This window comes from Streptoalloteichus hindustanus, assembly GCF_900129375.1.
Taxonomy (GTDB): Bacteria; Actinomycetota; Actinomycetes; order Mycobacteriales; family Pseudonocardiaceae; genus Streptoalloteichus; species Streptoalloteichus hindustanus.
Genome location: NZ_FQVN01000002.1, coordinates 169315 through 226096, shown reverse-complemented (window position 1 = coordinate 226096; position 56782 = coordinate 169315). Strand labels below are relative to the sequence as shown.

At 73.6% G+C, this 56782-nt stretch carries 56 protein-coding genes (2 of these 56 running past the window's edge); 18 read left to right on the top strand and 38 right to left on the bottom strand.

Annotated elements, in window-relative coordinates; translation table 11 throughout:
• A protein-coding gene (locus BUE43_RS06620; RefSeq protein WP_073480510.1) for a MarR family transcriptional regulator crosses the window boundary here: on the bottom strand, positions 1-304 show its 5' portion. The gene continues 167 nt to the left of window position 1, outside the view; only the first 304 of its 471 coding nucleotides appear in the window; the start codon lies at positions 302-304; the stop codon falls past the left edge of the window.
• A 402-nt stretch (positions 305-706) separates the two neighbouring features.
• On the opposite strand from BUE43_RS06620, the gene BUE43_RS06615 reads away from it, so the two are divergent.
• Together BUE43_RS06615 and BUE43_RS34080 are read left to right on the top strand one after the other, a co-directional pair.
• Positions 707-1465: an MBL fold metallo-hydrolase gene (locus BUE43_RS06615; protein WP_073480509.1), complete on the top strand. Its 759-nt coding sequence runs from the start codon at positions 707-709 to the stop codon at positions 1463-1465.
• A gap of 91 nt (positions 1466-1556) precedes the next feature.
• A complete protein-coding gene (locus BUE43_RS34080; RefSeq protein ID WP_159447701.1) occupies positions 1557-2546 on the top strand; it encodes a hypothetical protein in 990 nt (329 codons plus the stop codon).
• 23 nt (positions 2547-2569) lie between these two features.
• On the opposite strand, the gene BUE43_RS06610 is transcribed toward BUE43_RS34080, so the two are convergent.
• Together BUE43_RS06610 and BUE43_RS06605 are read right to left on the bottom strand one after the other, a co-directional pair.
• Positions 2570-3403: an ATP-grasp domain-containing protein gene (locus BUE43_RS06610; RefSeq protein WP_073480508.1), complete on the bottom strand. Its 834-nt coding sequence runs from the start codon at positions 3401-3403 to the stop codon at positions 2570-2572.
• Between the two features lie 35 nt (positions 3404-3438).
• Positions 3439-3747, bottom strand: a complete 309-nt coding sequence (locus BUE43_RS06605) for a Rossmann-fold NAD(P)-binding domain-containing protein (protein ID WP_073480507.1) — start codon at positions 3745-3747, stop codon at positions 3439-3441.
• A 143-nt stretch (positions 3748-3890) separates the two neighbouring features.
• On the opposite strand from BUE43_RS06605, the gene BUE43_RS06600 reads away from it, so the two are divergent.
• Positions 3891-4865 (top strand): quinone oxidoreductase family protein, encoded by a 975-nt coding sequence (locus BUE43_RS06600; protein WP_073480506.1) that lies wholly within the window; start codon positions 3891-3893, stop codon positions 4863-4865.
• A 90-nt stretch (positions 4866-4955) separates the two neighbouring features.
• Here BUE43_RS06600 and BUE43_RS06595 read toward each other — a convergent pair whose 3' ends face one another.
• Positions 4956-5873 (bottom strand): heme o synthase, encoded by a 918-nt coding sequence (locus tag BUE43_RS06595; protein WP_407697101.1) that lies wholly within the window; start codon positions 5871-5873, stop codon positions 4956-4958.
• A 301-nt stretch (positions 5874-6174) separates the two neighbouring features.
• Between BUE43_RS06595 and tkt the strand changes: the two genes are divergently transcribed.
• From tkt to BUE43_RS06550, 8 genes are all read left to right on the top strand, one after another.
• On the top strand, positions 6175-8271 hold the full coding sequence (gene tkt, locus BUE43_RS06590; protein ID WP_073480504.1) for a transketolase: 2097 nt from the start codon (positions 6175-6177) through the stop codon (positions 8269-8271).
• Positions 8272-8284: 13 nt separating this feature from the next.
• Complete coding sequence (tal, locus tag BUE43_RS06585; protein WP_073480503.1) at positions 8285-9397, top strand: transaldolase; 1113 nt, start codon at positions 8285-8287, stop codon at positions 9395-9397.
• A 6-nt stretch (positions 9398-9403) separates the two neighbouring features.
• The gene (locus BUE43_RS06580; protein WP_073480502.1) at positions 9404-11056 is read left to right on the top strand and encodes a glucose-6-phosphate isomerase; all 1653 of its coding nucleotides are present in this window, start codon (positions 9404-9406) and stop codon (positions 11054-11056) included.
• Positions 11053-12582 (top strand): glucose-6-phosphate dehydrogenase, encoded by a 1530-nt coding sequence (zwf, locus tag BUE43_RS06575; RefSeq protein WP_073480501.1) that lies wholly within the window; start codon positions 11053-11055, stop codon positions 12580-12582. Before BUE43_RS06580 ends, zwf begins: the two co-directional genes overlap by 4 nt.
• Positions 12579-13805, top strand: a complete 1227-nt coding sequence (gene opcA / locus BUE43_RS06570) for a glucose-6-phosphate dehydrogenase assembly protein OpcA (protein ID WP_083959494.1) — start codon at positions 12579-12581, stop codon at positions 13803-13805. The genes zwf and opcA overlap by 4 nt, the downstream gene beginning before the upstream one ends.
• Positions 13802-14575, top strand: a complete 774-nt coding sequence (gene pgl / locus BUE43_RS06565) for a 6-phosphogluconolactonase (protein ID WP_073480500.1) — start codon at positions 13802-13804, stop codon at positions 14573-14575. The genes opcA and pgl overlap by 4 nt, the downstream gene beginning before the upstream one ends.
• A 200-nt stretch (positions 14576-14775) precedes the next feature.
• Positions 14776-14901: a type II toxin-antitoxin system VapB family antitoxin gene (locus BUE43_RS34610; RefSeq protein WP_200797426.1), complete on the top strand. Its 126-nt coding sequence runs from the start codon at positions 14776-14778 to the stop codon at positions 14899-14901.
• A gap of 732 nt (positions 14902-15633) precedes the next feature.
• The gene (locus BUE43_RS06550; protein ID WP_073480499.1) at positions 15634-16023 is read left to right on the top strand and encodes a hypothetical protein; all 390 of its coding nucleotides are present in this window, start codon (positions 15634-15636) and stop codon (positions 16021-16023) included.
• 38 nt (positions 16024-16061) lie between these two features.
• On the opposite strand, the gene BUE43_RS06545 is transcribed toward BUE43_RS06550, so the two are convergent.
• Together BUE43_RS06545 and BUE43_RS06540 are read right to left on the bottom strand one after the other, a co-directional pair.
• Entirely contained in the window at positions 16062-16301 is a 240-nt protein-coding gene (locus BUE43_RS06545) for a hypothetical protein (protein ID WP_159447700.1), read from the bottom strand.
• Between the two features lie 139 nt (positions 16302-16440).
• Positions 16441-17133 (bottom strand): hypothetical protein, encoded by a 693-nt coding sequence (locus BUE43_RS06540; protein WP_073480497.1) that lies wholly within the window; start codon positions 17131-17133, stop codon positions 16441-16443.
• A 429-nt stretch (positions 17134-17562) separates the two neighbouring features.
• Between BUE43_RS06540 and BUE43_RS06535 the strand changes: the two genes are divergently transcribed.
• Positions 17563-18714, top strand: a complete 1152-nt coding sequence (locus tag BUE43_RS06535; RefSeq protein ID WP_073480496.1) for a sensor histidine kinase — start codon at positions 17563-17565, stop codon at positions 18712-18714.
• A 158-nt stretch (positions 18715-18872) separates the two neighbouring features.
• Here BUE43_RS06535 and BUE43_RS06530 read toward each other — a convergent pair whose 3' ends face one another.
• The 9 genes from BUE43_RS06530 to BUE43_RS06490 form a co-directional block, all read right to left on the bottom strand.
• Positions 18873-19214 carry an RNA polymerase-binding protein RbpA gene (locus tag BUE43_RS06530; RefSeq protein WP_073480495.1) on the bottom strand — a complete coding sequence of 114 codons (342 nt, stop codon included), beginning with the start codon at positions 19212-19214 and terminating at the stop codon, positions 18873-18875.
• A gap of 57 nt (positions 19215-19271) precedes the next feature.
• Complete coding sequence (gene secG, locus BUE43_RS06525) at positions 19272-19505, bottom strand: preprotein translocase subunit SecG (protein WP_073480494.1); 234 nt, start codon at positions 19503-19505, stop codon at positions 19272-19274.
• A gap of 216 nt (positions 19506-19721) precedes the next feature.
• Positions 19722-20510, bottom strand: coding sequence for a triose-phosphate isomerase (tpiA, locus tag BUE43_RS06520; protein ID WP_073480493.1), 789 nt, complete (start codon positions 20508-20510; stop codon positions 19722-19724).
• A gap of 2 nt (positions 20511-20512) precedes the next feature.
• A complete protein-coding gene (locus tag BUE43_RS06515; protein WP_073480492.1) occupies positions 20513-21730 on the bottom strand; it encodes a phosphoglycerate kinase in 1218 nt (405 codons plus the stop codon).
• Between the two features lie 8 nt (positions 21731-21738).
• Positions 21739-22743, bottom strand: a complete 1005-nt coding sequence (gap, locus tag BUE43_RS06510) for a type I glyceraldehyde-3-phosphate dehydrogenase (RefSeq protein ID WP_073480491.1) — start codon at positions 22741-22743, stop codon at positions 21739-21741.
• Between the two features lie 283 nt (positions 22744-23026).
• Entirely contained in the window at positions 23027-24592 is a 1566-nt protein-coding gene (locus BUE43_RS06505) for a glycerol-3-phosphate dehydrogenase/oxidase (protein ID WP_073480490.1), read from the bottom strand.
• 130 nt (positions 24593-24722) lie between these two features.
• Complete coding sequence (gene glpK / locus BUE43_RS06500) at positions 24723-26228, bottom strand: glycerol kinase GlpK (protein WP_073480489.1); 1506 nt, start codon at positions 26226-26228, stop codon at positions 24723-24725.
• Between the two features lie 47 nt (positions 26229-26275).
• Positions 26276-26989, bottom strand: a complete 714-nt coding sequence (locus BUE43_RS06495) for an MIP/aquaporin family protein (RefSeq protein ID WP_073480488.1) — start codon at positions 26987-26989, stop codon at positions 26276-26278.
• Between the two features lie 273 nt (positions 26990-27262).
• Positions 27263-28036, bottom strand: a complete 774-nt coding sequence (locus BUE43_RS06490) for an IclR family transcriptional regulator (RefSeq protein ID WP_073480487.1) — start codon at positions 28034-28036, stop codon at positions 27263-27265.
• Between the two features lie 364 nt (positions 28037-28400).
• On the opposite strand from BUE43_RS06490, the gene BUE43_RS06480 reads away from it, so the two are divergent.
• Positions 28401-29117, top strand: a complete 717-nt coding sequence (locus BUE43_RS06480; RefSeq protein ID WP_143173994.1) for an RICIN domain-containing protein — start codon at positions 28401-28403, stop codon at positions 29115-29117.
• A gap of 67 nt (positions 29118-29184) precedes the next feature.
• Here the strand turns inward: BUE43_RS06480 and BUE43_RS06475 are convergent, their stop codons facing one another.
• The 6 genes from BUE43_RS06475 to uvrC all read right to left on the bottom strand — a co-directional run bounded on the left by BUE43_RS06475 (position 29185) and on the right by uvrC (position 35101).
• A complete protein-coding gene (locus tag BUE43_RS06475) occupies positions 29185-29592 on the bottom strand; it encodes a type II toxin-antitoxin system VapC family toxin (protein ID WP_073480484.1) in 408 nt (135 codons plus the stop codon).
• On the bottom strand, positions 29589-29825 hold the full coding sequence (locus tag BUE43_RS06470; RefSeq protein ID WP_073480483.1) for a FitA-like ribbon-helix-helix domain-containing protein: 237 nt from the start codon (positions 29823-29825) through the stop codon (positions 29589-29591). Before BUE43_RS06470 ends, BUE43_RS06475 begins: the two co-directional genes overlap by 4 nt.
• 77 nt (positions 29826-29902) lie before the next feature.
• On the bottom strand, positions 29903-30889 hold the full coding sequence (whiA, locus tag BUE43_RS06465) for a DNA-binding protein WhiA (RefSeq protein WP_073480482.1): 987 nt from the start codon (positions 30887-30889) through the stop codon (positions 29903-29905).
• A complete protein-coding gene (locus tag BUE43_RS06460) occupies positions 30880-31989 on the bottom strand; it encodes a gluconeogenesis factor YvcK family protein (RefSeq protein WP_083959403.1) in 1110 nt (369 codons plus the stop codon). The genes whiA and BUE43_RS06460 overlap by 10 nt, the downstream gene beginning before the upstream one ends.
• Positions 31986-32843, bottom strand: a complete 858-nt coding sequence (rapZ, locus tag BUE43_RS06455) for an RNase adapter RapZ (RefSeq protein ID WP_073480937.1) — start codon at positions 32841-32843, stop codon at positions 31986-31988. Before rapZ ends, BUE43_RS06460 begins: the two co-directional genes overlap by 4 nt.
• A 20-nt stretch (positions 32844-32863) precedes the next feature.
• A complete protein-coding gene (gene uvrC / locus BUE43_RS06450) occupies positions 32864-35101 on the bottom strand; it encodes an excinuclease ABC subunit UvrC (RefSeq protein WP_083959402.1) in 2238 nt (745 codons plus the stop codon).
• Positions 35102-35200: 99 nt separating this feature from the next.
• On the opposite strand from uvrC, the gene BUE43_RS06445 reads away from it, so the two are divergent.
• Both BUE43_RS06445 and BUE43_RS06440 read left to right on the top strand, forming a co-directional pair.
• On the top strand, positions 35201-35656 hold the full coding sequence (locus BUE43_RS06445; protein WP_073480481.1) for a cupin domain-containing protein: 456 nt from the start codon (positions 35201-35203) through the stop codon (positions 35654-35656).
• A gap of 469 nt (positions 35657-36125) precedes the next feature.
• Positions 36126-37733 carry a S8 family serine peptidase gene (locus BUE43_RS06440; protein WP_073480480.1) on the top strand — a complete coding sequence of 536 codons (1608 nt, stop codon included), beginning with the start codon at positions 36126-36128 and terminating at the stop codon, positions 37731-37733.
• 109 nt (positions 37734-37842) lie between these two features.
• Here the strand turns inward: BUE43_RS06440 and BUE43_RS06435 are convergent, their stop codons facing one another.
• The 3 genes from BUE43_RS06435 to BUE43_RS06425 form a co-directional block, all read right to left on the bottom strand.
• Positions 37843-38307, bottom strand: coding sequence for a Rieske (2Fe-2S) protein (locus tag BUE43_RS06435; protein WP_073480479.1), 465 nt, complete (start codon positions 38305-38307; stop codon positions 37843-37845).
• A gap of 458 nt (positions 38308-38765) precedes the next feature.
• On the bottom strand, positions 38766-39206 hold the full coding sequence (locus BUE43_RS06430) for a Rieske (2Fe-2S) protein (protein ID WP_143173993.1): 441 nt from the start codon (positions 39204-39206) through the stop codon (positions 38766-38768).
• Positions 39207-39287: 81 nt separating this feature from the next.
• Positions 39288-39770, bottom strand: a complete 483-nt coding sequence (locus tag BUE43_RS06425) for a hypothetical protein (protein ID WP_073480478.1) — start codon at positions 39768-39770, stop codon at positions 39288-39290.
• Positions 39771-40074: 304 nt separating this feature from the next.
• On the opposite strand from BUE43_RS06425, the gene BUE43_RS06420 reads away from it, so the two are divergent.
• Both BUE43_RS06420 and BUE43_RS06415 read left to right on the top strand, forming a co-directional pair.
• On the top strand, positions 40075-41571 hold the full coding sequence (locus tag BUE43_RS06420) for a helix-turn-helix domain-containing protein (RefSeq protein WP_234995575.1): 1497 nt from the start codon (positions 40075-40077) through the stop codon (positions 41569-41571).
• A gap of 81 nt (positions 41572-41652) precedes the next feature.
• Positions 41653-42123, top strand: a complete 471-nt coding sequence (locus BUE43_RS06415) for a hypothetical protein (protein WP_073480476.1) — start codon at positions 41653-41655, stop codon at positions 42121-42123.
• 142 nt (positions 42124-42265) lie between these two features.
• Here the strand turns inward: BUE43_RS06415 and BUE43_RS06410 are convergent, their stop codons facing one another.
• From BUE43_RS06410 to BUE43_RS06350, 13 genes are all read right to left on the bottom strand, one after another.
• On the bottom strand, positions 42266-43183 hold the full coding sequence (locus BUE43_RS06410; RefSeq protein WP_083959493.1) for an alpha/beta fold hydrolase: 918 nt from the start codon (positions 43181-43183) through the stop codon (positions 42266-42268).
• Between the two features lie 241 nt (positions 43184-43424).
• Positions 43425-44426 carry a beta/alpha barrel domain-containing protein gene (locus BUE43_RS06405; protein ID WP_073480475.1) on the bottom strand — a complete coding sequence of 334 codons (1002 nt, stop codon included), beginning with the start codon at positions 44424-44426 and terminating at the stop codon, positions 43425-43427.
• 188 nt (positions 44427-44614) lie between these two features.
• The gene (locus BUE43_RS06400) at positions 44615-45223 is read right to left on the bottom strand and encodes an NlpC/P60 family protein (RefSeq protein ID WP_073480474.1); all 609 of its coding nucleotides are present in this window, start codon (positions 45221-45223) and stop codon (positions 44615-44617) included.
• Positions 45224-45732: 509 nt separating this feature from the next.
• A complete protein-coding gene (locus BUE43_RS06395) occupies positions 45733-46188 on the bottom strand; it encodes a PH domain-containing protein (RefSeq protein WP_073480473.1) in 456 nt (151 codons plus the stop codon).
• Entirely contained in the window at positions 46185-46682 is a 498-nt protein-coding gene (gene ribH / locus BUE43_RS06390; RefSeq protein WP_073480472.1) for a 6,7-dimethyl-8-ribityllumazine synthase, read from the bottom strand. Before ribH ends, BUE43_RS06395 begins: the two co-directional genes overlap by 4 nt.
• On the bottom strand, positions 46679-47944 hold the full coding sequence (locus BUE43_RS06385; protein WP_073480471.1) for a bifunctional 3,4-dihydroxy-2-butanone-4-phosphate synthase/GTP cyclohydrolase II: 1266 nt from the start codon (positions 47942-47944) through the stop codon (positions 46679-46681). Before BUE43_RS06385 ends, ribH begins: the two co-directional genes overlap by 4 nt.
• The gene (locus tag BUE43_RS06380; RefSeq protein WP_073480470.1) at positions 47941-48600 is read right to left on the bottom strand and encodes a riboflavin synthase; all 660 of its coding nucleotides are present in this window, start codon (positions 48598-48600) and stop codon (positions 47941-47943) included. Before BUE43_RS06380 ends, BUE43_RS06385 begins: the two co-directional genes overlap by 4 nt.
• Positions 48601-48690: 90 nt before the next feature.
• Positions 48691-49698 carry a bifunctional diaminohydroxyphosphoribosylaminopyrimidine deaminase/5-amino-6-(5-phosphoribosylamino)uracil reductase RibD gene (ribD, locus tag BUE43_RS06375; protein WP_073480934.1) on the bottom strand — a complete coding sequence of 336 codons (1008 nt, stop codon included), beginning with the start codon at positions 49696-49698 and terminating at the stop codon, positions 48691-48693.
• Between the two features lie 83 nt (positions 49699-49781).
• Positions 49782-50462, bottom strand: coding sequence for a ribulose-phosphate 3-epimerase (rpe, locus tag BUE43_RS06370; protein ID WP_073480469.1), 681 nt, complete (start codon positions 50460-50462; stop codon positions 49782-49784).
• Between the two features lie 257 nt (positions 50463-50719).
• Positions 50720-52159, bottom strand: a complete 1440-nt coding sequence (locus BUE43_RS06365) for an RsmB/NOP family class I SAM-dependent RNA methyltransferase (RefSeq protein WP_073480468.1) — start codon at positions 52157-52159, stop codon at positions 50720-50722.
• Complete coding sequence (gene fmt, locus BUE43_RS06360) at positions 52156-53082, bottom strand: methionyl-tRNA formyltransferase (protein WP_073480467.1); 927 nt, start codon at positions 53080-53082, stop codon at positions 52156-52158. The genes BUE43_RS06365 and fmt overlap by 4 nt, the downstream gene beginning before the upstream one ends.
• Positions 53079-53627 carry a peptide deformylase gene (def, locus tag BUE43_RS06355; RefSeq protein ID WP_073480466.1) on the bottom strand — a complete coding sequence of 183 codons (549 nt, stop codon included), beginning with the start codon at positions 53625-53627 and terminating at the stop codon, positions 53079-53081. Before def ends, fmt begins: the two co-directional genes overlap by 4 nt.
• 171 nt (positions 53628-53798) lie before the next feature.
• Complete coding sequence (locus BUE43_RS06350; protein ID WP_073480465.1) at positions 53799-54749, bottom strand: AraC family transcriptional regulator; 951 nt, start codon at positions 54747-54749, stop codon at positions 53799-53801.
• Between the two features lie 82 nt (positions 54750-54831).
• Between BUE43_RS06350 and BUE43_RS06345 the strand changes: the two genes are divergently transcribed.
• Positions 54832-55677 (top strand): NAD(P)H-binding protein, encoded by an 846-nt coding sequence (locus BUE43_RS06345; RefSeq protein WP_073480464.1) that lies wholly within the window; start codon positions 54832-54834, stop codon positions 55675-55677.
• A 176-nt stretch (positions 55678-55853) separates the two neighbouring features.
• On the opposite strand, the gene ggt is transcribed toward BUE43_RS06345, so the two are convergent.
• Positions 55854-56782 carry the 3' portion of a gamma-glutamyltransferase gene (ggt, locus tag BUE43_RS06340; RefSeq protein WP_073480463.1) on the bottom strand. It continues 868 nt past the right edge of the window, so only the last 929 of its 1797 coding nucleotides appear in the window; the start codon falls outside the window, past its right edge — the gene reads right to left on this strand; its stop codon occupies positions 55854-55856.

Here is a 56782-nt window from a genome sequence, read left to right as displayed (position 1 = left end):
TCGCCTCCAGCCGGCCCTGCACGAAGTCCACCCAGCGCTGCTCGTCCACCCGGTACAGGGCGGCGAGCCGGCCCCGGCGGGTCATCTTCCGCACCAGGCCGTTGCCGCCGAGCAGGCGCAGGTTGGTGCTGATCGAACCGCTGCTCGCCTCCAGCGCGGCGGACAGCTCGGCGGCCGTGCGCTCGGGTGGGTTGCAGACCAGCAGGTACCCGAGGATGCGGCCGGCGATGAGCGGTAGGCCGTCCCGCTCGAAGGTCATCGCGAAGTGCTCAACCCAGGACGCCAGCAGGTCTTCCCGCGCCATGGCCGCTCCCTCTGCTCCGGTGGGCCCTTGACCCACTTTTCAGTGGACACTGAAACCGCAGACTAACCAGGGTGCACCATGTGATCAACAGGGGAAGTTGTCCACAGACCCGTGATCCTGTCCACAACAACCCGATCGTCGGGTGAACGCGGGCCGGGTTCCGGGGCAGTTGTCCACAGGCGACGCTTTGCCCGTGGAGCGCGGCGCGGGGAGCCGATAGGCTGGAGCGGGGCTCGCCCCCCAGGGCGGGTGGGGGCTGTCCTGGGAGAGCGGACGGCGCGCGGACGCGGGCCAGAGCCAGAGCTGACCAGGGGCAGAGCCAGAACCAGGAAGATCGACAACGGGGTGACCCGCTGGTTACCTTCTCCCTCACCCGGTCGTGGAAGAACGCGTGAGGTGGGCATGGAACTGGTGGTCCTGGGCACGGCGACGCCCTACCCCCGGCCGGACCAGGCCTGTTCCGGGTACCTCCTGCGCGCGGCCGGGACCACCGTCTGGGTGGACGCCGGACCGGGCACTCTGGCGAACCTCCAACGCCACCTCCGACCCGACCAGCTCTCGGCGGTCTGGCTGTCGCACACGCACGCCGACCACACCGCCGACCTGCTGACCGCCTACTACGCCCTGGCCTTCGCCGACCTGTCCCCCGCCGCGCCGATCCCGGTCTTCGGGCCGCCCGGCTGGGCCGAGCGCATGGAGGCCTTCCTCGCCAGCGGTCAGCCCAACCCGATGAAGCGGGTGTTCGAGGTGCACGAGCTGCACGACGGGCACGAGGTCGACCTGGCCGGGCTGCGGCTGACCAGTCGCGCGGTGGAGCACGGCCTGCCGGCGTTCGGGCTGCGCGCCGAGCACGGCGGGCGCAGCCTGGCCTACTCCGGCGACACCGGCCCGTGCGCGGCGCTGGAGGACCTGGCCAGGGGCGTCGACCTGCTGCTCTGCGAGGCCGACTCCAGCACCTGGCCGGCCGGCGAGCCCCGCTGGCACTGCACCCCGGAGGACGCGGGAGAGACCGCGCGCCGCGCCGGCGCCGGCCGCCTCGTCGTCACCCACGTCGGCCCGTCGCTCACCCCAGGGGAGGCCACGCGGCGCGCCGAGGTGGCCTTCGGGGGCCGCACGCACTGCGCCCGCGAGGGCGACGTGTACTCGCTCCTCTCGGCGTGACCCCCCTTCGGGTGGGAGATCGCGACCGCGCCTCAAGATCACGAGTGGCCCGTCCGATCCGTGTCTGGCTCACCCAGGATCGGAGGAATTCATGCGGGGGAAGCTCGCGGGCTCGGTCGCGGTTGGTCTGGCCGTCGCGCCCGCCCTGCTCGTGACGCCCTCGGCGGCGGCGCGGCCCGAATGCGTCCACGTCTCGCCGGACGCGGCGCGCTACGTCGAGGTCGACCGCAACAACGTGTACCTGGTCGACGGCTACCACGAGGGATGCGTCGAGCGCACCTCGCGGACGGTCAGCGGCGGCTTCTGCCCCGACGAGGACGGCTGGGTCCGCTGCAACGCCTGGACGAAGGGAAGACAGGAGAAGACCTTCCTGGAACTGCAGGACTCGTCCTATGTGGACAAGGAGGCCCTGGCGCCCAAGCCGGAGCCCCAGAGCGCGGAGCCCGCGGCCGACCAGCCGGACAGGCAGCCGGAGCCGGCCGCCGAGCAACCCCAGCCAGAACCCGAGCCCCAACCCCAGCCCCAGCCCGAGCCCCAACCCGTCGGTGGTTCGGCCGAACCCCAGCCCAGCTCGGAGCCGCCAGCGGACCAGACCGACCCCGGCGCACCGGAGCCACAGTCCACTTCGGACACCGAGCCCGCGCCCCAGCCCGATGTCGTCCAGTCCCCGGCGCCCGCGCAGGGCACCGCCGGCACTCCGGCCCCCGACACCGCCGAGAGCCCGGGCGCGGACACCCCGGCGCCCCAACCAGTTCCCGAACCGCCGGCGGCCCCCGCCGCTCCCGAGGCCCCACAACCAACCCCAACGAACCCTCCGCCGGCCCAGCCCGAGCCTGGTTCCCCGAGTTCACCCGCCGGGACGGCGAGCGCACAGCCTCAGCCCGTCACGCCAGCCCCCGGCTCCTCCCCCGCCCCGAGCGCGCCGCCACCCCAGCCCACCGCCGGACCTCCGGCGTCGCCGTCAGCCCCGAATCCCCGGGGAACGCCGGCGGTCCAGCAACCAGCTCCGGCCCAGCAGCCAACTCCGATCCAGCAACCAGCCCCGCAGCCCGCCGCCCAACCAGCGGCCCGTCACACCTGAGGGCGGCCGAGCTGGGATCGGGGTCAGAGCGCGGACAGCGCGAGGCGGACCGCCGAGGCGTACCGGGCGGGCGCCTCCGGCCCGGTCTGGCCGAAGCCCAACGAGGGCTCGATCAACTCCAGCTCCAGCAGGAGCTGTCGGCCGTCGGCCCCCCGCAGCACGTCGACCCGCGCGGACACGAGGTCGCCGCGACGCAGCCCGAACCGGGCCGCCACCGCGTCCAGGGTGTTCTCGGCCAGCTCGCGCTGCTCCGCCGTCGGCGTGGTCGCCGTCAGCCGCTCCGCGAGGTACGGGCCGGACGTCGCGTCGCCCAGCATCGGTCCCTTGTGGAACGAGTGCGAGTAGACGCCGCCCAGGTAGACCAGCGAGGTCTCCCCCTCGGCGGCCACCGCCGGCTGGTAGGGCTGCACGAGCGCGAGACCGCGGTCGGTGTGCAGCTCGGCCAGGTGGCTCTCGGCCAGCGCCCGCTGGTCGGGGGCGAACCGGCGCGTGCCGCGCGAACCGGCGCCGACCGCCGGCTTCACCACGACCTCGACGTCCGGCCAGTCCGGGACAGCGCCCGGCGGGACGAGCTCGGTGGGCACCACCGCCACCCCGTCGGCCGCGAGGTCGACGAGGTAGGACTTGTCGGTGTTCCACCGCACCACGTCCGCCCGGTTCGCCAGGCGCGGCACCGAGTCGCACCAGGCGAGGAACTCCTTGCGGCGCAGGGTGTAGTCCCAGGTCGCGCGGATCACCACCAGGTCGGCCTCGGCGAAGCCGGCGTCCTCGTCGTCCCACGGCGCGAACGCGGCGTCGACGCCCACCTCCGCCAACGCGGCCGGCAAACCGGCGTCGTCGGGCTCGGAGACGGGCATCGCCGCACAGGTCGCGAGCAGGACGCGAGGACGGCTCACCGCCCGGCCATCCGGTGCCGGTGCCGCGGCCCGATCTTGACCTGGGCGGTGGTCTCCAGGTCCCAGCCGGTCAGCTCCAGGCCCTCCACGGCGGCGACGACGGCCTCACCGGTCGCCACGTCGGCCACGACGACGTCGCCGAGCGCGCCGTCCTCGCCGACCAGGGTGACGCGGGCGCCCTTGCGCCCCAGGTACTGGACCACGGCGCGGCCGGTCCTGCCGTGCTCGGCGACGAACCGGCGGGCCGCGTTCACCGCCGACGCGGGGGCGGCGGGGGGCTGGCTGGCGGCAGTCTGATCAGACACGAGCGGAGCCTAACCCGCGAGTAGCCGCGATGGTCGACAAAGCCGGAGCCGATCACCTGTCAGCCGGGAACAGCCCGGGGGCGAGTGGATGTTGTGCCGGACAGGACGACAGGCGAGACGATCACGAGCGGTGAGGAGGCCCGATGCGGGCAGTGGTGGTGCGGTCCCACGGCGGTCCCGAGGTGCTGGAGTCGGCCGAGGTCGACGCGCCGACGCCGGGCGCCGGCGAGGTGCTGGTCGAGGTGGCCGCGGCCGGGGTCAACTACATCGACACCTACCACCGGACCGGCGCGTACCCGCTGCCGCTGCCGTTCACACCGGGGCTGGAGGGCGCCGGCCGCGTCGTCGCGGTCGGCGAGGGCGTCACGGAGTTCGCGGTGGGCGACCGGGTGGCCTGGGGCAACACGCTCGGCAGCTACGCCGAGCACGCGGTGGTGCCGGTCAGCGACGCGATCGCGGTGCCGGACGGGGTGGACCTGGAGATCGCGGGCGGCGCGTTGTTGCAGGGGATGACCGCGCACTACCTGACCCACTCCACCTACCCGGTGCGGCAGGGCGACGCGGTGCTGGTGCACGCCGCCGCCGGCGGGATGGGCCTGGCGCTGACCCAGTTCGTGAAGGCGCTGGGCGGCCGGGTGATCGGCACCGTCTCCACCGAGGAGAAGGAGCGGCTGGCGCGGGAGGCGGGCGCCGACGAGGTGATCCGGTACACCGAGACGGACGACCTGGCCGCCGAGGTGCGCCGCCTGACCGACGGCGCGGGCGTCGCCGCGGTGTACGACGGGGTCGGCGCGACCACCTTCGACGCCAGCCTGGCGAGCCTGCGGCCCCGGGGCGTCCTGGCGCTGTTCGGGGCGGCCAGCGGGCCGGTGCCGCCGGTGGACCCGCAGCGGCTCAACGCCGCGGGGTCGGTGTTCCTCACCCGGCCGACCCTCAAGCACCACGTCGCGTCCAGGGAGGAGCTGACCTGGCGGGCCGGGGACGTGTTCCGGGCCATCGCCGAGGGGACGCTGACCATCCGCGTCGGGCACCGCTACCCGCTGGCCGAGGCGGCCACCGCCCACGCCGACCTCCAGGGTCGGCGCACGACCGGCAAGCTCGTGCTCCTCCCCCGCTGATCTCCAGGTCTGATCACCGGGAAAACCACCAGGGGGCCTTCCGTCATGTGACGGAAGGCCCCCTGGGTTGTTTCAGGTCTCGCGGAGGACTCAGAAGGGCCAGCCGAGGGCCGGCCAGCCGAGCAGCGAGTCCACCGACATCCCCACGCACACCAGCATCAGGTACGTGTTCGAGAGGTGGAACAGCTTCATCGGGTTGGTCTTCGCCCCGCGCTTCGTGGCGGCGTGCAGCCGGTGGGCCACCACCAGGAACCAGGCGCCGGCGACCACGGCGGAGACCGCGTAGAGCCAGCTCGTGGCCGGCACCAGCAGCAGCGACCACAGCACCGTCGCCCACGTGTAGAGCACGATCTGCCGGGTCACCTGGACCGGGGTCGCGACGACCGGCAGCATCGGCACGCCGGCCCTGCGGTAGTCGTCCTTGAACTTCGTGGCCAGCGCCCAGGTGTGCGGCGGCGTCCAGAAGAAGACGATGCCGAACATCACCAGCGCCGGCCACTCCACGGTGCCGGTGACCGCCGACCAGCCGATCACCACCGGCATGCAGCCCGCCGCGCCGCCCCACACCACGTTCTGCGCCGTCCGGCGCTTGAGCACCAGGGTGTAGACGAGGACGTAGAACAGGATCGTGGCCACGGCCAGCACGCCGGCCAGCAGGTTCGTGGTCGCCCACAGGAACACGAAGGACGCGACGCCGAGCACCAGCCCGAACACCAGCGCGTGGCGCGTGCTCACGCTGTGCTTGGGCAGCGGCCGCACCTTCGTGCGTTTCATCACCGAGTCGATATCGGCGTCGGCGACGCAGTTCAACGCGTTCGCGCTGCCGGCGGCCATGATGCCGCCCACCAGGGTGGCGAAGAAGGTCCCGAGCGGCGGAAGTCCGCGCTGGGCCAACAACATCGCCGGGATGGTGGTCACCAGCAACAGCTCGATGACCCGCGGCTTGACCAAGCCCACGTACGCCCGGAGCAGATCGCCCGGGGTGCGGGCTCGGGAGGCTGTGGGCAGCTCGACGGCGGTGCTCACAGCGCCCCCCGCGCAGCGCTCACCGGCGGCATGGGACTCCTCGTCGGTTCGGGTGTCGACCCTGGACAGTGGGCCGTGGGGAATGGTAGTCGCACTACTCAACCATCCACCCGCCGGGGTGCTTCGCCCCGCGTGGGTGGTGGCGTGCGGATCACGCGATCAGCGGACCCGGACTAGGCTGACCCGCGGACGAGGGAGAACCAGCGGGACGGGCCGGACGACGACATCCCCCTCGTACGTCGTCCACGCCCCCCGCGAATCAACTGAAGTGGGAGCAGCGTCCGTGTCCGTCACCGACGAACTCACCCGTCTGACCACCCCCAGCACGCCGGCCGACTGGACGGAGCTGGACCGGCGCGGGGTCGACACCGTCCGGGTGCTCGCCGCCGACGCCGTGCAGAAGGTGGGCAACGGCCACCCTGGAACCGCGATGAGCCTCGCGCCGGCCGCGTACGCGTTGTTCCAGCGCGTCATGCGGCACGACCCGAGCGACCCGGAGTGGATCGGCCGCGACCGGTTCATCCTCTCCGCCGGCCACAGCAGCCTCACGCTCTACCTCCAGCTGTACCTGTGCGGGTACGGCCTGGAGCTGGAGGACATCAAGGCGCTGCGCACGTGGGGCTCCAAGACCCCCGGCCACCCGGAGTACTGGCACGCGCCGGGCATCGAGATCACGACCGGCCCGCTGGGCCAGGGACTGTCCTCGGCGGTCGGCATGGCCATGGCGGCCCGCCGCGAGCGCGGCCTGTACGACCCGGAGGCCGCGCCCGGGCAGAGCCCGTTCGACCACCACGTCTACGTGATCGCCTCCGACGGCGACATCGAGGAGGGCGTGACCTCCGAGGCGTCCTCGATCGCCGGCGTGCAGAAGCTGGGCAACCTGGTCGTCATCTACGACGACAACCGGATCTCCATCGAGGACGACACCCGGATCGCGCTCGGCGAGGACGTGGGCAAGCGCTACGAGGCCTACGGCTGGCACGTGCAGCACGTGGACGGCGGCGAGAACGTCACCGCCATCCTGGAGGCGCTGGAGGCGGCCAAGGCCGAGACCGAGCGGCCGTCGATCATCATCCTGCGCACGGTGATCGCCTACCCGGCGCCGACCAAGATGAACACCGGCAAGTCGCACGGCTCCGCGCTGGGCGACGAGGAGATCGCCCGGATCAAGGAGATCCTGGGCTTCGACCCGCAGCGCACCTTCCAGGTCGACGACGACGTGCTGGCGCACGTCCGCGGCGTGGTGGAGCGCGGGCGCGCCGCCCACGCCGAGTGGCAGAAGGCGTTCGACGCCTGGGCGGAGGCCAACCCGGAGCGCTGCGCGCTGCTGGAGCGGCTGAGCAAGCGGGACCTGCCGGAGGGCTGGGAGAGCAAGCTCCCGAGCTGGGAGCCCGACCCCAAGGGCATGGCCACCCGCAAGGCCTCCGGCGAGGTGCTCGCCGCGCTCGGCGAGGTGCTGCCCGAGCTGTGGGGCGGCTCGGCCGACCTGGCGGAGAGCAACAACACCACGATCAAGGGCGCCGACTCCTTCGGCCCGGAGGAGATCTCCACCAGGGAGTGGAAGGCCAACCCGTACGGCAGGACGCTGCACTTCGGCGTCCGGGAGCACGCGATGGGCGCGATCCTCAACGGCATCGCGCTGCACGGCGGCACCCGCCCCTACGGCGGCACCTTCCTGGTGTTCAGCGACTACATGCGTCCGGCGGTGCGGCTGGCCGCGCTGATGAAGGCCCCGGTCGTCTACGTGTGGACGCACGACTCGATCGGCCTCGGCGAGGACGGCCCGACGCACCAGCCGATCGAGCACCTCGCCGCGCTGCGCGGCATCCCCGGCCTGTCCGTGGTGCGGCCGGCCGACGCCAACGAGACCGCCGCGGCGTGGAAGGCGATCCTGGAGCGCACCGACGCGCCCGCCGGCCTCGCCCTGACCAGGCAGAACGTGCCGACCCTCGAGGGCACCAGCGCCGAGGGCGTCGCCAGGGGCGGCTACGTGCTGGCCGACGCCGAGAACGGCCAGCCGGACGTGATCCTGATCGCCACCGGCTCCGAGGTGCAGATCGCGGTGGAGGCCAGGAAGGTTCTGGCCGCCGACGGCGTTGCCGCCCGTGTGGTCTCGATGCCGTGCGTGGAGTGGTTCGACGCGCAGGACGAGTCCTACCGGGAGCAGGTCCTGCCGGCGTCGGTCAGGGCTCGGGTGTCGGTCGAGGCCGGCATCGCCATGCCCTGGCACCGCTTCGTCGGCGACGCCGGCGAGACGGTGTCGATCGACCACTTCGGGGCCTCTGCCGACTACCAGACCCTGTACCGCGAGTTCGGGCTCACCACCGAGGCCGTGGTCGACGCGGCCCGGCGCAGCCTGGGCCGGACCCGCGAGGCGTGAGGGAGTGACTGACGTGAGCAACAACCGACTGGCCGCGCTGAGCGAGGCCGGTGTCTCGATCTGGCTCGACGACCTGTCCAGGGAGCGGCTGGAGTCGGGCAACCTGGCCGCGCTCGTGCGCGACCAGCACGTCGTCGGCGTGACGACGAACCCGACGATCTTCGCCGCCGCCCTGTCCAAGGGCGAGTCCTACGACCCGCAGGTGCGGGAGCTGGCCGCCAGGGGCGCGTCGGTGGACCAGGCCGTGCGGGAGATCACCACGACCGACGTGCGCAACGCCTGCGACCTGTTCCGCGCCACCTGGGAGCGGACCGAGGGGCTGGACGGCCGGGTGTCCATCGAGGTGGACCCGAGGCTGGCGCACGACACCGAGCGCACCGTCGCCGAGGCGCTCGACCTGTGGAAGACGGTGGACCGGCCGAACCTGATGGTGAAGATCCCGGCCACCGTCGCCGGCCTGCCGGCGATCACCCGGGTGCTGGCCGAGGGCATCAGCGTCAACGTCACGCTGATCTTCTCGGTGGAGCGGTACCGCGCGGTGATGGACGCCTTCCTCGCCGGTCTGGAGCAGGCCAGGGCCAATGGCCACGACCTGTCCCAGATCGCCTCGGTCGCGTCGTTCTTCGTGTCCAGGGTGGACACCGAGATCGACAAGCGGATCGGCGAGCTGGGCACGCCGGAGGCCGAGGCGCTGCGCGGCGAGGCCGCCATCGCCAACGCCCGGCTCGCCTACGTCGCCTACGAGGAGGTCTTCGGCGGCCAGCGGTGGCGTGAGCTGGCCCAGGCCGGCGCCCGACCGCAGCGCCCGCTGTGGGCCTCCACCGGCGTGAAGGACCCGGCCTACTCCGACACCCGCTACGTGGACGAGCTGGTCGCCCCGGCCGTGGTGAACACCATGCCGGAGAAGACGCTGCTCGCCGTCGCCGACCACGGCGAGATCACCGGCGACACCGTCACCGGCCGCGGCGAGGCGGCGCAGGAGGTCTTCGACGCGCTGACCGAGGCCGGCGTGGACTTCGACGACGTGTTCGCGGTGCTGGAGCGCGAGGGCGTGGAGAAGTTCGAGAAGTCCTGGGCCGAGCTCCTGGAGACCGTCACCGAGCAGCTCGACCGGACGAAGGGCTGAAACCGGATGAGCACCGAGATCCGCTCGTCGGAGTCGCACGCCGCCATCGCCGTCGACATCGTCCACAGTGGACTCGCTGCTGACGCGGCCCCGCTCGCCGACCAGTTGGTCGGCGAGCGGGCCGCCAGCAGGCTGACCACCCAGGACGCCACCCTCTGGGGCCCGGACGCCGAGCCCGAGGCGTCGATCCGCCTGGCATGGACCACGCTGCACGAGACCTCCCGGCCGCTGCTGGCCGAGATCGACGCCCTGGCCGCCGAGCTGCGCGCCGAGGGCGTGGACCGGGTCGTGCTGGCCGGCATGGGCGGCTCCTCGCTGGCCCCCGAGGTCATCTGCGCGACCGCGGGCGTGCCGCTGGTCGTGCTGGACACCACCGACCCCGGCCAGGTCGCCGAGGCCCTGGCCGGCGACCTTCGGCGCACCGTGCTCGTGGTGTCGTCCAAGTCCGGCTCCACCGTCGAGACCGACAGCCACCGCCGGATCTTCGAAAGTGCTTTCGCACAAGACGGAATCGATGCAGGATCGCGCATCGTGGTGGTGACCGATCCGGGCTCGCCGTTGGCGGCGCTGGCCGAGGAGGCCGGGTACCGCAAGGTGTTCCTGGCCGACCCGCACGTGGGCGGCCGCTACTCGGCGCTGACCGCGTTCGGCCTGGTCCCGGCCGGGCTGGCCGGCGCCGACATCGCCGGCCTGCTCGACGACGCCGCGGCGGCGGCCGGCCGGCTGGCCGCGGACGACGCCGACAACCCCGCGGTCCGGCTCGCCGCGGCGCTGGGCGCGGCCCACGCGACCGGCGCGGAGAAGGTCGTGCTCGCCGACACCGGCTCCGGGATCACCGGCTTCGCCGACTGGGCCGAGCAGCTGATCGCCGAGTCCACCGGCAAGGAGGGCACCGGCCTGCTCCCGGTGGCGGTCGAGGGCCCGGACGCGCCGGGCTTCGCCGACGCCCGCGACGACGCGACCCCGGTCGCGGTCGGCCCCGCCCAGGGCGACGCGCGGATCAGCACCACCGGCTCGCTCGGCGGGCAGTTCCTGCTGTGGGAGTACGCCACGGCCCTGGTCGGCCGGCTGCTCGGGATCAACCCGTTCGACCAGCCGGACGTGGAGGCCGCGAAGAAGGCCGCGCGCGCGTTGCTGGACGAGCAGTCGCCCGCCGGCCCGGCGGTCACGCCGACGCTGGTCGACGGCCCGGTCGAGGTCTACGCCTCGGGCGGCTCCTGGCTCTCGCCGGGCGTGGCGACCGTGGCCGACGCGCTGCGCGCGCTGCTCGCGGCCACGCCCGACCACGGCTACGTGGCCGTGCAGGCGTACCTGGACCGGATCGACGACGCCTCGATCGCGCTGCTGCGGACCGAGCTGGCGCGGCGCTGCGGGGTGCAGACCACCTTCGGGTGGGGACCGCGGTTCCTGCACTCCACCGGGCAGTACCACAAGGGCGGCCACCAGAACGGCGTGTTCCTGCAGGTCACCGGCGCGGTCGACGCGGACCTGCCGGTGCCGGGCCGGCCGTACACGCTCGGTGAGCTGCAGCGGGCGCAGGCGCTCGGCGACGGCCAGGTGCTGGCCGAGCACGGGCGTCCGGTGCTGCGGCTGCACCTGACCGACCGGATCGCCGGCCTGTCCCACCTCATCAAGGCTGTGCAGGAGGTCAAGGCGTGACACAGGCCTGGAGCAACCCGCTTCGGGACGAGCGGGACAAGCGGTTGCCCAGGATCGCCGGGCCGTGCGGTCTGGTGATCTTCGGGGTGACCGGCGACCTGTCCCGCAAGAAGCTGATGCCGGCGATCTACGACCTGGCGAACCGGGGGCTGCTGCCGCCGGGCTTCGGCCTGGTCGGGTTCGCCCGCCGGGACTGGGCGGACCAGGACTTCGGCCAGGTGGTGTACGAGGCGGTGCGGCAGCACGCCCGCACCCCGTTCCGCCAGGCCGTGTGGGACCGGCTCGCGGAGGGCTTCCGCTTCGTGCCCGGCACCTTCGACGACCCGGCCGCGTTCGACACGCTCGCGGCCACCGTCAAGGAGCTGGACGAGGAGCGCGGCACCGGCGGCAACCACGCGTTCTACCTGTCGATCCCGCCGTCGTTCTTCCCGGTGGTCTCCGAGCAGCTCGCCCGCTCCGGGCTCACCGACCAGGGCCCTGACCAGTGGCGCCGGGTGGTGATCGAGAAGCCGTTCGGCCACGACCTGGCCAGCGCGCGCGACCTCAACCGGGTCGTCAACGAGGTCTTCCCCGAGGAGTCGGTGTTCCGCATCGACCACTACCTCGGCAAGGAGACGGTCCAGAACATCCTGGCGCTGCGCTTCGCCAACCAGCTCTTCGAGCCGCTGTGGAACGCGCACTACGTGGACCACGTGCAGATCACGATGGCCGAGGACATCGGCATCGGCGGCAGGGCCGGCTACTACGACGGCATCGGCGCCGCACGCGACGTGATCCAGAACCACCTGCTCCAGCTCCTGGCGCTGATGGCGATGGAGGAGCCGGGCTCCTTCCACCCCAGGGCGCTGCGGGCGGAGAAGATCAAGGTGCTGTCGGCGACCAAGCCGGTCGGCCCGTTCGAGGACACCACGGCGTACGGGCAGTACACCGGGGGCTGGCAGGGCGGCCAGAAGGTGCTGGGCTACCTGGAGGAGGAGGGCATCGCGCCCGGCTCCACCACGGAGACCTTCGCCGCCATCACCTGCGAGGTCAACACCCGCCGCTGGGCGGGGGTCCCGTTCTACCTGCGCACCGGCAAGCGGCTGGGCCGCCGGGTCACCGAGATCGCGGTGGTGTTCAAGCGCGCCCCGCACCTGCCGTTCGACGCCACGATGACCGAGGAGCTGGGGCAGAACGCCCTGGTGATCCGGGTGCAGCCGGACGAGGGCGTGACGATGCGGTTCGGCTCCAAGGTGCCGGGCGCGACCATGGAGGTCCGCGACGTCACGATGGACTTCGGCTACGGCCACGCGTTCACCGAGAGCTCGCCGGAGGCCTACGAGCGGCTGCTGCTGGACGTGCTGCTGGGCGAGCCCTCGCTGTTCCCGGTGAACGAGGAGGTCGAGCTGTCCTGGCAGATCCTCGACCCGGTGCTGCGGTTCTGGGCCGAGCAGGGCACGCCCGAGCAGTACCGGGCGGGCACGTGGGGGCCGGCGTCGGCGGACGCGATGATGGCCAGGACCGGCAGGCACTGGAGGCGGCCGTGATCATTGATCTGCCAGCGACGACGACCTCGCAGGTCAACAGGAAGCTCGTCGAGCTGCGGGACCAGGGCGGCGCGGTGGCCCTGGGCCGGGTGCTCACCCTGGTGATCGTCACCGACGACGGCGAGCAGACCGAGGCGGCCGTGGACGCGGCCAACGAGGCCAGCCGCGAGCACCCGTGCCGGGTGATCGTGGTGGCCAGGGGACCGCGCAAGGCCGCGGCCCGGCTGGACGCGCAGATCCGGGTCGGCGGGGACGCCGGGGCCAGCGAGGTGGTCGTGCTCCGGCTCTACGGTCCGCTGGCCGACGAGGGCGCGAGCTGCGTGGTGCCGCTGCTGCTGCCGGACGCGCCGGTCGTGGCGTGGTGGCCGGGCAACGCGCCGGCCGCGCCGGCGGAGGACCCGATCGGTCAGCTCGCGACGCGGCGGATCACCGACGCCGCCGCCGAGAAGAACCCGATCAAGGCCCTGGACATCCGGCGCACCTCCTACGCCGAGGGCGACACCGACCTGGCGTGGACCCGGCTCACCACGTGGCGGGCGCTGCTGGCCGCCGCGCTGGACCTGCCGCCGTTCGAGAAGGTGACGGCGGCGACGGTGACCGGCGGCGCGGACTCGCCGTCCACCGACCTGCTGGCCGGCTGGCTCGCCGCCTACCTGGACATCCCGGTCAGCCGGCGCAAGACGCCGGCCGGCGAGGGCATGCACTCGGTGGTGCTGGAGCGGAAGTCCGGCGCCGTCGAGCTGGTGCGGCCGGACGGCAGCGTCGGCACGCTGACCCAGCCGGGGCAGCCGCCGCGCCGGGTCGCGCTCCAGCGCAGGGAGAACCAGGACTGCCTGATCGAGGAGATGCGTCGGCTCGACCCGGACGAGGTCTACGACGCGACCCTGCGGGCGTTGCCCAAGGTCAAGCAGGCGCGCACGGTCAGCAAGCCGGCCGAGCGGGTCCCGGCGAAGGCGGGCGGGGCGAAGGCCGCGGCGGCCGGGAAGGCCGCTGTGACGGCCGAGGCCCCGGCCGAGGGCACAGCCGAGGAGCCGGCCGGCGAGCCCGCCAAGGCCGGCCCGAAGGCCGAGCCGAGGAAGTCGGCGAAGGCCGACGGGAAGGCCACCGCGAAGTCCGACGGGAAGGGCGCCGCGTCGACCTCGGGCAAGGGGGCCGGCCGGGGCAAGAGCGCGCCCAAGTCGGCGAAGCGGTCCGGCAAGAAGTCGAGCGGAGCGCAGCGGTGACGCAGCCCCAGGTCGTGGTGCACGACACCCCCGAGCTGCTGGCCGCCGCGGTGGCGGCCCGGCTGGTGACCGCGCTGGTCGACGCGCAGGCCGCGCGTGGGACGGCGTCGCTGGTGCTGACCGGCGGCCGGACCGGGACGGCGGTGCTGGAGCAGCTCAGGGACGCGCCGGCGCGGGACGCGGTGGACTGGTCGCGGGTCGACGTCTTCTGGGGCGACGAGCGGTTCCTGCCCGCCGGGCACCCGGACCGCAACGAGACCCAGGCCAGGGAGGCGTTCCTGGACCACGTGCCGGTCGACCCGGCGCGGGTGCACGCGGTCGCGGCCTCCGACGGGCGGTTCGGCGACGACCCGGACGCGGCGGCCGCCGCGTACGCCGAGGTGCTGGCCCGGGCGGCCGGGCCGGGCGACCACGGCCCGGTGCCGGTGTTCGACGTCTGCCTGCTCGGCGTCGGCGAGGAGGGGCACACCGCCTCGGTGTTCCCCGACTCGCCCGCGGTGCACGAGACCGAGCGCACGGTCGTGGCGGTGCGGAACTGCCCGAAGCCGCCGCCCACCCGCGTCTCGTTGACCCTGCCGGCGATCCGCGCCTCGGCCGAGGTCTGGCTGCTGACCACCGGCGCGGCCAAGGCCGGGCCGGTGGCCATGGCCCTCGGCGGGGCCGACGAGGTCGAGATCCCGGCCGCGGGCGCGCGCGGCCAGCGCCGCACGCTGTGGCTGCTGGACCACGCGGCCGCGGGCAGGACGCCGGGCGCGGCCCACCCGGCCTGAGAAGTCCGTCCACGGCGGGTGGCCCGGTCCCGGGCCACCCGCCGTGGCGTTCGCCCCTCACCTCTGTTCCGCCCTGTCCGGGAAGAACCTCCGACTGTCCAGGACCCGTCTCCTGACCTGCGTAGAGAACGTGGATGAAGTGGCAACGTCGTCCACAAAGGGTTGATGCCGGATGAGCATGACGAACATCGACGACGAACATCGACATCGACGATAACCTGCTCGCCGAGGCCATGCGGCTGATGGGCACCACAACCAAGAAGGACACCGTTAACGGTGCCCTCGCCAACTATGTCGCCCGCCTACGGCGTAACGCCGCACTCTAGGATCTCGGCCGGCGCGGCGCGGCCGGTCAGTTCGATGCCGCCGAAGCCGCTCACCACGCGGCCAAGCGCCTCCGCCAACAGGACGACAGCGAGTAATCACGCGCTACCTCATCGACATTTCGGCAGTATGGCGACTGGCGCGTGATCCGGTCCTCCGCGACGCCTGGTCCGAGCTCATCGCCTCGGGCCTCGTCCACATCTGCGCTCCCACGCGCACGGAATGCCTACGGTCAGCTCGCGACCTCGCCGACCGGGACGCCATGGGGGATCTCCTTCACGAGATGTTCGAGCTGGTGGCAGTCCCCAAGAACGCCTGGATCTGGGCTGACAGGGCCCAGTACACCCTCACCACGAAAAGTCGGCACCGAGGCGCCCAGGACCGGTTGACCTTCTGGTTGCCGCGACGGCGGCACACCACGGTTTGACGATCCCGCACAGCGACAACGACTATCGGACGATCGCCGCTGTGCTCGCCGATGTCACCGAGCAGGACATCCACGCTCGTAGCGAGTCCTGACCGGAGCTGGACGAAGGACAGCGCTTCTGTGGTGTCTCCGGGTTGACCGTCCGGGGCGTGGTGTCGGGCCTCGATCGGGTTCGCGGGCCAACCCGGTGTGACGGTTCGGACGCATGGGCGACAGCGCCTCACCTGTTCTTGTTGTTCTCGGACCGGTACGGGGAAACTCCACCGGGACCGACCGTCGCCACGCCCTGTCACCGAGGAGGCCCACGATGCCCCTGTCCCGCGCTGTCCGCGACCGCGTCCGGGCGTTCCTGTCCGCCGACGAGGAGATCCGGTTCCTGTTCCCGGCGACCGCCGTGTCGGTCGGCACCGCGTTGGGCAGCCTCGTCGGGATGGCGGGCTACCTGGTGGCCGTCACGGACCGGCGGATCGTGGTGCTCGCCGGGAGCTGGTTCCGCAGGAACCGGCCCGTCTCGCTGTGGACCGAGCTGCCCAGGGCGACCCGGCTCGGCCCCGTGGACACCTCGCTGACGCCGACGATCACGGTGGGCGGGCTGGTGTTGGAGACCGACGAGGAGTACGTCCCGGTGATCCGCGCGGCGGACGCGGAGCTGGCGGGGGTGGACTGCCTGCCGCCGGACCCGCTGCCCCACCTGTGACGCCCCGCCGGCCGGCGGCGGGGCGGGCTGGCTGCGGCCTACTCCTCGCGGTCCGCGCGCCGTTCGGCCTGGTGGGGGGCGTTCGGGAGGCCGGCCGCGCGGCGGGCCGCCCTGGCCGCCGCCCTGGCGGACAGCTCGGCCACGATCGCGGCGAGCCGGTGCGGGTCCACCGAGCTGGCGCCGGGGCCGAACTCGATGTCCCACACCGCGCCGCCCGGGCCGACACGCACGGCGACCACCCCGTCCGCGCTGCGCGCCCACGCGCTGATCCGGTCCATCGTGTCGTCCCTTCCGCGCCGGTCCCTGCTGCCGATCGCTGCTGGCGGGTCACCGCTCCACCCGAGCATGACCGATGATCCTGGCGTCCTCCCCCGCCCTGACACCGACTTTGCGCGGTTCGTGGGGCGGCTCACGTGGTCAGGGCCGGAAGAACCCCGGCTGGTCGGCGAACTGCCCGACGGCGGCGGCGGTCACCCGGTGGTCGAGGCGGGAGCCGTCGGCGAAGTGCCAGACGAACCGGTGCCGCTCCAGGGTGCGGGGCGCGGGGCCGATCTCGACGCCGCGCAGCGCGTCGACCGGCGCCGACCACTCCGGTCCCTCGCCGGGCGCGCTCCCCTCGACGGCGCTCGCCGGCCGGTCCGCCTCCCCGCCCCGGGAGATCAGGTCGCGGCCGAGGCTCATCACCCGCCGGCCGACCGACAACCCCGCCTGACCGAGCTCCCGCGCCGTGCCGACGATGCCGGTCCGGTCGGCGACCACGAGGAGGCGTTGGTCGGTGCGCACGACGGTGGCGCGACCGGTGGCGGCCTTGGCGAACTCGGCGGCCAGGCAGTCCGGCCGGTCCCCGTGGACCTCGCCGTTGGGGTCGGGCGCGGTGCTGTCGCCGGAGGCGCCGTCCGCCATGGCCGCCGCCGCGACCCACGCGGCCGCCTTGGCGGTGCGGAACGCGGTCTTGCCGACGCCCTGGACGAAGCCGACGGCGTTGTTCTGGCGGCCGTCCCTGGCCAGCCCGGTCACCTGGAACCGGGGCCGGTGCAGCGGGAGCCGCAGGAACCACACCACCCGCTCGCCCGGCCGCAGGCACCTGTTGATCTCACTGTGGTCGGCCACGCCGCACCCTTCTCCCCTCCACCGACGACGACAGTCCAGTCTTCCAGCCCTGCCCCCGGGCACGCCCGGGGTTCGCGTCGACCCGGCGGTCGCCCCACCGCGCGGCCGCCGGCGAGCGCGCCGCAAAGTTGATCATGGCAGCCGCCGGCGACGGCGGACCGGCGAACGGCACAACGCTTCCCGCACGCGAACAGAACTTTCGGGGGTTGTCCCAACCGATGGGCGATTGGCCGACCGTGGCGGTGACCGTGCGCCGCTACGCTCGCGGTTAACCACCCGGACGAAGTACCTTTACCTCCGTCGATCGAGTGGCAGGAGGTAGCGGTCCTGGTCGCTCACGAGCTGTTGACGGGCCAACCGACCGGTTCCGCCCCGCTCGTGCCCCGGCAGCGTGGGCGTTCCACACCCCGCGTTCCCTGGTGGCGCCGAGTGTTGCGGCCGCTCGGTCGGTGGCGCGCGTACGCCTGGGACGCGGGCGCGATCCTGCTGGCCGCGGCCGACCTGGTGCTCGCGGTCGGCGACCCGCAGGCCAACGTCCCGCCCTACGCCCACGTCATGTCGTGGGTCGCGTGCCTGGGTCTGGTGTTCCGCCGCAGGTTCCCCCGGACGGTGCTGGCGCTCTGCGTGCCCGGTCTGCTCGTCGGCTACGCGCTGGTCGCCGCGGAGGTCGCGCTCTACACCGTCAGCCGGCGCCGCCCCTTCAGCTGGCAGGTCGTCGTGGGCTGCCTGGCGGTGTGGGCGTCGGCGTTCGTCCTCTGGCCGCTGCCCACCTTCCTGAACCTGTCGCTGCACGACGTGCTCGGGCGGTTCATGTACAGCGGGCTCCAGGCGCTGGCGCCGTTCGCGCTCGGCCTGCTGATGCGGACCCGCACCGAGCTGTCGCACCGCGTCCGCGAGTTGGCCGAGGGGCGCGAGCGGGAGAAGCGCCTGCACGCCCACGCGGTGCTGGCCCAGGAGCGCGCCCGCCTCGCCCGCGAGATGCACGACGTCGTCTCGCACCAGGTCACGCTGATCGCGATGCAGGCCGGGGCGCTGCAGACGTGCACGCCCGACGACGAGGCCAGGGAGGTCGCGCGGGTGATCCGCCAGCTCAGCGTCCGCACGCTGGAGGAGCTGCGGCAGATGGTCGGCGTGCTGCGGGTGACCGCGCTGGACGCCGACGCCGCGTCGCGTCCCGGGCTGAAGGACCTGCCGGAGCTGGTGGCGCACAGCGGCGTCCCGGTCGAGCTGTCCCTGGGCGCCCTGCCCGAACCCGTGCCCGCGCCGTTGTCCACCGCCGCCTACCGCACGGTGCAGGAGGCGTTGACCAACGTCCGCAAGCACGCCCCCGGAGCACCGACCTCGGTGCTCCTCGAGGTGCGCGAGGACCACCTGGCCGTCGAGATCCGCAACGGGAACCCGGCGACCAGCGCGTCGGCCCCGGCGTTCCCCTCCGGCGGGCACGGCCTGGTCGGGCTGCGCGAACGCGCCGAACTCCTGGGCGGCGACTTCCAGGCCGAGCGGACCGAGGACGGCGGGTTCCGGGTCCTCGCGCGGTTCCCGTTGGCCCACACCCGAATCCCGGAGACCGACCAGCACTGACGGTCACCGACCAGCACCGACCAGCACCGACGCGCACTGACCAACGCCGACCAGCACTGACCAGCCCGGCACGAGAACGCCGATGGCCCCGGCAGCACGACGGTGCTACCGGGGCCATCGGTCACCGGGCGGACGGCGCGCCGCCGGCCCGGAACGTCTCACTCACCTCGCTGGGCGCGGAGCTTGGCCAGGGCCTCCTCCAGGATCGCCTCGCCGTCGGCGTCGCTGCGCCGCTCCTTCACGTACGCCAGGTGCGTCTTGTACGGCTCGTTGCGCGGCGGGTCCGGCGGACTCTCCTGGTCCTTGCCGGCGGGCAGTCCGCAACGCGGACAGTCCCACATCTCGGGTTCCTCCGCGTCGAGCGCGAACGACGGGCGCACCTCGTGCCCGTTGGCGCACCAGTACGACACTCGGCGCCGCGGCGCGGACTCGCCGCGCTCGGACTCGCCCATCGGGCCCGCGCCGACCCGGGTTCCGCGAATCGCGTTACCACCAGCCATCGACCCTCACACCCCCACCAGGTGGTCTTGCCCCAAGGTTCGAAGTCGCGGGCCTGCTCAGCCGACCTTGAGCAACAGCCCGACGCCCACCGCGGAGATCACCCAGATGGCGGCGACGAACAGCGTCAGCCGGTCCAGGTTCTTCTCCACCACGGTCGAGCCGGACAGGCTCGACTGCATGCCCCCGCCGAACAGCGAGGACAGCCCGCCGCCGCGACCACGGTGCAGCAACACCAGCAGCACCAGCAGGACACTGGACGCGATCAGACAGATCTGCAGGAAAAGCTTCATCTCAACCCTCGCTGTCAGGCGGTCGACGTCACAGACTACCCGGCCGATGGTCACCGCTGAACGGCTAGTGGATCTTCGAACCTGACGGTTCTCCGCCAGGACACCAACTTAGCGTCCCCGGCGGACGACGCACCGCAGTGGCCCCGCGTCCCGACTCCGGTCGGCCCCCGCGGCGGGCACGCGGACCGCGCGCCGGGGGCCGACCGGAGCGGGAGATCACGGCAGCGGGCCGCCCGCCGCCAACGCGCAGAGCTTGGCGAACTCCTCGCCGTCGAGGCTGGCCCCGCCGACCAACGCGCCGTCCACGTCGTCCTGCTTGACCAGCTCGGCGATGTTGCCGGACTTCACCGACCCGCCGTAGAGCACGCGGACCGCGTCGGCCACCTCGGCGCCGTACTTCTCGGCGAGCTGGGCGCGCAGCGCCCCGCACACCTCCTGCGCGTCGGCCGGCGTCGCCACCCGACCGGTGCCGATCGCCCACACCGGCTCGTAGGCCACCACGACCTGGCGGACCTGCTCGGCCTTCAGGCCCTTGAGCGCGGCCACCAGCTGCGCGTTGCAGTGCGCAACGTGGGTGCCCTGCTCCCGCACCTCGACCCGCTCGCCCACACACAGGATCGGGGTGAGCCCGTGCTTGAGCGCGGCCCGCACCTTGCGGTTGACCAGCTCGTCGTCCTCGTGGTGGTACTCGCGGCGCTCGGAGTGCCCGACCACCACGAAGGTGCAGCCCAGCTTGGCGAGCATCGGCCCGGACACCTCACCGGTGTACGCGCCGGAGTCGTGCGCCGAGATGTCCTGCGCCCCGTGGGTCAGCAGCAGCTTGTCGCCGTCCACCAGCGTCTGCACGCTGCGGATGTCGGTGAACGGCGGCAACACCGTGACGTCGACCTTGTCGAAGTACTTCGCCGGCAGGGCGAAGGCGATCTTCTGCACCAGGGCGATGGCCTCGAAGTGGTTGAGGTTCATCTTCCAGTTGCCCGCGATCAGCGGCTTGCGCGAGGCCATGCTCAGTCCTCCAACACCGCGACGCCGGGGAGCTCCTTGCCCTCCAGGAACTCCAGGGAAGCCCCACCACCGGTGGAGATGTGCGAGAAGCCGTCCTCGGGCAGGCCGAGCTGGCGCACCGCGGCGGCCGAGTCGCCGCCACCGACGACGCTGAACGCGTCGCCGTCGACGAGCGCCTGGGCGACCGCGCGGGTGCCGCCGGCGAACGCCTCGAACTCGAACACGCCCATCGGCCCGTTCCAGAACACCGTCCTGGCGTCGGACACCTTGGCGGCGAACAGCTTCTGGCTCTCCGGGCCGATGTCCAGGCCCATCCGGTCGGCCGGGATCGCGTCGGCCGGCACCACCTGGTGCTCGGCGTCGGCGGCGAAGGCCGTGGTGGCCAGCACGTCGACCGGCAGCACCAGCTCCACGCCCCGCTCCTCCGCGGCGGCCAGGAACCCGCGCACGGTGTCGAGCTGGTCCTCCTGCAGCAGCGAGGAGCCCACCTCGTGGCCCTGGGCCTTGAGGAAGGTGTAGGCCATGCCACCGCCGATCACCAGGCGGTCGACCTTGGTGAGCAGGTTGGCGATCACGCCGAGCTTGTCCGACACCTTGGCGCCGCCGAGCACGACGACGTAGGGCCGGGCCGGGTTCTCGGTGAGCCGGCGCAGCACGTCGACCTCGGCCAGCACCAGGCCGCCGGCGTAGTGCGGCAGCCGCTTCGCCACGTCGTAGACCGACGCCTGCTTGCGGTGCACCACGCCGAAACCGTCGGAGACGAACGCGCCGGCGGCGCCGTTCTCGCCCGCCACCAGCGCGGCCAGCTCGTCGGCGAGCGCGCCGCGCTCGGCGTCGTCCTTGCTGGTCTCGCGGGCGTCGAAGCGCACGTTCTCCAGCAGCGCGACGCCGCCGTCGGCCAGACCGTCCACAGTGGACTTCGCGGACGGGCCGACCAGGTCGGTGGCGAAGGCCACCTCGGCGCCGAGCAGCTCACCGAGCCGCCGGGCGACCGGGGCCAGGGAGAACTCGGACTTCGGCTCGCCCTTGGGCCGGCCCAGGTGCGCCGTCACCACCACCCGGGCGCCGGCATCGGCCAGCGCCCGGATGGTGGGCAGCGACGCCCTGACCCGACCGTCGTCGGTGATCCTCTCGCCGTCCAGCGGCACGTTGAGGTCGGCGCGCACGAGCACGCGCCGACCCCGAACGCCCTCGGACAGCAGGTCGTCGAGCGTCCTCACCGGCGACCTCAGAGCTTCGAGGCGACCAGGGCGACCAGGTCGGCCAGCCGGTTGGAGTAGCCCCACTCGTTGTCGTACCAGCCGACGACCTTGACCTGGTTGCCGATGACCTTGGTCAGCGGCGCGTCGTAGATGCACGACGCCGGGTCGGTGACGATGTCGGTGGAGACGATCGGCTCGTCCGAGTAGCGCAGGATGCCCTTGAGCGCGCCCTCGGCCGCGGTCCGGTACGCGGCGTTGACCTCGTCCAGGCTGACCTCGCGGGACAGCGTGACGGTCAGGTCGGTGGTGGAGCCGGTCGGCACCGGCACGCGCAGCGCGTAGCCGTCGAGCTTGCCGTTGAGCTCCGGCAGCACCAGGCCGATGGCCTTGGCCGCGCCGGTGCTGGTCGGCACGATGTTCAGGGCGGCGGCGCGGGCCCGGCGCAGGTCCTTGTGCGGGCCGTCCTGCAGGTTCTGGTCCTGCGTGTAGGCGTGGATGGTGGTCATCAGACCGCGCTCGACGGTGAACGCGTCGTGCAGCACCTTGGCCAGCGGGGCCAGGCAGTTGGTGGTGCAGGAGGCGTTCGAGATCACCGTCTGCGAGCCGTCGTACTTGTCCTCGTTGGCGCCGAGGACGACGGTCAGGTCCTCGCCCTTGGCGGGCGCGGAGATGATGACCTTCTTGGCGCCGCCCTCGTCCACGTGCTTGCGCGCGTCGGCGGCGTTGGTGAAGAAGCCGGTGGACTCGACCACGACGTCGACGCCGAGGTCCTTCCACGGCAGCTTGCCCGGGTCGCGCTCGGCGAGGGCCCTGATGGTCTTGCCGTCGACCTCGATGCCCTCGTCGGTGGCCCGCACGTCGGCGTCGAGCCTGCCCAGGATGCTGTCGTACTTGAGCAGGTGCGCCATGGTCGCGACGTCGCCCAGGTCGTTGAAGGCCACGATCTCGATGTCGTGGGAGCTGGCCTGGACAGCACGCCAGAAGTTGCGTCCGATGCGGCCGAAGCCGTTGACACCTACGCGAACCGTCACGGTTCTTTCTCCCTATGGCTCGACCCGGCCGGAAACCGGGCGGGGTTTTGTCCTCACCGGCCACCCTAGCGGCCGAACGGAGTCGCTGGTCACATGGGCTGCCGCCGTTCTGGATCGAACCAGTTGGGCGGAGTCCGCGCTAGCCCCCAATTGGTCTGAACCAAATACGGGAAAGCCGCCCTGCGTCCGTCGCCTGAAAGCATTCCGCCGCCGCGATGGGGCCGCGCCGGGTCGCGCGGCCCCACCCCGACGGCGGAAGTTGCCCAGCGTGATCAGCGTGACATCACGCGACCGCCGCGCCGGCCCCGTTGGCCGCGAGCAGCTCGGCGACCCGCGCCCGCACCTCCGGGGTGTCCAGCCCGCGCACCGACACCGTGGTGCGGCGGCGCAGCACGTCCTCCACGTCGCAGGCCCACTCCTGCCCGATGGCGTGCACCACCTGCGCCCAGATGTCCGGGCCGTCCGGGTGGACCCGCTCCAGCAGCGCCGGCTCGGCGGCGGCCAGCGCGACCACCTCGTGGCTGTGCGTCCCGTAGTGGGTGGCCAGGTGCGCGGCCACGTCGTCGGGCAGCTCCGGCGCGGCGGCCAGCAGCACCCGGCTGACGCTGTCCGGCTGGGCGGCGCCCGGCAGCGGGGCGGCCGCCCGGTCCAGCGCCTTCTCCAGGCCCGGCATGCCCAGTTGGGCCGCCACCCTGGCCAGCACCGTGCCGCCGATCTTGCGGAAGGTGGTCCACTTGCCGCCGGCCACGCTCAGCATCCCGCCGGAGCCGACGGTGATGACGGTCTCCCGCTTGGCGTTCTTGGTCTCCCCGGGGCCGCCGGGCAGCACCCGCAGACCGGCGAACGCGTACGCGATCCGGTCCCGGTCCAGCGCGTCGGCCTCGATGCCCAGCGCCGCCTCGCCCAGGATCTGGTCGACGTCGGCGTCGGTGCAGCGCACCTCGGCCGGGTCGCCCTCGTACGCCTCGTCGGTGGTGCCCAGCAGCAGCTGGCCCTCCCACGGGATCGCGAAGTTCACCCGGACGTCGTCGATCGGCGTGGTGACGGCGGCGCGCCACGGCCGCTCCGTGCGCAGCACCAGGTGCGCGCCCTTGGACAGCCGGACGCTGGGCGCGGCCTTCGGGTTCTCCATCCGCCGCAGGTGGTCCAGCCAGGGGCCGGTCGCGTTCACCACGACCCTGGCGTCCACGCCGAACTCGGTTCCGTCGACCCGGTCGCGCAGCTCGACGCCGGCGACCCTGCCGCCGACCTCGCGCAGGCCCGTGACCTCGGCGTGGTTGAGCAGCACCGCGCCCGACTCGACGGCCGCGCGCGCGGACATGACCGCGACGCGGCTGTCGTTCATCTGGTGGTCGTAGTAGAGGGCGCAGCCGCGCAGGCCGGCCAGCTTCAGGCCGGGCGCGAGCTCCCTGGCCCGCGCCGGCGAGACGACCTTGCCGGTGCCGTCGCCGAACCCGGACAGGGCGCTGTAGAGCAGGACGCCCGCGCCCAGCTTGAGCCGGGAGTGCGGGCCGTCCTCGAACACCGGCACCAGGAACGGCAGCGGCCGGACCAGGTGCGGCGCGAGCTTGTCGCCGAGCGCGCGGCGCTCGACGTGGTTCTCGTGCACCAGGCGCACGTCGCCCATCGCGAGGTAGCGCAGGCCGCCGTGCACCAGCTTGGACGAGGCGCTGGAGGTCGCTCCGGCGAAGTCACCCCGCTCCAGCAGGGCCACCCGCAACCCGGCCCGCGCCGCGGCCCACGCCGTGGCGATGCCCAGGATGCCACCGCCGACCACGGCCACGTCGAACGTGCCGCGGCCCAACTTCTCCCTGGTCAGTGCGCGCTGCTCGGCCACCGACTCGGACATCGGGGAACTCTCCTTCCAGTGTTTGTGCGGGACACCCGCACCCCGTCGCCGCCCGCAGCCGGAGAACCCGTCTGCGGACAGCCCACATGGGTGGGGCCGGACCGGTGTCATCACCGGCCCGGCCCCCGTCTCACTCGTCGTCCTCGTCGATCCAGTCCATCGTGCGCTGGACCGCCTTCTTCCACTTGCGGTAGCCCTTGTCCCGGAGCGCGTCGGCGGCGTCGCCCGTCGCGGGCAGCCACTCGGCGGCGCGGTGCCAGTTCTCCCGCAACGCGTCGGTGCTGGGCCAGAAGCCCACCGCCAGACCCGCCGCGTAGGCGGCGCCCAGGCAGGTGGTCTCGGCGATGATCGGCCGCACCACGGGCACGTCGAGGACGTCGGACAGGAACTGCATCAGCAGGTTGTTGGCGGTCATGCCGCCGTCGACCTTGAGGGTGGTCAGCTCGACGCCGGAGTCGGCGTTCATCGCGTCGACGACCTCGCGCGTCTGCCACGCGGTGGCCTCCAGCACCGCCCTGGCCAGGTGGCCCTTGGTGATGTAGCCGGTCAGGCCGGCGATCACGCCGCGGGCGTCGCCCCGCCAGTGCGGGGCGAACAGGCCGGCGAAGGCCGGCACGAAGTAGCAGCCGCCGTTGTCGTCGACGGTGCGGGCCAGCGTCTCGATCTCCGGGGCGCTGGCGATCAGGCCCATGTTGTCGCGGAACCACTGCACCAGCGACCCGGTCACCGCGATCGCGCCCTCCAGCGCGTAGGTGGCCGGCTGGTCGCCGATCTTGTACCCGACCGTGGTGAGCAGGCCGTTGGCCGACTGGACGGGCTGCTCGCCGGTGTTGAGCAGCAGGAAGCTGCCCGTGCCGTAGGTGCACTTGCCCTCGCCGGGCGCGTAGCAGGTCTGGCCGAACAGCGCGGCCTGCTGGTCGCCGAGCGCCGAGGCCACCGGCAGGCCCTCCAGGGTGCCGGTCGCGTGCCCGTAGACCTCGGCGGAGGAGCGGATCTCCGGGAGCATGGCGCGCGGCACGCCCATCGCGGCGAGCAGCTCGTCGTCCCAGTCCAGGGTGGCCAGGTCCATCAGCATGGTCCGGCTGGCGTTGGTCACGTCGGTGACGTGCCGGCCGGTCAGCTTCCAGATCAGCCAGGTGTCCATCGTGCCGAACAGGACCTCGCCGCGCTCGGCCCGCTCGCGCGCGCCGGGCACGTTGTCCAGCAGCCAGCGGATCTTCGGGCCGGCGAAGTAGGTGGCCAGCGGCAGCCCGCACCTCGCCCGGAACCGGTCCTGCCCGCCGTCGGCGGCCAGCTCGCGGACCAGCTGGTCGGTGCGGGTGTCCTGCCAGACGATCGCGTTGTGCACCGGCTCGCCGGTCGTGGCGTCCCACAGCACCGTGGTCTCGCGCTGGTTGGTGATGCCCACCGCGGCGAGGTCGTGCACGGTGATCGACATCTTCTGGAGCGCACCGTGCACGACGTCGAGCACGTTGGCCCAGATCTCCTGGGCGTCGTGCTCGACCCAGCCCGGCTTCGGGAAGATCTGGCGGTGCTCCTTCTGGGCGACCGAGACGATGCTGCCGGCCTCGTCGAAGACGATGCACCGGGAGGAGGTCGTCCCCTGGTCGATGGCGGCGATGTAGCGGTGGCTCACGGCGGCGTCCCTCGTGTTCGTCGTCATGGGGTCAGGAGGCGGCGGGGTCAGAAGGCAGCTGAGGCGAGCAGGCCGGCGGCCGCGGCGCCGAGCAGCGGCCCCACCACCGGAACCCAGGCGTAGCCCCAGTCGGAACCACCCTTGCCGGGGATCGGCAGCACCGCGTGCGCGACGCGCGGTCCCAGGTCGCGGGCCGGGTTGATGGCGTAGCCGGTCGGGCCGCCCAGCGACATGCCGATGCCCACGACCAGCAGCGCCACGATCAGCGTGCCGGTGCCGGACAGCTTCAGCCCCTCGGTCTGGCCGCTGCCCAGGATCACGAAGACCAGCACGAACGTCGCGAGGAACTCGGTGACCAGGTTCTGGACCGGGTGACGCACCTCCGGGCCGGTGGCGAAGATCCCGAGCACGTCGTCCTTGTTGTGCGCCCGGAACTGCCCCAGGTAGGCCAGCCAGCACAGGACGGCGCCGACGAAGGCGCCGAGGAACTGCGCGGCCAGGTAGAGCGGGACCTTGCCCCACTCACCGGTCCTGGTGGCGATGCCGATGGTGACGGCGGGGTTGAGGTGCGCGCCGGACAGCGACTGCGTCGCGTACGCGGCGGCGAGAACGGCGAAGCCCCAGCCGAAGGTGACCACCGGCCAGCCGGCGCCCTTCGCCTTGGACTTGGTGAGCGTGACGGCGGCGCAGACGCCGTTGCCGAGCAGCAGCAACAGCGCCGTGCCGAGGAACTCCCCCAAGAAGATCGACTTGTCGGTCATGGGCATCCCTTGTTGGGAAGGGCCGGAACCTGCCCGGCATCGTTGACGGGAGTCGGCGTACGGGGGGTCCGAATGCCGTTCGACAATGTCGTACGCCGGTTGGCGCAGATTCTTTGCTCACCCGAACGCGGAAGTCAAGACCCGGTTACCGGTCAGTTACCTCGATCAACGGCCGAACCGGTCCGGAGCCCGACCAGCGCCCGACCCGCGCCGAGGGCACGGCGGAGTACGCGGTCCGCCAGCGTCGGCACACCGCGTCGAGCCCTCGTGGGCTCACCAGGGGATGGCCCCCAGGTCACGCGATATCGCCCTGGCCGCCTCGCGCACGTAGGACACCAGCTCGGCCCGGGGCGTCCCGGCGTCCTCCCCGGCCAGCCCGCACAGCCGCTCGATCGGCCCGGAGATCCCGATCGCGCCCACCGTCACGCCCCTGCGGTCCCGGATCGGCGCGGCGACCGAGACCTCGCCCTCGACCATCTCCTCGACGTCGCTGGCCCAGCCCCGGCTCCTGACCTCGGCCAGCACCGCCCGGAGCCGGTCGGGGTCGGTGCAGGTGGCCGGCGTGAACCCGGTCAGGCGGGCCGGGTCGAGCTGGTCGACCGGGTCGTTGGCCAGCAGCACCTTGCCCAGCGCGCTCGCGTGCGCCGGCAGCAACGCGCCGACCTCCAGCACCTGGCTGCTGTTGTCCGGCCGGAACACGTGGTGCACGACCAGCACCTGCCCCTCGTGCAGGGTGCCGATCCGCACGCTCTCCTTGCTGCGCGCCGCCAGGGAGTCCGACCAGTTCAACGCGCGCGTGCGCAGCTCGTTGACGTCCAGGTAGCTGCTGCCGATGTGGAACAGCGCCGCGCCGAGCTGGTACTTGCCGGTGTCCGGGCTCTGTTCCACGAAGCCCACGTGCTGCAACGTCCGCAGGATGCCGTGCACCGTGCCCTTGGGCAGGCCCAGCGCGGTGGCGAGCTCGGCGACGCCCATCTTGCGCGCGCCGCCCGACAGCAGACGCAGGATCGCTGCCGCCCGCTCGATGGACTGAATAGGCCCCGGCATGCGGATCACTGTACAACCGCGTTCGACATTGTCGAACGGGTGCGGGGGCTGGCGACAGCGTGCCCGCCGCGCTGGCACCGGCGGACCCCGGCACGCGGTCCCGCCGGTGTCCCGTCCGGGCGCCGGTCACACGTCCGGTTGGACCTCGGCGCCGACCCGCGTCGTCAGCGCCGCCGGAGCCGCCCGGCGTCGCCATGATGTCGGCGGTTCCGCGGCCGGCGTCGCCATGAGCCCCGGAACCAGGACCGCACCGCGCGACGTGCGGCCGGCACGGAGCCACCCGGACACCCCGACTTCGCGCGGCCGGGCCGCCGAACGCCGTCGGTGCGGCGACACGGACACCAACACCAACGACAGGAGCACCGTGCGCAGGATGTTTCCGCCCCGCAGGGCAGGACTCGGGTTCGCGTTCCTGATGGGCGTGGCCGCGCTTCTCTTCCCGACCACCCCCACGGCCGGCGCCAGCGCGGCGTCCACGGCGTCCGGCCCGGACGTGTGGACCGGCAGCACCACACTCGTCGACGGCGGCGACCGGGCCGCAGCCGACTGTCACCCCAAGGTCGACTTCCTGGTCAACAACAAGGCGGTGAAGCACCCCGAGACCGGGGACCCGCACCTGCTGGCGACCGAGGTCCGCGACGGCTCGCCGGAGCCGGGGGCCCCGGTCGGCCTCAACCACTTCGTCCGGAGCGACCACCAGCTCCTGGACATCTGCGTCGACCCCGAGGAGCGGCGCGCGCTCTACCTCAAGCCCCGGCACTCCCCCGACCGCTCCCTCTGCTACGGCGTGCCCCGGCGCAACAACGTGGACAACGGCGCCCTGACCCAGGTGCCCTGCGCCGGAACCCGGGACGGCACGACCTTCGCCCTCTTCGACAAGCACGACGAGGACAGCAGCGTCGTCCTCAAGGTCGTGCACCGCGACCGCTCGGGGAACACGACCTTCAAGTGCGTGGTCCCCTCCGGCGGGCGGGTCGGGCCGGCGGAGAACCTGGTCCAGGTCCCCTGCGACTCGGTCGACACCACCAAGTCGCAGAACCGCTGGATGTTCGTCGGTCTCCCCAGGACTGACGAGCAGTAGAAAGAGCAGTCCCGCGGCGGTCTGGTTCGTGCGCTCCCACGCCACGAACCAGGCCGCCCGGTCGTGATCAACGCCCAAACAGCTCCAGGTGACAGGGAAGACCCGGCGCTCTGCTCAACCTCGCGTCGCTTGTCACGAGGGGAAGATTCAAAGCCGCAGCCAGTGCCACGTAGAGCGCGTCGTAGAAAGTGACGGCGCCGCGCAGCTGCCAGGCGGCGTTCGCCAAGGGGCCTGTATGGGGATACCTCTGCTCAACAAGATGTGGCAACGTTCGCAGGGTCATCGTCGCGAGCTCCGGACTCACGTCTCCGGCCAGTTCGAGACGACGGAGAACGTTTCCCACCTCGGCGTCCAGGTGGTGCGGCGCATGGCACCTCGCCTTGCCGATCCTCAATCGGAGCTCAGCCGCCGCCTCATCCTTGTCATTCAGCGCGGCGAAAAGATATGCCGAAGCATCAATGACGAACTCGTTCACCGACGCTCCGCCGCGACGTGCGCCGCGAGACTCTCCGCCGTCACGTTACGCGGGCGCTCCTCGGCGAGCGCGGCCTCGATCTCGGCGAGCACTTCCTGCTTGGTCCGCTGGCGCGCCATCTCGATCACCTGCTCCCGCATGTAGGACTGGATCGACTGGCCGGCCGCGCGGGCCCGCTGCCTGATCACCTCGTACGCCTCTTCGGGAACATCTCTGATCTGGATAGTCGCCATAGCGCGAGAGTAGCGCTGTAGCGCTACTCTCGCGCTCAACGGGCAGACGATCACGCCAGCAGGTGAGGGGGCGCCGGTCATGCCTCCGCTTCGAGCATCTCCGGCGTGACCGCCGACTCGGTGTCCGGCACGCCCAGCTCGCGGGCGCGCTTGTCGGCCATCGCCAGCAGCCGCCGGATGCGGCCGGCCACCGCGTCCTTGGTCATCGGCGGCTCGGAGAGCTGCCCGAGCTCCTCCAGCGACGCCTGCCGGTGGCTCAGCCGGAGCTGACCCGCCGCCACCAGGTGGTCCGGCGCCTGCTCGCCCAGGATGTCCAACGCGCGCGCGACCCGCGCCGCCGCGGCCACCGCCGCCCGCGCCGACCGCCGCAGGTTGGCGTCGTCGAAGTTCGCCAGCCGGTTGGCGGTCGCCCGCACCTCCCGGCGCATCCGGCGCTCCTCCCAGGCCAGCACGCTGGAGTGCGCGCCGAGCCTGGTGAGCATCGCGCCGATGGCGTCGCCGTCGCGCACCACGACGCGGTCGGCGCCCCGCACCTCCCGCGACTTGGCCTGGATGCCGAGCCGCCGCGCGGCCCCGACCAGCGCCAACGCCGCCTCCGGCCCCGGGCAGGTGACCTCCAGGGCGCTGGAGCGGCCCGGCTCGGTCAGCGAGCCGTGCGCCAGGAACGCGCCCCGCCACGCGGCCTCGGAGTCGCAGACGCCGCCGGACACCACCGGCGCCGGCAGACCGCGCACCGGACGGCCCCTCGGGTCGAGCAGGCCGGTCTGCCGCGCCAGGCCCTCGCCGTCCCTGACCACGCGCACCACGTACCGCGTGCCCTTGCGCAGGCCGCCGGACGTGATCACGTGCACGTCCGAGGTGTGCCCGAACAGCTCGTGGATCTCCTTGCGCAGCCGACGCGCGGTCGACCCGGTGTCGAGCTCGGCCTCGACCACGACCCGACCCGCCACGATGTGCAGGCCACCGGCGAACCGCAGCAGCGAGGAGACCTCGGCGCGGCGGCAGCAGGTCTTGGTCACGCTCAGGCGGCTCAACTCGTCCTTGACCGCCGCGGTCATCGCCACGGGGCGTCCTCCTCTCGCTCTGCGGCGCGCGGGTGCGCTGACGGCGGGGCAACGCCCCCGCCGGCGCCGCTGTTCCCCGTCGCCGTCGCGACGCCGTCGCCTTCCGGCGGGAAAGCCTCCCGCAGGCTCGCGGCCAACGCCTCCGGGTCGTGCCGGGCCGACCCGGACGAGACCGCGGCCACCCGGCCCAGCACCGTCCTGGCGCCCAGCTCCGCCGCGGCGCGCCGCAACCGGTCGGGGGTGGGTGTCGACTCGTCGGCCACGACCGCGTCCACGCGCAGGCGCGGCGCGTGCTCGGCCAACACGTGCAGGTGCTGCTCCGGCGAGAAACCCGCGGTCTCCCCCGGCTGGGGCTCCAGGTTGAGCACGACCACGCGGTGGGCCGAGGTCCGCACCAGCGCGTCGTGCAGCTCGGGCACCATCAGGTGCGGCAGCACGCTGGTGAACCACGAGCCGGGGCCGAGCAGCACGACGTCGGCGTCCAGCACCGCGCGCACCGCCTCCTGGCAGGCCCTGGGCATGGCGGCCGGGTCGTCGGCCCGCAGCAGCCGCACGCGCCGCACCCGGCCGGGCGTGGTGGCCACGGCCACCTGCCCCCGGATGCGGCGCACCGCGCGCGGGTCCTCGTCCAGACCGGTCACCTCGGCCTCGATGTCCAGCGGGTCCTCCGACATCGGCAGCACCCGGCCGCGCACGCCCAGCAGCCGCCGGGCCTCGTCCAGCGCGGCCACCGGGTCGCCGAGCACCTCCAGCAGCCCGGCCAGCACCAGGTTGCCGACCGAGTGCCCGGCCAACGCCCCGCTGCCGCCGAAGCGGTGCTGGAACACCTCGGCCCACAGCCTGCCGCCGCCGTCGGCCGCGGCGAGCGCGGCGAGCGCCTTGCGCAGGTCTCCCGGCGGCAGCATGCCCAACTCGCGGCGCAACCGGCCGGAGGACCCGCCGTCGTCGGCGACGGTGACCACGGCGGTGACGTCGTCGGTCACCCGGCGGAGCGCGCCCAGCGTGGCCTGGAGCCCGTGGCCGCCGCCGAGCGCGACCGCGCGAAGTCCCGCCTGGTGCCGTGGGGTGGAGCCGTTGGTGCCGTTGGTGCTGTTCGTCACTCGCGCCCCAGGTCCCGGTGCACGACCTTGACCGCCATTCCGTCCTCGGTGGCCAGTCTGCTGGCCAGTTCCTCGGAGATCGCCACACTCCGGTGCTTACCACCGGTGCAGCCCACGGCCAGCGTCAGGTACCGCTTGCCCTCGCGGCGGTAGCCGGCGCCGATGAGCCGCAGCAGCTCGTGGTAGCGGTCCAGGAACTCGTCCGCGCCCTCCTGGGTGAGCACGTAGTTGCGCACGTCGTCGTCCAGGCCGCTCTGCTCGCGCAGCTCGGGGATCCAGAACGGGTTGGGCAGGAAGCGCACGTCCATCACCAGGTCGGCGTCCATCGGCAGGCCGTACTTGTAGCCGAAGGACAGGACGGTGACCCGGGTGCGGGTGCTGGCCTCGGTGCCGAACGCGTCCTCGATCTTGGCCCGGAGCTGGTGCACGGACAGGCCGCTGCTGTCCAGCACCAGGTCGGCCTCCTCCCGCAGCGGGGCCAGCAGGCGGCGCTCCGTCTCGATGCCGTCAGCCAGCCGGCCGTCGCCCTGCAGCGGGTGGCCCCGCCGGACCGCCTCGAACCGGCGGATCAGCACCGCGTCGGTCGCCTCCAGGAACAACACCCTGGGCTTGTAGCCCCTGGCGTCCAGGTCCTTGATCACCGAGGCGAGGTCCTCGGTGAACGCCCGGCTCCGCACGTCCATCACCACGGCGACCCTGGTGATCGCGCCCCGCGACGTCGCCCCCAGCTCCACCATGGTGGAGATCAGCTCCGGCGGCAGGTTGTCCACCACGAACCAGCCGAGGTCCTCCAGGCACTTGGCCGCGGTGCTGCGACCAGCGCCGGACAGCCCGGACACGACGGCGACCTCGATACCCGCCTTCTCCCCGCTCACTACCTCTCCCCGTTCCGCCCGGCTCCCGCCGGGTCAGTGCTCGCTGTGTCGTCTCCCCCGACACCCCGCCGCGCGGCGCCGTCGTCCCCCGAGCCAGCTCCCCCGGCGCCACCGGGGAGTGCTCCGCCACCAGGCCCCCCGGCCTGGGTCCCGCCCGTCGCCGCCCCCGCGAGCGGGGCCGTCGGCGCTGGTTCCGCCGCCGGCGCTGCCGGCGCCACCGGTGCTGCCTGCGCCACCGGTGCTGCCTGCGCCAGCGCTGCTGGCGGTGCCGGCGGCGTCCCCTCGCCGTCGGCGGCGGCCCCACCCGCCTCGCCCAGCAGCGCGGCGTGCACCGCCTCCGCCGTCCGCCGGCCCACGCCGGGCACGGCGCTGATCTCCTCGACGCTGGCCTCCCGCAGGCGGCGCACCGAGCCGAAGTGCTTCAGCAACGCCGCCCTGCGCGTCTGCCCGAGCCCGGGCACGTCGTCCAGCGCCGAGGCGGTCATCCGCTTCGAGCGCTTCTGGCGGTGGTAGCCGATGGCGAACCGGTGCGCCTCGTCGCGCACCCGCTGGAGCAGGTACAACGCCTCGCTGGTGCGCGGCAGGATGAGCGGGTCGGCCTCCCCGGGGACCCACACCTCCTCCAGCCGCTTGGCCAATCCCACCACGGCGACGTCGGTGACACCCAATTCGGCGAGCACGTCGGCCGCCGCCTCGACCTGCGGGGCGCCGCCGTCGACGACCAGGAGGTTGGGCGGGTAGGCGAACCTGCGCGGCCGACCGGTCTCCGGGTCGATGCCCGCGGGGCCCTCCCCCCCGGCGGCCTCCCCGGTCTCCCGCAGGTAGGCCGTGAACCGCCGGCGGACGACCTCGGCGATCGAGCCGACGTCGCCCCGCTCGGCGCCCTCGCGGACCGCGAACCGCCGGTACTCGGACTTGCGGGCCAGGCCGTCCTCGAACACCACCAGCGAGGCCACCACGTCGCTGCCCTGCACGTGGCTGACGTCGACGCACTCGATCCGCAGCGGCGCGGTCTCCAGCCCCAGCGACTCCTGGAGCTCCTGCAACGCGGCGGAGCGGGCCGTGAGGTCGCCGGCGCGGCGCAGCTTGTGCTGGGCGAACGCCTCGGTGGCGTTGCGCGCGACGGTCTCCATCAACGCCCGCTTGTCGCCGCGCTGCGGCACCCGGAGCTGCACCCGGGAGCCCCGCAGCTCGCTGAGCCAGTCGGCGAGGGTGTCGGCGTCGGCCGGCAGCTCCGGCACGAGCACCTCCCTGGGCACCGGGCTGCCGCCGCCGGTGTCGGACTGCTCGGCCAGCGCCGCCTGCTCGCCGTAGAACTGGCTGAGGAACTGGGCGACCAGGCCGGGGGTGTCGGCCTCCTCGACCTTGTCGATCACCCAGCCGCGCTGGCCGCGCACCCGGCCACCGCGCACGTGGAAGACCTGGACGGCGGCCTCCAGCTCGTCCTGGGCGAAGGCCACCACGTCGGCGTCGGTGCCGTCGCCGAGCACCACGGCCTGCTTCTCCATCGCCCGGCGCAGCGCGCCGACGTCGTCGCGGAGCCGCGCGGCGCGCTCGAACTCCAGCTCCTCGGCGGCGGCGGCCATCTCCCGCTCCAGCCGCCGCACGAGCGAGTCGGTGCGCCCGGCGAGGAAGTCGCAGAAGTCCTCGACGATGGCGCGGTGCTGGTCGGGGGAGACCCGGCCCACGCAGGGCGCCGAGCACTTGTCGATGTAGCCGAGCAGGCAGGGCCGGCCGATCTGCTGGTGCCGCCGGAACACGCCCGCGGAGCAGGTGCGCGAGGGGAACACGCGCAGCAGCAGGTCGAGCGTCTCGCGGATCGCCCAGGCGTGGGCGTAGGGGCCGAAGTACCGCACGCCCTTCTTCCGGGGGCCGCGGTAGACGTGCAGCCGGGGGAACTCCTCGTGCAGGGTCACCGCCAGCACCGGGTACGACTTGTCGTCGCGGTAGCGGACGTTGAACCGGGGGTCGAACTCCTTGATCCAGGAGTACTCGAGCTGGAGCGCCTCCACCTCCGTGCTGACCACCGTCCACTCGACGGCCGCCGCGGTGGTCACCATCTGCCGGGTGCGCGGGTGCAGGGTCGCGAGGTCGGCGAAGTAGGAGGAGAGTCGGCTGCGCAGGCTCTTGGCCTTGCCGACGTAGATGACCCGCCCGGTCACGTCGCGGAACTTGTAGACCCCTGGTGCGTCCGGGATGGTGCCCGGTGCCGGGCGGTAGGTCGACGGGTCGGCCACGCCCTCAGCCTACGGGCCGGCACCGTCACCCACCCATTCGTGGGTGACGTTTCCGGATTCCCCCTCGGCCGGGTACACCACCGTGGATAAGCTGATCAGGTGACGTCGCTGCCTGCCGCCTTCGCCCAGCTCCCCGAGGACGGCGAGCGGTTGCGCGCCCCAGCCGGCGAGTACGTCGTCCGGCTTCCCGGCTCCGCGACCGGCGGCGCGCTGTCCATCGTGGAGTTCCGGTTCCCTCCGGGCGCGCTGGGCGCGGCGCCGCACGTGCACCACGGCCACGAGGAGTACTTCTACGTGCTCGACGGCGAGGTCACCTTCGACGTCGACCGGGGAGCGCGGACGGTCGGCGCCGGCGGCGCCGTCGCGGTCCCCCGGGGTGTGGCCCACGGCTTCCGCAACGAGGGCACGGCGTGGGCGCGGTGCCTGTTCGTGCTCACCCCCGCCGGGTACGAGGACTACTTCCGCGCGATCGACCGGGCGCTGACGCACGGCGAGGAGCTGACCGGCGACCGGCTGGCGGCGCTGCGGGCCCGGTTCGCGACCGAAACGCTCTGACGACCGGGGCGCTCCGGGGCCGGGGCGCTTTGGAACCGCTTTGGAACCAGGGTGCTTTGGGACCGCGGCGCTCTGGGCCGGGCGTTCCGGACCGCGCCCCCCGGCTCGGCCGCAGTGGTGCGGAGCCGGGTGATCCGTCAGCCCCCAAGCTGTCACCTCTCCGTGTTGCTTCCGCTACCCGCCGCTGCGAGTGCCGGAAGCCGCACCTACCGTCGAATCACGGTCGGCGATCGCCATCCCTCGACGGACCGGTACCGGTCCGGCACCGCCCTCACGTGTGGTCACCCCACGCGGGGCTGACCGCAGTGGCCGACCGCGTCGGCCCGCCGACCGGCGAACCCGCCGCCTGCCCGCGCGCGCATCTCCTGACGCACCCAGCTCACCGACGCGCGCACCTCACTGACGCACGCACCTCCTGACCAGCCCTTCGTGACGCTCACTCGGCCTCTCGGAAGTGGAGAACGTCGCCATGGCTCTCTCGTCGTCGTTCGCCCCGGTGCCCCCTCCGCCCCGCCGCCGGCGCGGTCGCCGCCCGGCCGCCCCGGTCCTGACCTCCCTCACCGCCGGCGCGGTCGCCGCGGCGGCGCTCGTCGCGGTCGGGCCGACGGCCACGAGCGCCGCCCCCACCGCGGCCGGGGACGGAGCGGAACCCGAAGGCCGCGTGTCGCACAAGGTGTCGGTCGCCGGGCTCGCCAGCGGCGCGCGGTTCCGCGGCTTCATCGTCAAGTACCGCGCGGGCAGCGCGCCCGCCGGTGGCGACCTGAACGCCGCCCAGGCCGGGCTGGGCGCGCACGACGGCGTCCACCTGTCCGCGGCCGCGCCCGTGGCCCTCGGCCACGTCGTGGTGCGCCCCGATCCCGCACCGACCGACGCCCAGCACGCCGAACGGCTCATGCACACGATCGCCGACCACCCCGACGTCGAGTTCGTGGAGCCGAACCTCGTCCTGCCGGCGCCCGGCCTGCCGGACCGTTCCACCGCCGTCGGCCCGAACGACCCGCGGTTCCCCGAGCAGTGGTCCCTCCAGGGGCCGCCCCGGGAGCCCGCCGGGGTGAACGCGACGGCCGCGTGGGCCTGGGGCGCCAGGGGGAAGGGGGTCGTCGTCGCCGTGGTCGACACCGGCCGCACCGCCCACCCCGACCTGGACAGCCGGTACGTCAAGGGCTTCGACTTCATCACCGACGACCTGATGTCCAGGGACGGCGACGGGTGGGACGACGACCCCGCCGACGAGGGCGACTGGACCGTGGAGGACGAGTGCGGTCCCGACGTGCCGGGCGGCGCGAGCACCTGGCACGGGACGCACGTCGCCGGGACCGTGGCCGCGGTGGCCGACGACGGCTACGGCGTGGCCGGGGTCGCCCCCCAGGCGCGGATCCAGCCGGTCCGCGTTCTCGGCGCGTGCGGCGGGACGATCGCCGACGTCACCAACGGCATCGCCTGGGCGGCCGGGCTGCCGGTGCCGGGCGCGCCGGCCAACCCCACGCCGGCCAAGGTGATCAACCTCAGCCTCGGTGGCCGGGAGGACTGCCCGAGGGCGCTCAACTCGGCGCTGCACGAGTCCTACCTGCGGGGCGCGATCGCGGTGATCGCGGCCGGCAACAGCAACGGCCCCGCCGACGAGCACACCCCGGCCAACTGCACGGCGCCCAAGATCGTGGTCGCCGCGCTGGACCGCGAGGGCAACCGGGCCGCCTACTCCAACCACGGCTGGCCGGTCGACGTCGCGGCACCGGGCGGCGAGACCCGGCCCACGCGGGAGAACGGCGTGCTGTCCACCGTGAACACCGGGCAGCGGACCCCGGCCGAGCCCGGCTGGGCCTACTACCAGGGCACGAGCATGGCGACGCCGCACGTCGCCGGGCTCGCGGCGCTGCTCCTCGGGCAGGGCCTGAGCCCGTACCTGGTGAAGTGGGCGATCCAGAACACCGCCCGGGTGCTGCCGGGGGTGTGCGACGCGGAGTCCCGGTCGGAGTGCGGCGCCGGGATGATCGACGCCGGCGCGGCGGTCGGCATCGTGGCCAACCTGGTCTCCGACGCGAAACGGGTGGTGCCGCTGCCGGCGTTGCCGCGCTGAGTCGCACGGGCTGAGTCGCACGGGCTCAGTCACACGGGCTCAGTCACACGCGCTGAGGCGGACGCACCGAGCAGCACAGGCTGAGCCGCGCCGGGCGCCGGCGGCGCGTTCAGGCCAGGACCACGTGCTCGCCCTCGACCTTCACCGGGACGGCGGTCAGGCCGCGCGTGGCCGGCCCGCGGCGCAGCGCCCCGGTGGGTCCGTCGAACTGGCTGGCGTGGCAGGGGCAGGTGATCACGCCGTCGACCGGCGGGGGCACGGTGCACCCCTGGTGGGGGCAGGTGGGGTCGAAGCCGCGCACGTCGGCCTCCGCCGGTCGGACCAGCAGGAGCTTGCGACCGTCCGGCCGGTCCACGACCCGGCCGCCGCCCAGCGGGATGTCGGCCACCGCCGCCACCGGCGGCGGCCCGGCCGGCGAGGACGGGGCGCTCGACGACGTCGGCTCCCGTCTCGGCGGGCTGACCGGCGGGACCGGGGGCTCGGTCCCCGTGTCGCACCCGCCCCAGCCGGGGGCCGACAGCGTCACCGCGAGACCGTGCAGCACCTGCCGACGTCGGGGTCTCACCTCGTCCATGACCAGCCTCCAAGCTCGGCGCTGCGGTCATGGGACGCCCGGCGCGGACAGTGCGCAAGCCGGCGGGCGCGGGCGTCATCGATCGGGGAAGCGCTGGTCACGCCGGTCGCGGCCGATCTTGCGGAGTTGTCCACAGGTGAGGGCGGGGGTCGCGGGTCCGCGTGGGTCCGAGGGGCCCGGATCACCGGTTGTCCACAGGTCCGGTGGCGGAGTTGTCCACAGTCACCCGGTTTTGTCCACAGCGCAGCGTGATGCCTTTTGACGCTGTGTGATGGGCCGATAGGCTGGAGCAGGGCTCGCCCCCCAGGGCGGGTGGGGGCTGTCCTGGGACGGGAGGCGTTCCGGGGGCGGACGAGGATCACCGGTCCGGGTGGGGGCCAGCCCGCCGCGCCGGCGATCACCGGCGGCTCCGACCGGTCGTTCCGGGAGCCACGGGCGCGCCGCCGCTCCGAAGCGGGTCAGGCGAGGACGACCTGGCCGTCCCGCACCGCCACGGGCACCGCGGTCAGGCCGCGCACGGCCGGCCCCCTGCGCACCTCGCCGCTGCTGGCGTCGAACTCGCTGCCGTGCGTCGGGCAGACGGCCACACCCCTGGCCGGCTCGGACACCAGCGCGCCCAGGTGTGGGCAGGTGGGGTCGAACGCCCGGACCTCGGCCTCGGCCGGCCGCACCAGCAGCAGCCGGCCGCCGTTCGGGACGTCGACCAGGCGGCCGCCGCCGACCGGCAGGTCGGCCACAGCGGCCACCTTCGTGCCCGGCTGCGCGCCGCCCACCCCGCCCTTCCGGGCGGTTCGGGTCGGCTCACCGCACGCCGCAACGACGCCGGGCGCCGCCAGCGCCACCGCAAGGCCGCACAACACCGACCGGCGCGACCGCACCGCGTCGCCCGCGTCGCTCACCCCGGGACCTCCCTCGCTCGCTCCCCCGATCCTCACATCCGGGGTCGCGGCGACGTGCGGCCGGGTCGGCGCCGGGCCGGCTCAGTACTCGGGCACGACGGTCCTGGCCACCGCGAGCACGGCGGTGAACGGCGGGAACCAGCGCCGGCTGGCCGTCGGCGGGTTGGCCCAGGTGACCGGGCCGTGCGGCGTCGGGCTCGGCGGCAGCGGGACCTGGTGCGGCGCGCGCACGAACCGCACCTCGGCCGGCGTGGTGAGCTGGGTGGGCAGCAACGCCACCAGCTCGGCCAGGAAGACCCAGCGCGGCTGGGGCCCGGGCACCGCGAGCACCGGGCCGGCCAGCATCCGCGCCCGCAGTCCGGCGAGCACGTCGACGCCGCGGTGCTCCGGCATGGTCAACGCCGTGTGGGCCGAGCTGAGCGGCAGCAGGATCCCGTTGTCCGTCACGACCACCGGCCAGCCCATCAGCCGCGCGTAGCTCGCGGCGATCTCGGGCATCGACCGTTCCGCGGCGCGGTCCTCGGGGGCGACCGCGGCGGCCACGGCGCTGTGCGTGCTTCCCATCACGGAACACCTTCGGCTTCGGGAACAGGTGGTGGGCGGCCGGTGACCAGGAGGTCGTCCCGGTCACCGTCCGCAGCAGCAGGGTGCGCGGGTGTCGCAGCGCGTTCCACACGTCGGGTGGTTGTCCGGGATACGCCGGATGGATCACACCGTCGGATGGGGGCGAGTGGGTTTCATGCACCGCGTGCATGGACACCCGTTGACCAGCCCATACACTGCGTGCACGGTCAGTTACGGGGGCAACGCCATGCAACCGATCGGATTACCCAGCTCCAGCGCCCGGCGCGTGTGTCCGTGCGGAGCGTTGATCGCGGCGGACAACCCGGACCGGCTGTGCCACGGGTGTCGGCGCAACGCTCGCCCGGAGGTGGGCGGTCCGCCCCAGCTCCCCGCCGCCTTCTGGGACCACGCGGCGCTCGCCGAGGCGTTCGCCGACCAGGACATGGGCGCGTTGCTGGCCGCGTACCGCCACCACCCGCACCACGTCCACCGGATCACCCAGGACCGGCTGGCCGCCTGGCTGGGCATCAGCCAGGCCCAGCTGTCGAGGTACGAGAACGGGCAGAACCCGATCGAGCGCATGGACCGGCTGCGGCACTTCGCCGAGGTGCTCGGCGTGCCGGCGGAGAAGCTGTGGTTCGACCGGACGGGCCCCGCGCGGCAGGACGACGGCGACGCCGCGGCCCCGCCGGACGTGCTCGGCGCGCCGTGGGACGCGCCGAACGTGGCCCGGTCGGTCGAGGAGACGACGAGGAGCGACTTGGCGATCAGCAGACGTGCGGCGCTCACCGGAGCGGCCGCCGTGGCCGTGGGACCGGCCCTGGTGGAACCCATGCAGCGGTGGCTCAGCCCGCTGCAGCCGCTGGCGCGGTGGGCGTCGGGCTCGGCCATCAGCGAGGACGAGCTGGCCGCGTTGCAACGGGTCGCGGCCGGCTTACGCGGCTGGAGCCTGCGGGGCAGCGCGGGACTGGCCCGCAAGGCCGTGCTGGGCCAGCTCAACGAGCTGGCCGACCGGCTGCGCCGGGCGCCGGCCGGGTCGACGACCGAGCGGGCCTTCTTCGTCGGCGCGGAGCTGGCGAAGGTGGTGGCGACCATGTCCTGGGACGCCGGCATGCACCAGGCCGCGCAGCGGTACTACGTGCTGGCCGTGCGGATGGCCAAGGCGGGGCGCAACGACCCGTTCGCCGCCTGCTGCCTGGCGGCGATGGCCCGGCAGATGTTCGACCTCGGCCGGCCGGAGGACGGCCTGGAGCTGGTCCAGCTCGGCCAGTACGGCACCCGCCGCAGCGCGTCGCCGACGCTGCGGGCGCTGCTGCTCACCCGGGAGGCGTGGGCGTACGCGCAGATGGGCCGGGTGCCGGAGTTCCACCGGGCGGTCGGGATGGCGCAGGAGTGCTTCACCGCGCGCGACCCGGCGGCCGAGCCGGCGTGGCTGGACAACTTCGACGAGGCGGAGCTGGCCGGTGTGCTCGGCGCCAGGATGCGCGACCTGGCCCGGCACGACCCGCGCCAGGCGGGGTTGGCGACCCAGCACATCCGGCGCGCCCTGGCCCTGCGGCACCCGTCGAAGGTCCGCAACCGGGCCTTCGACGTCATCGGACTGGGGCGCGCCCTGGTGGTCGTCGGCGAGCCCGAGGAGGCGTGCCGGCTGGTCAGGGGGGTGCTGCCCACGGCGGCCAAGCTGCACTCGGGGCGGGTGCTGCGGAAACTTCAGGACTTCGCGCGGGAGACCGGCCGGTACCGACAGGAGACCCCGGTGCGGGAGACGCGGGACGCGATCCGCACGGTGTTGTCCGCCTGAGCACGGCCGCCGGAGGCCGACGGGAGTCGCCGCCTCCGCGGGCCGTCCGGTGACCGACCGCGACGACGGAGGTGGAACGCGGTGCGCGTCGGCATCACCGGGCACTCCAACCTGACCACGCCCAGCCTGCCGCTCGTCGGCCGGGGCATCCGGGCGGCCCTGCCGCCGGAGCCCGGGTTGACCGGGGTGAGCTGCCTGGCGCCCGGGGCGGACCAGGTGTTCGCCAGGATCGTGCTCGACCTCGGCGGCCGGCTGGAGGTGGTCCTGCCGGCCGCCGACTACCGGGAGCGGCTGCGACCACCGCAACGACCCGAGTTCGACGCGCTGCTCGACGCGGCGAGCAGCGTCCGGGTGCTGCCCTTCCCCCGGTCGGAGCGACGCGCCTACGCGGCGGCCAGCCAGGAGGTCATCGCCTCGGTGGACCGGATGGTCGCGGTGTGGGACGGCCGGCCGGCCGACGGCGCCGGCGGCACGGCGGACGTCGTGGCCAGCGCGCGCCGGCACGGGGTGCCGGTGCAGGTGGTCTGGCCCAGCGGCGCGGAACGCGGCTGACGCGGGCGCGTCGGCCCAGGGTCCGCCAGCCGAGGCCCGCCAGCCGGGGTTCGCCAGCCCAAGCCCCTGGGGCCAGGTCCGTCAGCCCAGGTCAGCCGGCCCAGCCCCCTCGGCTCAGCCCCCTCGGCCCAACCCCCTCGACTCAGCCCCGGGCGTGGGCCAGGACGGCCTCGACCACGGCGTCCGGCTCCTCCTCCGGGATCCAGTGGCTGACGCCCCGCAGCTCCACGTACCGGTACGGGCCGGTCACGTGCTCCGCGCACCGCTGGGCGCCGACGGGGCCGAGCGCCTGGTCGGCCGTGCTCCACACGTAGGTCGTCGGCACCCGCACGGGGTCGACCGGCTGGGTGTCGATGTCCGCGGCGCGGTACCAGTTGAGCGCGGCGGTGAGCGCGCCCGGCTCGGTCATCGCCCGGACGTGGGGCTCGGCCAGCTCCTTCGGCAACGCGCGGAAGACACCGCGCAGCCGGCTCGCGTCGTCGGCGAGCAGCGTCTGCTCGGCGCGCCCGCCCTCGGCCCGGAACAGGTCGATGTACGCGGAGCGGCGGGCCTGGTCGGGGTCGTTCTGCCGGGCCCAGGCGAAGGCGGCGGGGTGGGGGACCGACAGCGCGGTGAGGCTGCGGACGCGGTCCGGGTGCTGGGCCGCGAGCTTCCAGGCCACCAACGCGCCCCAGTCGTGCCCGACCACGTGCGCGTCCGCCGCGCCGAGGGCGTCGAGGAGCGCGACGGCGTCGTCGACGAGGTGGACCGTCGCGTAGGCGGCGACGTCGGCCGGCCGGGCGCCCGGCGAGTAGCCCCGCTGGTCGGGGGCGATGGTCCGCAGCCCGGCCGCGGCCAGCGCCGGGGTGACCAGGTCCCAGCACCGCGCGGTCTGCGGGAAGCCGTGGAGCAACAGGACGGGTTGACCGGTCTCCAGTCCGTCGACGAGCACGTCGAAGGTGAGCTGGCGGTGTTCCCGAACAGCCGCGTCCTTCTCGGCGCCCCGCGCGTGGTCCTCCTCGCGCCCGGAGCCGCCGACCTGGGCGGGGTGCGTCACCGGACGGTCGAGCCGAATCTGCATGTCCGCAACGTAGTCGAAAACGATCAGCCCGCCACCGGTGCCGTCGATCACGTCCGCGCCGGTCCGCCAAGGACCCGATCCCCGGAAAGTCCCAACCCGCCGACCCGCAGCCGCCCACCCGCCAACCCCGCCGACGACCGCCGACCCGTCGACGCCTCGGAGATCAGGCGCGTCAGCGGGTCCGGGCGGACGGAGACCACCGGCGGTCAGCGGGTCTCCGACGAAGCGGAGCCGACCCGGCTCACCGCGCCGGCGGCGTGAACCGCTCGACCTGCCGCACCAGGCGGCGCAACCGCAGGCCGGCCAGCGGGGCCAGCGCGTAGCCCGCCATCGGGTGCGCGAACCAGGCGGCGCTGCCCAGGCTCACCGCGTCCGCGCCGGCCCAGAAGTACTCGCGGCAGTCGTCGAAGGTGCGGATGCCGCCGGTGGCGATGATCGGCAGCGTGACGCCCGCGTCCCGCAGCTCGGCGACGACCCGCAGCGCGATGGGCTTGATCGCCGGGCCGGAGAGCCCGCCGAAGCGGTTCTTCAGCAACGGCTCACCGGTCCGCGGGTCCAACCGCAGCGCCTTCACGGTGTTGATGGCGGTGAGCGCCGACACGCCGTGCTTCGCCGCCAGCTCGGCGTGCCCGAGGTAGTCGTAGTCCGGCGACAGCTTGAGGATGACCGGGTGGTTGCTGCGCGGCACGGCCTCGGCCAGCACCGACTCGATGATCTGGTTGAAGTCGAAGTTCACGTTGTGGCAGGAGACGTTGAACTCGACCGCCGCGATGTCCCCGGCCGGCACCGCCGCGTTGACCTTGTCCACCAGCGTCACGAACTCCTCGGCGGAGAACCCGCCGAGCGAGATGATCGTGCGCTGGTCCCGGGTGCGCGGGTAGTAGTCGCGCAGGTAGGCGTCGATGCCGACGTTGCACCAGCCGAAGGCGTTGATCCACCCGCCCCGCGTGTGCCGCAGCACGCGGGTGTACCGCTGGAGCAGGCTGGGCAGCTCGCTGAGCTTCCAGTCGTCGCGCAGCGTGAAGTGGCCGTCGCGCGGGCGCACGGTCAGCGTGCGCGTGGTGATCGCGCCGAAGCTGCTCAGCGGCACGAAGTTCGAGATCGGGCTCATGCCCCAGCGGAACACCGGGACGTTGGCGACGCCGTAGCCGAGCAGGCTCGACGAGGTGACCAGACGGTTGCGCAGCACGATGTCCCCGAGCCGCACGCCCTCGCCACTGCCCACACCCGTGATCGCCGCCACCGTCGCTCCCCTGCCCGTCGCCTGCCTGACCAGCCCATTCTTCCCCATGGCCGGTGGTGGCCGGACACCGGCGCTGGCCGGTGGCGCTGGCCGGTGGCACGCCCACTCGCGGGGAGGCGGCCCGGCCAGCGCCAAAAGCCGTGCGCACCCGGGCGCGAGGCCCGGGTGCGCACGGGGGACGGCTCAGGTCAGTCGACGATGTTCTTCAGGCGGCGGGCCTTGTACTGGCTGTCGCCGGACATGCCGTAGGACAGGATGCGGTGGTCGGTGCCGTGACCGCCGCGCTGCTCGTAGGCCCAGTACTTGGTGTGCGCGTCGTTCGCCCACTTCTCGAAGATGACCACGTGCCGGGTGCTGCTGCTGCCGATCTTGTCGATCAGCAGGTCACCCTTCTTCAGGTCCTTCTTGTTGATGGCGACGGTGTGGCCGTCGAACAGGCCGACCGTGTTCGGGCCGGGCTTGGCCAGCTTGGCGGCCATCGAGACGTAGCCGGAGCAGTCCTGGCGGTAGCCGTCCCGCCAGACCTTGCTCTGGCTGTAGGGCACCTGCTTGCCGTTGTTGGCGGTCAGCCACACCTTGGCGCGGGCGATCACGTCCTTGCGGGAGACCTTCGGCGCGGCGGCGATCTCGGCCTCGGTGACGGTGGACGTCGCCTCGGCCTCGGCCTCGGCCACCGCGACGGGCTCGACGACCGGCTCCGCGGCCGACGCGAGCGGGGCGGAGAGCACTCCCCCCAGGCCGACGAGCGCGGCCACCAGCACGACGGCCCGACGCGTGCGACCGGCAGTGTTCCTCATGGCTTTTCCCCCTGTTCTCGCCGTTCGGCGGTACGCGTCCCAGGCTGGCAGCGGGGCGCCGCGAGAATCAATAAGAATTCTTTTATTCGGAAGCCTCTCCCAGTACTCCCGCTCGACTCCCACCCGACTCCCGCCACCGACGCCGGGAGCGAGGGGAATGCGCCCCGTTCATGATCTTTGTCGTCACCGTGCGGCGCTCACCCCGAGCACCCGCCCGAACGAGCTCACACGTGGTCTGGTCCATTGCCGGCGCACTCCGGCAACGACACGCGAACAGGCGCGCCAATAGCGATCGAACTCACCCCCGAGTCGCACCCGCGGCCACCGTCGACCCTTTCTCGAATTCATGACCAGTGGTCACGCAACCCAACTGTGAGAGAAACTTGCACGAAGATGTTCTATTCATGATCTTCATGCGAGCGGGGCGCCGACCGGAGAAATGGTGGGGAAAACACCGACGGGGGCGACACCAGGTCGCCCCCGTCGGGGATAACGCGTCGGAGCGGCGGTCAGGTCCGGCTGGCGCGGTAGAGCCTGCGCAGCGCGCGCATGGCGTGGACCGCGCGCTCGCCGTCGGTCGACTGGATCGCCATGATCGACACGTACTCGTCGTCCGGCAGCTCCAGCCGCGCGAACGACGCGCCGTCGGGGAAGCTCAGCGCCTCCACCTCCGACCACGGGTAGCGGGTCGTGCCGTAGATGTTGCGCACCTCGATGCTCTCCGCGTCGGCGCGCACCCGGGGCCGGGTGAACAGCAACGCGGCGGCGGCGAGCAGCACCCCGACGCCGACCATCGCGACCTGGTCGGCGGTCCGGAAGAACACCCCGGTCGGGGTGTTCTTCAGCAGCACGGCGACCACGGTGAACACCGCGACCAGCACGATCGCGACCGCCCACGCGACCACGGCCGCCTTGTGCGGCCGAACGACGAGGGGCTGGGGCTGCGTCTCGGTCATGGTGCTCATTCAAACCCCTGCTCGGTCCACGGCTGCCGCAGCCCCCGCAACACCAGTGCGGTGTCGAGCGCGGCCACGCACGCCTCGAAACCCTTGTCCTCGACCGAGTCCGGCAGACCGGCCCGGTCCAACGCCTGCTGTTCGGTGTCGCAGGTGAGCACGCCGTTGCCGACCGGGGTCGACTCGTCGAGCGCCACCCGGGTCAGACCGGCGGTCACCGCGTCGCAGACGTACTCGAAGTGCGGGGTGCCGCCCCGGATCACGACGCCGAGCGCCACGACCGCGTCGTGGTGCTTGGCCAGCGCCTGGCACACGACCGGCAGCTCGACCGCGCCGGTCACCCGCGCCACGGTCGGCTCCCGGACGCCGGCCTTCGCGGCGGCGGCCAGCGCCCGCTGGAGCAGGCTCTCGGTGATCGTGGTGTGCCACCGGGTGGCCACGACGGCCAGCCGCAGGCCGGCGCAGTCGGGAACGTCGATCTCGGGGCGTCCTGCGCCGCTCATGCGGTCGCTCCTCCTCCGGTGTCCTGCGGGCGGTGGTCGTGCGCGGGGTCCAGGTGGTGCAGCTCGTGCCCCATCCGGTCCCGCTTCGTGCGCAGATAACGCAGGTTCTCCGGGTTCGGGCGGACCGGCAGCTCGACCCGGCCGACGACCCGCAGGCCGTAGCCCTCCAGCCCGACCCGCTTGGCCGGGTTGTTGGTCAGCAGCCGCATCGAGCGCACGCCGAGGTCGGCGAGGATCTGCGCCCCGGTGCCGTAGTCCCGCGCGTCGGCGGGCAGGCCGAGGGCGAGGTTGGCCTCCACGGTGTCGTGGCCGGAGTCCTGGAGCTGGTAGGCCTGCAGCTTGTGCATCAGGCCGATGCCCCGGCCCTCGTGCCCCCGGATGTAGAGGACGACGCCCCGCCCCTCCTCGGCCACCCGGCCGAGCGCGGCGTCGAGCTGCGGGCCGCAGTCGCAGCGCAGCGAACCGAACACGTCGCCGGTCAGGCACTCGGAGTGCACGCGGACCAGGATGTCCTCGCCGTCACCGATCTCGCCGTAGACCATGGCGATGTGCTCGATGCCGTCGAGCAGGCTGTCGTAGCCGACGGCGCGGAAGACGCCGTGCCTGGTCGGGATGCGGGCCTCGGCGACCCGCTCGACCTGCTTCTCGTGCCGGCGCCGGTACGCGATCAGGTCGGCGATGGTGATCAGCTTGAGGTCGTGCTCGGCGGCGAACACGGCGAGCTCGTCCCGCCGGGCCATGTCGCCCTCGTCCTTCTGGCTGACGATCTCGCACAGCGCGCCCGCCGGCCGCAGCCCGGCCATCCTGGCCAGGTCCACGGCCGCCTCGGTGTGGCCGCAGCGGCGCAGCACGCCGCCCTCCTTGGCCCGCAGCGGCACGACGTGCCCGGGGCGGACGAAGTCGCCGGCGCCGACCGACGGGTCGGCGAGCAGGCGGATCGTGCGGGCGCGGTCGGCGGCGGAGATGCCGGTGCTCACGCCCTCCTTCGCGTCCACCGTGACGGTGTACGCGGTGCCCCGCCGGTCCTGGTTGGTGTGGTACATCGGCGGCAGGTCGAGGCGGGTGGTGTCGTCCTCGGTCAGCGCCACGCAGACGTAGCCCGAGGTGTAGCGCACCATGAAGGCGACCAGCTCGGGCGTGGCCTTCTCGGCGGCGAAGATGAGGTCGCCCTCGTTCTCCCGCGACTCGTCGTCGACGACGATCACCGGCCGGCCGGCCGCGATGTCGGCCAACGCCGCGTCGATGCTGTCGAAGTGGGTCACCGGGCCTCCTCGCTGCTGTCCGACCCCGGGCCATTGTCCCCCGGCCGGTCGGCGCGGGTTCCGGGGAGGTGCGGCACGGCCAGCCGTTCGACGTACTTCGCCAGCACGTCGACCTCCAGGTTCACCAGGTCGCCCGGCTGGCGCTGACCCAGCGTGGTCAGCTCCAGCGTGGTCGGGATGAGGCTGACCGCGAACTCGTCGTCGCCGGCCTCGACCACGGTCAGCGACACGCCGTCCACGGCGATGGAGCCCTTCTCCACCACGTACCTGGCCAGGTCGTGCGGCATCCCGATCCGCACGACCTCCCAGTGCGCCGACGGCTCCCTGGACAGGACCACGCCGGTGCCGTCGACGTGCCCCTGCACGATGTGGCCGCCGAGGCGCTGCCCCACCGCCGCGGCCCGCTCGAGGTTGACCTGGTCGCCGGCCGCCACCTTGTCCAGGCTGGAGCGCCGCAGCGTCTCCCGCATGACGTCCGCGGTGAACGCGCCGCCGGAGACCTCCACGACGGTCAGGCAGACGCCGTTGACCGCGATCGAGTCGCCGTGCCTGGCGTCGGAGGTGACCAGCGGGCCGGCCACCGTCAGCCGCGCCGCGTCCGGCAACTGCTCGACGGCGACGACCTCGCCCCGCTCCTCGACGATCCCGGTGAACACCCGCTGCCTCCTCAACCCGCTGTCAACTCGTCGTCCGCGCCGGGCTCCCCGGGCCCGGGGCGGTATGCGTCCCGCGCGACGCCCACGTCGCTACCGGCTCCCCGGCGGCGCTGCCGGAACCGCGCTGATCCGCACGTCGCCCCCGCTCGTCGTGACGTCCTCGACGACCAGCCGCAGCGCGTCCGCGATCGTCGTGATCCCGGCGTCGGCGAGCGCGGCCGGGCCCGCGCCCAGCAGCGTCGGCGCCAGGTAGGCCAGCACCCGGTGCACCCGGCCCGCGGCCAGGAACGCGCCGGCCAGGCGCGGGCCGCCCTCCAGCAGCACGTCCACCACGCCGCGCCCGGCCAGGGCCGCGAGCACCTCGTCCACGTCCCTGGTGCGCAGGTGCAGCGTCTCGGCGCTGTCGTCGAGGACGCGCGCGCCGGCCGGCAGGTCGCCCTCGCCGACCACGACCCGCAACGGCTGGCGGTCGGCGAGCACGCCCTCAGGGGTGCGCGCGGTGAGCTGGGGGTCGTCGGCGAGCACGGTGCCGAGGCCGGCCACGATCGCGTCGACCTGCCGCCGCACCCGGTGCACCTCCGCGCGCGACTCGGCGGAGCTGATCCACTTGCTGGTGCCGTCGGCCGCGGCCGACCTGCCGTCGAGGGTGGCCGCGTACTTCCAGGTCACGTGGGGTTGCCCGGTGCGCGCGTAGTGCAGCCAGGCCCGCAGCGGGCCCCGCTCCACCTCGCGCGCCAGCAGGCCGCTCTCCACGCGGACGCCCGCGGCGCGCAGCACGTCCGCGCCACCGGCGGCTCGCGGGTTGGGGTCGACGACCGCGTGGACCACGGCGGCCACCCCGGCGCTGATCAACGCCTCCGTGCACGGCGGGGTGCGCCCGTGGTGCGCGCACGGCTCCAACGTCACGAACGCCGTGCCGCCCCGCGCCCGCTCTCCGGCCGCCCGCAACGCCATGACCTCGGCGTGGGGGCCACCGGGGGGCTGGGTGGCGCCGACCCCCACGACCTCACCCGCGGCGTCGAGCACCACGCAGCCGACCGGCGGGTTCGGGCTGGTCGTGCCGCGCACGTCCTCGCTCGCCGCGACGGCCAGCGCCATCGCGGCGCGCGAGGAGCGGTCCCATCCGCCGGAGGGGTCGACGTCCACGGTGTCGTCTCCCGTCGTCTCCCCGTCGCCCCGGCTCAGCCCCGCGCGCGGTGCGCGGCGTTGGCCGCCTGCTCCCGCAGCGCCCGCACGGCGCGGCCCGGGTCCTCGGCCCCGTAGACGGCGGAGCCGGCAACGAAGCAGTCCACGCCCGCCTCGGCCGCGGCCTCGATCGTGTCCGCGTTGATGCCGCCGTCGATCTCCACGACCAGCGTGAGGTGGCCGGTGTCGACCAGGCGCCGCGCCTGCCGCGCCTTGTCCAGCACGTCCGGGATGAACGACTGGCCGCCGAAGCCGGGCTCGACCGACATGACCAACAGCGTGTCGTAGTGCCGCAGCACCTCGACGTAGGGGTCCAGCGGGGTCCCCGGCTTGATCGACAGGCCGGCCTTCGCGCCGGCCGCCCTGATGTCCCTGGCGATCCGCACCGGGTCGGCGGCGGCCTCGACGTGCACCGTGACGTTGTGCGCGCCGGCCTCGGCGTAGCCCACGGCCCAGCGGTCGGGGTCCTCAATCATGAGGTGGCAGTCGAGCGGGATGTCGGTGGCCGCGCGCAGCGACTGGACCACCGGGAGGCCCAGCGTCAGGTTCGGGACGAAGTGCGCGTCCATCACGTCGACGTGCAGCCAGTCCGCGCCCTCCCCCGGCGGACCGGCGACGGCGGCGGCCTCCTCGCCCAGGCGGGCGAAGTCGGCGGACAGGATGCTGGGTGCGATCATCGGACGATCGGAGCGGGCGCCTGACACGCGCGCAGTGTATGTCCTGCCCGCGACCGCTCCCGGCGCAGGCGACCTGATCCGTCCTGGTCACCGGGCCGGGCCCGGTGAGGGACGTGACCGGTGTTACTCACGAGTAGCGGCAGGGCCCGGCTCCGCCCCGGCGCGCCCCGGTCAGCGAGCCCACCGGACACACCTCCCACGAGCGACACCCGCCTGTGTTGAACGGTGCTCAACACAGGTGGGTGGCTCGGAGTGAATCAGACGCGGCGGAACAGGGCGCAGAACATGGCGTCCGTGCCGTGCCGGTGCGGCCAGAGCTGCACGTGCGGCCCGTCACCGAGCTGGGGGACGTCGGGGAAGTACGGCCGCGCGTCGATCTGCTCGATCTCGGGACCGGACTTCTTCGCCCGCCGCAGCACGTCCGCGACGATGCCGAGGGTCTCCGGCAGGTGCGGCGAGCACACGACGTAGGCCACCACGCCGCCAGGACGCGCCAGCCGCAGCCCCGCCGCCAGCAGCTCGCGCTGCAGCTTGGCGAGCTCGGCGACGTCGCCGGGCTGCCGGCGCCACCGCGACTCCGGCCGTCGGCGCAGCGAGCCCAGCCCGGTGCACGGGGCGTCGACCAGCACCCGGTCGAACGCGCCCTCGGGCAGCCCGCTGTCGCGTCCGTCGGCGACGTGCACCGTCACCGGGAGGTCCCGGGTGGCCTTGCTCACCAGGTCCGCGCGGTGCGGCGCCTGCTCGACGGCGTCCAGCGAGCCGCCGTTGAGCTCGACCAGCGAGCCGAGCAACGCGGCCTTGCCGCCGGGGCCGGCGCACAGGTCCAGCCACCGCTGGTCCGAGCCGGTCAGCTCCACCCGGGTGAGGGCGAGCGCGGCGAGCTGGCTGCCCTCGTCCTGCACCCCGGCCAGTCCCTCGCGCACCGGCTCCAGGTCGCCGGGGTCACCCGCGCCGGCCTCCAGGTGCACGGCGTAGGGCGAGTAGGGCGCGACCTCGCCGCCGGTCATGGCGGCCAGCTCCTCCGCGCTCACCGCGCCCGGCCGGGCGGCCAGGTGCACGGCGGGGCGGGCGTCGTCGGCGGCCAGGGCGTCGGCCAGCTCCGCGCGGGCCGGGCCGAGCGCGTCGGCGAACGCCTGCACGATCCACCTCGGGTGGGCGTGCGCCAGCGCCAGGTGCCCCACCCGGTCGGTGGCCTCGTCCGGCGCCAGCTCGCGCACCCAGGTCGGCTCGTCGTGCTCGGCGACCCGGCGCAGCACGGCGTTGGCGAACCCGGCGGCGCCCGAGCCGAGGTCGGCCCGCACCAGGTCCACCGTGGACGCCACGGCGGCGTGCGACGGGATCCGGGTGCGCAGCAACTGGTAGGCCCCGAGCCGCAACGCGTCCAGCAGGAGCCCGTCGATCTGGTTGAGCGGCCGGTCGCTGCACGCCTTCAGCACGGCGTCGAGCAGGCCCTGCGCCCGACAGGTGCCGTAGGCCAGCTCGGTGGCCAGCGCGGCGTCCCGGCCGGTGATGCGCCGGTCCCGCAACAGGCCCGGCAACACGAGGTTGGCGTAGGCGTCGCGCTGCCGCACGGCCCGCACGGTGTCCAGCGCCGCCTGGCGGGCCGGGTCCTCGGTCGGCGGACGGCGCGGCCCGGGGCGCCGCTGGGGCGGACGGGACCGGTGTGGCCGGGCCGGTCGCCTGCGCTGCTCGCTCATCCCAGCCGTTCTCCCGCCTCGATCCTGCTGCCGCGCGCCCAGTCGGGGGCGGCCATCCGCTTCTTGCCCTGCGCCTGGACCTCGCCCAGCTCCACCGCCGAGGTCGCCGTGCCGACGAGCACGCGCCGCTTCTCCACGCGCAGCTCGCCGGGCACCAGTCCGTCCACATCGGACGGTTGGACCGGCCCCAGCTTGACCCGCTCGCCGCGGAAGACGCTCCACGCCCCCGGTTCCGGGGTCACCGAGCGGACCAGCCGGTCGACGGCGAGCGCGGGCAGCGCGAAGTCGACCCTGGCGTCGTCCACGGTCACCTTCGGGGCGAAGCTGACGCCCTCGTCCGGCTGCTCGACGGCCCGCACCGAGCCGTCCGCAATACCGTCCAGTGTGGACAGTAGCAACCGGGCGCCGGACCCGGCCAACCGGTCCAGCAGCTCGCCCGCGGTGTCCCTGGGCCGCACCGGCTCGGTCACCACGCCGAACACCGGACCGGCGTCCAGCTCGCGGACGAGGCGGAACGTGGACGCGCCGGTGATCTCGTCACCGTGCCGGACCGACGCCTGCACCGGAGCCGCCCCCCGCCAGGCCGGGAGCAGCGAGAAGTGCAGGTTCACCCAGCCGTGCCGGGGAATCGCCAGCGCCGCCTTCGGCAGCAACGCGCCGTAGGCGACGACCGGGCAGCAGTCGGGCTCCAGCTCGCGCAGCCGGGCCAGGAAGTCCGGGTCGCCCGCCCGCTCCGGCGTGAGCACCTCGACGCCGTGCTCGTCGGCGAGCGCGCCGACCGGCGAGCGGACGAGGCGGCGGCCGCGCCCCGCCGGGGCGTCCGGCCGGGTCACCACCGCGACCACCTCGTGCCGGGACGAGTCGAGCAGCGCCCGCAGCGCGGGCAACGCGACCGCGGGCGTTCCCGCGAAGACCAGCCTCATCGTGCCTTCCCGAACAGCGGGTGCGGACTCTGCTTGACCACCGGCGCCGACTCGCCGAACCAGCCCGCCCGCCGGATCTCGCGCATCGCGGCCTTGCGGGTCTCCGGGTCCAGCCGGTCGACGAACAACACGCCGTCGAGGTGGTCGGTCTCGTGCTGGATGCACCGGGCGAGCAACTGGCTGCCCTCGACCTCGACCGGCTCACCGTGCATGTTCCAGCCCCTGGCCACGACGTGCAGGTGCCGGGTGCAGTCCCAGCGCAGACCGGGGATGGACAGACAGCCCTCGGGGCCGTCCTGCACCTCGTCCCCGACGACGTCGAAGGTGGGGTTGATCAGGTGCCCGCCGAAGCCGTCGCAGTGGTAGGTGAACACCCGCAGGCCCACCCCGATCTGCGGTGCGGCCAACCCCGCGCCGCCCTCGGACTCCATGGTGTCCCACAGGTCCCTGACCAGGCCGCGGAGTTCCTTGTCGAAGTCGACGACCTCGGTGGCGCGGGTGCGCAGCACCGGGTCGCCGAAGAGCCGGATGGGCTGGACGGCCACAGGTCTCCCCTCGACTGGTGTCTGGTGACGTGCCGGCGACCCGGTCTCGGCCGGCACGGGCGCCGAAGCGAGTCTACGGGCGGTCCCGCGCACACCCGGCCGGAGAGTGCGTCGGTCGGCCGGCGGCGCACCCCCGCTCGCGGCACCTCCGGCCGGCCCCAGGGCCTCCCGTCACCGGGCACTGTCGGGGCGGGCGGCCACCCGGTGTTCCGTGGGGGTCATGCCGCGGCGGCGCTTGAACGCGACGCTGAGGGCGAAAGCGGTCGAGTAGCCGACTTTCCGGGCGATCGAGTCCACGGTGGCGTCGGTTTCCCGGAGCAGGTCGGCCGCCAGGGCGAGCCGCCAGTCGGTCAGGTAAGCCATGGGCGGTTCGCCGATCTCGGCGGCGAACCGGCGGGCCAGCGCGGCCCGGGAGATCCCCACCTTGGCGGCCAGGCCGGCCACGGTCCAGGCGTGGGCGGGGTTCTCGTGCAGCAGCCGGAGGGCGGTGTCGACCGCCTGGTCGCTGATCGGGCGGTACCACGCCGGGGCCCGGGTGCCGGGGCGGTCGAACCACGCCCGCAGGGTCGAGACGAGCATCAGGTCCAGCAGGCGGTCGAGCACCGCCTGCTGGCCCGGTCGGTCCCGCACGACCTCATCGGCCACCGCGTCCAGCCAGGGGCAGCGGTGGTCGGCCGCCGACAGGACCAGAACGTCGGGGAGCGCGTTGAGCAGGCGATCGCTGATACCCGCTCCCCCGGAGTAGGCGCCGCTGAGCAACAACGCCGGACCGGTCTCGGCGACGCCGCAGGTCCGGACGGGCAGCGACACCTCGGCCGACGCGACCGCGCTCCTGGTGCGGGCGCAGTAGTCGTCACGCGTGATCACCTGGTCCGGCGGCGTCAACGGGTCGTCGGCGACGGTGTACGGGGCGGGACCACGAAGGACCGCGACGTCGCCCGGCTCGACCGGCACCGGCCCCGCGTGGGCCGGAACGAGCCACGCCCGCCCGGCCAGCGCTGTGATCAGGGTCAGCTGGGCGCCGCTCGCGAAGCGCACGGACCACGACGGGCTCGTGACGGTCCGGGTGACGAGGGCGCCCCGGGCTCGCACCCCGGCCAGCAGGTCCGTCAGCGTGTCCACCCGTCCGAAGGTAGACGGGCGAACATCGGCCCGAGCGTCCTGACCATGGTTCCGCCGGGGAAGGACGAATGGGATTGTGCGCATGACTCAACATCCGATCCTGGTGACCGGCGGCACGGGCAAGGTCGGGCGGCGGGCCGTCGCGCTGCTCCGGGACAGCGGCGTTCCCGTCCGCGTCGGCTCGCGCTCGGCCACGCCCGCCTTCGACTGGTCCGACCCGACCACGTGGGACACCGCCCTGGCGGGGGTGCGGCGTGTCCTCCTCGTCCCGCACGACGGCGAGATGCTGACCCGGCCGTTCGTCCGACGCGCGGAGGAGCTCGGCGTCGAGCGCGTGGTGCTGCTCTCCGGGCGCGGCGTCGACGTGCCCGGCTACATGCGAGAGAACGGCGCAGCCGGCCTGACCCACATCGACGGCGAGGACGCGGTGCGCTCCTGCGGCCTGGAGTGGACGATCGTGCGTCCCGGGTGGTTCGCGCAGAACTTCAGCGAGGGGTTCTTCCGCGACGCGGTGCTGGCCGGGGAGCTGCGGCTGCCCGCCGGCGACGGCGCGGCCAGCTTCGTCGACGCCGAGGACATCGCCGCCGTGGCGGTCGCGGCGCTCACCGAGGACGGCCACGCGGGGCAGACCTACGAGTTGTCCGGGCCGACGGCGGTGACGATCGCCGAGGTCGCGGCGCTCATCGCGAAGGCCACCGGACGCGCGGTCCGCTACGTGCCGCTGTCCGTGGAGGAGTTCGTCGCCGAGCTGGTCGCCCAGGGGTGGCCGAAGGCCGACGCCGACGACTACGCCGACGTGATCGGCCCGATTCGCCGCGGCATGGACAGCCACCTGTCCGACGGTGTGGTGCGCGCGCTCGGCCGCCCGCCGCGTGACTTCGCCCAGTTCGTCGCGGAGGCGGCCGCGGCAGGGGCCTGGCAGGACTGACAACGCTGGTACCCCGGGCCGGGGAGGCTCGCTGACCAACCCTGTGGCGGGTCGGTCAGCGGTCTTCCCGGCAGCGAGGCTCACTGACCTTGCCCTGGTGCTGCCGGCGTGGGACACCGGCAGCACCGGGCAGGATCACGAGGCCCAGGGCCGCTCCTGCTCGGCGTGGTGCGGCGTCACTCTCCTGGGCGGATCGGCCGCAGGACGGCGGCGGCGCCGCCACCGCCCCGGACGCTTTCGGCCGCGGCCACCCACCGACCGTCCGGCAACCGCTCCACGCCGGTGGCCAGGCCGATGCTCGCGCGGGGTTTGAACTGGTGCCCCCACGCCGCCAGCGCGGCCCGCTCGCCCTGGCCGCCGAACGCCGCCTCGACGTCGGTGGTCGCGGCGTTGCGTTGGCTGGCCCTCGGCTCGGCGATGGCGTCCACCAGGGACAGGCCCCGGTCCAGCCGCCCGGTGAGGACCTGGAGCACCGTGGTGATGATCGTGGCGCCCCCGGGGCTGCCCACCGCCAGCACGGGCCGGCCCTGCGCCAGCACGATCGTCGGGCTCATCGAGCTGCGCGGGCGCTTGCCCGACTCGGGCAGGTTGGGGTCGGGCACACCCGGCGCCAGCGGCGTGAAGTCGAAGTCGGTCAGCTCGTTGTTGAGCAGGAAGCCGCGCCCCGGCACGACGATGCCGCTGCCGCCGGTCTGCTCGATGGTCAACGTGTAGGAGGCGATGTTGCCCCAGCGGTCGGCGACCGTCAGGTGCGTGGTGCTCTGCCCCTCGTCCGGCTTGGACAGCGGCTCGCCGTCGGTGGCGCAGGGCCGCGGGTCGTGGGGGTCACCCGGGGCGACCGGCGCCGGCAATGCCCGGTGCGGCTGGACCAGGCAGGACCGGCTGTCGGCGAACCGCTGGCTGAGCAGTTCCCGCGTGGGCACGTCGACGAACTCCGGGTCGCCCACCCACCGGTTGCGGTCGGCGAAGGCGAGCTTGCTCGCCTCCAGGAAGCGGTGCAGGTACTCGTCCTTCGACAGCCCGGTCAGATCCGTCCGCTCCAGGATGTTCAACGCCTCACCGACCGTGGTCCCACCGGAGGACGACGGGGCCATGCCGTAGACGT

Bases quoted from the DNA above. Each gene is read 5' to 3' on its own strand.
- BUE43_RS06615 (WP_073480509.1), top strand. From the start codon at position 707: ATGGAACTGGTGGTCCTGGGCACGGCGACGCCCTACCCCCGGCCGGAC.
- BUE43_RS34080 (WP_159447701.1), top strand. From the start codon at position 1,557: ATGCGGGGGAAGCTCGCGGGCTCGGTCGCGGTTGGTCTGGCCGTCGCG.
- BUE43_RS06610 (WP_073480508.1), bottom strand. From the start codon at position 3,403: ATGCCCGTCTCCGAGCCCGACGACGCCGGTTTGCCGGCCGCGTTGGCG.
- BUE43_RS06600 (WP_073480506.1), top strand. From the start codon at position 3,891: ATGCGGGCAGTGGTGGTGCGGTCCCACGGCGGTCCCGAGGTGCTGGAG.
- BUE43_RS06580 (WP_073480502.1), top strand. From the start codon at position 9,404: ATGAGCACCGAGATCCGCTCGTCGGAGTCGCACGCCGCCATCGCCGTC.
- BUE43_RS06550 (WP_073480499.1), top strand. From the start codon at position 15,634: ATGCCCCTGTCCCGCGCTGTCCGCGACCGCGTCCGGGCGTTCCTGTCC.
- BUE43_RS06545 (WP_159447700.1), bottom strand. From the start codon at position 16,301: ATGGACCGGATCAGCGCGTGGGCGCGCAGCGCGGACGGGGTGGTCGCC.
- BUE43_RS06530 (WP_073480495.1), bottom strand. From the start codon at position 19,214: ATGGCTGGTGGTAACGCGATTCGCGGAACCCGGGTCGGCGCGGGCCCG.
- secG (WP_073480494.1), bottom strand. From the start codon at position 19,505: ATGAAGCTTTTCCTGCAGATCTGTCTGATCGCGTCCAGTGTCCTGCTG.
- tpiA (WP_073480493.1), bottom strand. From the start codon at position 20,510: ATGGCCTCGCGCAAGCCGCTGATCGCGGGCAACTGGAAGATGAACCTC.
- BUE43_RS06505 (WP_073480490.1), bottom strand. From the start codon at position 24,592: ATGTCCGAGTCGGTGGCCGAGCAGCGCGCACTGACCAGGGAGAAGTTG.
- BUE43_RS06495 (WP_073480488.1), bottom strand. From the start codon at position 26,989: ATGACCGACAAGTCGATCTTCTTGGGGGAGTTCCTCGGCACGGCGCTG.
- BUE43_RS06490 (WP_073480487.1), bottom strand. From the start codon at position 28,036: ATGCCGGGGCCTATTCAGTCCATCGAGCGGGCGGCAGCGATCCTGCGT.
- BUE43_RS06470 (WP_073480483.1), bottom strand. From the start codon at position 29,825: ATGGCGACTATCCAGATCAGAGATGTTCCCGAAGAGGCGTACGAGGTG.
- BUE43_RS06440 (WP_073480480.1), top strand. From the start codon at position 36,126: ATGGCTCTCTCGTCGTCGTTCGCCCCGGTGCCCCCTCCGCCCCGCCGC.
- BUE43_RS06435 (WP_073480479.1), bottom strand. From the start codon at position 38,307: ATGGACGAGGTGAGACCCCGACGTCGGCAGGTGCTGCACGGTCTCGCG.
- BUE43_RS06425 (WP_073480478.1), bottom strand. From the start codon at position 39,770: ATGGGAAGCACGCACAGCGCCGTGGCCGCCGCGGTCGCCCCCGAGGAC.
- BUE43_RS06410 (WP_083959493.1), bottom strand. From the start codon at position 43,183: ATGCAGATTCGGCTCGACCGTCCGGTGACGCACCCCGCCCAGGTCGGC.
- BUE43_RS06400 (WP_073480474.1), bottom strand. From the start codon at position 45,223: ATGAGGAACACTGCCGGTCGCACGCGTCGGGCCGTCGTGCTGGTGGCC.
- BUE43_RS06395 (WP_073480473.1), bottom strand. From the start codon at position 46,188: ATGAGCACCATGACCGAGACGCAGCCCCAGCCCCTCGTCGTTCGGCCG.
- ribH (WP_073480472.1), bottom strand. From the start codon at position 46,682: ATGAGCGGCGCAGGACGCCCCGAGATCGACGTTCCCGACTGCGCCGGC.
- ribD (WP_073480934.1), bottom strand. From the start codon at position 49,698: ATGGCGCTGGCCGTCGCGGCGAGCGAGGACGTGCGCGGCACGACCAGC.
- rpe (WP_073480469.1), bottom strand. From the start codon at position 50,462: ATGATCGCACCCAGCATCCTGTCCGCCGACTTCGCCCGCCTGGGCGAG.
- BUE43_RS06365 (WP_073480468.1), bottom strand. From the start codon at position 52,159: ATGAGCGAGCAGCGCAGGCGACCGGCCCGGCCACACCGGTCCCGTCCG.
- fmt (WP_073480467.1), bottom strand. From the start codon at position 53,082: ATGAGGCTGGTCTTCGCGGGAACGCCCGCGGTCGCGTTGCCCGCGCTG.
- BUE43_RS06345 (WP_073480464.1), top strand. From the start codon at position 54,832: ATGACTCAACATCCGATCCTGGTGACCGGCGGCACGGGCAAGGTCGGG.